Source organism: Desulfosporosinus hippei DSM 8344, assembly GCF_900100785.1.
Taxonomy (GTDB): Bacteria; Bacillota; Desulfitobacteriia; order Desulfitobacteriales; family Desulfitobacteriaceae; genus Desulfosporosinus; species Desulfosporosinus hippei.
This window is the reverse complement of record NZ_FNCP01000016.1, coordinates 57672-113274: the sequence shown is the minus strand read 5'-3', so window position 1 is coordinate 113274 and position 55603 is coordinate 57672. Positions and strand designations below refer to the sequence as shown.

Annotated in this window: 56 protein-coding genes and 1 pseudogene; 9 read left to right on the top strand and 48 right to left on the bottom strand. The window is 41.9% G+C overall.

The features are described 5' to 3' along the window. Window positions 1-687, top strand: a 687-nt coding sequence (locus BLS16_RS14400; protein ID WP_143015539.1) for an IS4 family transposase, incomplete at its 5' end; no start/stop codon positions are given. Here BLS16_RS14400 and BLS16_RS14395 read toward each other — a convergent pair. Both BLS16_RS14395 and BLS16_RS14390 read right to left on the bottom strand, forming a co-directional pair. Beyond that, window positions 645-1379, bottom strand: a complete 735-nt coding sequence (locus BLS16_RS14395) for a hypothetical protein (protein ID WP_207649762.1) — start codon at window positions 1377-1379, stop codon at window positions 645-647. The genes BLS16_RS14400 and BLS16_RS14395 overlap by 43 nt on opposite strands. Before the next feature lie 673 nt (window positions 1380-2052). Next, window positions 2053-2247: a hypothetical protein gene (locus tag BLS16_RS14390; RefSeq protein WP_092334304.1), complete on the bottom strand. Its 195-nt coding sequence runs from the start codon at window positions 2245-2247 to the stop codon at window positions 2053-2055. 1081 nt (window positions 2248-3328) lie between these two features. On the opposite strand from BLS16_RS14390, the pseudogene BLS16_RS14385 reads away from it, so the two are divergent. Then, window positions 3329-3823, top strand: a pseudogene (locus BLS16_RS14385) (transposase); the annotation flags it as partial. Window positions 3824-4048: 225 nt separating this feature from the next. Here the strand turns inward: BLS16_RS14385 and BLS16_RS14380 are convergent. The 8 genes from BLS16_RS14380 to BLS16_RS14350 form a co-directional block, all read right to left on the bottom strand. Then, window positions 4049-4795: a hypothetical protein gene (locus BLS16_RS14380; protein WP_092334302.1), complete on the bottom strand. Its 747-nt coding sequence runs from the start codon at window positions 4793-4795 to the stop codon at window positions 4049-4051. Window positions 4796-5242: 447 nt separating this feature from the next. Beyond that, the gene (locus tag BLS16_RS24935; protein WP_282433754.1) at window positions 5243-5992 is read right to left on the bottom strand and encodes a Tn3 family transposase; all 750 of its coding nucleotides are present in this window, start codon (window positions 5990-5992) and stop codon (window positions 5243-5245) included. A gap of 2 nt (window positions 5993-5994) precedes the next feature. Beyond that, window positions 5995-8238, bottom strand: a complete 2244-nt coding sequence (locus BLS16_RS14375) for a Tn3 family transposase (protein ID WP_282433752.1) — start codon at window positions 8236-8238, stop codon at window positions 5995-5997. 70 nt (window positions 8239-8308) lie between these two features. Further along, the gene (locus tag BLS16_RS14370; RefSeq protein WP_092334300.1) at window positions 8309-8872 is read right to left on the bottom strand and encodes a recombinase family protein; all 564 of its coding nucleotides are present in this window, start codon (window positions 8870-8872) and stop codon (window positions 8309-8311) included. 299 nt (window positions 8873-9171) lie between these two features. Then, window positions 9172-9645 carry a chemotaxis protein CheX gene (locus BLS16_RS14365; RefSeq protein ID WP_092334298.1) on the bottom strand — a complete coding sequence of 158 codons (474 nt, stop codon included), beginning with the start codon at window positions 9643-9645 and terminating at the stop codon, window positions 9172-9174. Continuing rightward, window positions 9645-10061: a bacteriohemerythrin gene (locus BLS16_RS14360; RefSeq protein WP_092334296.1), complete on the bottom strand. Its 417-nt coding sequence runs from the start codon at window positions 10059-10061 to the stop codon at window positions 9645-9647. Before BLS16_RS14360 ends, BLS16_RS14365 begins: the two co-directional genes overlap by 1 nt. Window positions 10062-10140: 79 nt before the next feature. Then, window positions 10141-10377, bottom strand: a complete 237-nt coding sequence (locus tag BLS16_RS14355) for a hypothetical protein (protein ID WP_176786179.1) — start codon at window positions 10375-10377, stop codon at window positions 10141-10143. 135 nt (window positions 10378-10512) lie between these two features. After that, window positions 10513-11409, bottom strand: coding sequence for a DUF3102 domain-containing protein (locus BLS16_RS14350; protein WP_092334294.1), 897 nt, complete (start codon window positions 11407-11409; stop codon window positions 10513-10515). 368 nt (window positions 11410-11777) lie between these two features. Here BLS16_RS14350 and BLS16_RS14345 point away from each other — a divergent pair, with 368 nt between their 5' ends. Continuing rightward, on the top strand, window positions 11778-12077 hold the full coding sequence (locus BLS16_RS14345; protein ID WP_092334292.1) for a hypothetical protein: 300 nt from the start codon (window positions 11778-11780) through the stop codon (window positions 12075-12077). Between the two features lie 128 nt (window positions 12078-12205). On the opposite strand, the gene BLS16_RS14340 is transcribed toward BLS16_RS14345, so the two are convergent. The 5 genes from BLS16_RS14340 to nagZ all read right to left on the bottom strand — a co-directional run bounded on the left by BLS16_RS14340 (window position 12206) and on the right by nagZ (window position 16270). Then, on the bottom strand, window positions 12206-12403 hold the full coding sequence (locus tag BLS16_RS14340) for a hypothetical protein (RefSeq protein WP_207649761.1): 198 nt from the start codon (window positions 12401-12403) through the stop codon (window positions 12206-12208). A 162-nt stretch (window positions 12404-12565) separates the two neighbouring features. Continuing rightward, window positions 12566-12754, bottom strand: coding sequence for a hypothetical protein (locus BLS16_RS14335; RefSeq protein WP_014903245.1), 189 nt, complete (start codon window positions 12752-12754; stop codon window positions 12566-12568). A gap of 265 nt (window positions 12755-13019) precedes the next feature. Further along, window positions 13020-13700, bottom strand: a complete 681-nt coding sequence (locus tag BLS16_RS14330; RefSeq protein ID WP_092334290.1) for an SOS response-associated peptidase — start codon at window positions 13698-13700, stop codon at window positions 13020-13022. Between the two features lie 358 nt (window positions 13701-14058). Then, a complete protein-coding gene (locus BLS16_RS14325) occupies window positions 14059-14601 on the bottom strand; it encodes a Uma2 family endonuclease (RefSeq protein WP_092334288.1) in 543 nt (180 codons plus the stop codon). Window positions 14602-15043: 442 nt separating this feature from the next. Next, on the bottom strand, window positions 15044-16270 hold the full coding sequence (gene nagZ / locus BLS16_RS14320; protein WP_092334286.1) for a beta-N-acetylhexosaminidase: 1227 nt from the start codon (window positions 16268-16270) through the stop codon (window positions 15044-15046). Window positions 16271-16316: 46 nt separating this feature from the next. On the opposite strand from nagZ, the gene BLS16_RS24630 reads away from it, so the two are divergent. After that, complete coding sequence (locus BLS16_RS24630) at window positions 16317-16439, top strand: hypothetical protein (RefSeq protein WP_282433751.1); 123 nt, start codon at window positions 16317-16319, stop codon at window positions 16437-16439. A 17-nt stretch (window positions 16440-16456) separates the two neighbouring features. Here the strand turns inward: BLS16_RS24630 and ppsA are convergent, their stop codons facing one another. Beyond that, window positions 16457-19132 (bottom strand): phosphoenolpyruvate synthase, encoded by a 2676-nt coding sequence (gene ppsA, locus BLS16_RS14315; RefSeq protein WP_092334284.1) that lies wholly within the window; start codon window positions 19130-19132, stop codon window positions 16457-16459. A gap of 235 nt (window positions 19133-19367) precedes the next feature. Between ppsA and BLS16_RS14310 the strand changes: the two genes are divergently transcribed. After that, window positions 19368-20567, top strand: coding sequence for an RNA-guided endonuclease InsQ/TnpB family protein (locus tag BLS16_RS14310; RefSeq protein WP_092334314.1), 1200 nt, complete (start codon window positions 19368-19370; stop codon window positions 20565-20567). A 215-nt stretch (window positions 20568-20782) separates the two neighbouring features. After that, the gene (locus BLS16_RS24050) at window positions 20783-20959 is read left to right on the top strand and encodes a hypothetical protein (protein WP_207649760.1); all 177 of its coding nucleotides are present in this window, start codon (window positions 20783-20785) and stop codon (window positions 20957-20959) included. A 47-nt stretch (window positions 20960-21006) separates the two neighbouring features. Here the strand turns inward: BLS16_RS24050 and BLS16_RS14305 are convergent, their stop codons facing one another. Further along, complete coding sequence (locus BLS16_RS14305; RefSeq protein ID WP_092334282.1) at window positions 21007-21501, bottom strand: GNAT family N-acetyltransferase; 495 nt, start codon at window positions 21499-21501, stop codon at window positions 21007-21009. Between the two features lie 433 nt (window positions 21502-21934). Here BLS16_RS14305 and BLS16_RS14300 point away from each other — a divergent pair, with 433 nt between their 5' ends. Continuing rightward, the gene (locus BLS16_RS14300; protein WP_092334280.1) at window positions 21935-22903 is read left to right on the top strand and encodes a LysR family transcriptional regulator; all 969 of its coding nucleotides are present in this window, start codon (window positions 21935-21937) and stop codon (window positions 22901-22903) included. A 188-nt stretch (window positions 22904-23091) separates the two neighbouring features. On the opposite strand, the gene BLS16_RS14295 is transcribed toward BLS16_RS14300, so the two are convergent. The 5 genes from BLS16_RS14295 to BLS16_RS24330 all read right to left on the bottom strand — a co-directional run bounded on the left by BLS16_RS14295 (window position 23092) and on the right by BLS16_RS24330 (window position 24978). Beyond that, entirely contained in the window at window positions 23092-23721 is a 630-nt protein-coding gene (locus tag BLS16_RS14295) for an HAD family hydrolase (RefSeq protein ID WP_092334278.1), read from the bottom strand. Window positions 23722-23915: 194 nt separating this feature from the next. Next, window positions 23916-24272, bottom strand: coding sequence for a type II toxin-antitoxin system HicB family antitoxin (locus tag BLS16_RS14290; protein WP_092334276.1), 357 nt, complete (start codon window positions 24270-24272; stop codon window positions 23916-23918). Further along, window positions 24256-24519 (bottom strand): toxin HicA, encoded by a 264-nt coding sequence (locus BLS16_RS14285; protein WP_242876299.1) that lies wholly within the window; start codon window positions 24517-24519, stop codon window positions 24256-24258. Before BLS16_RS14285 ends, BLS16_RS14290 begins: the two co-directional genes overlap by 17 nt. Before the next feature lie 101 nt (window positions 24520-24620). After that, window positions 24621-24701, bottom strand: coding sequence for an RHS repeat-associated core domain-containing protein (locus BLS16_RS24335; RefSeq protein ID WP_345788534.1), 81 nt, complete (start codon window positions 24699-24701; stop codon window positions 24621-24623). A 28-nt stretch (window positions 24702-24729) separates the two neighbouring features. Beyond that, window positions 24730-24978, bottom strand: a complete 249-nt coding sequence (locus tag BLS16_RS24330; RefSeq protein WP_242876298.1) for a hypothetical protein — start codon at window positions 24976-24978, stop codon at window positions 24730-24732. A gap of 118 nt (window positions 24979-25096) precedes the next feature. Here BLS16_RS24330 and BLS16_RS23680 point away from each other — a divergent pair, with 118 nt between their 5' ends. After that, window positions 25097-25240, top strand: coding sequence for a hypothetical protein (locus BLS16_RS23680; protein ID WP_176786177.1), 144 nt, complete (start codon window positions 25097-25099; stop codon window positions 25238-25240). A 273-nt stretch (window positions 25241-25513) separates the two neighbouring features. Here the strand turns inward: BLS16_RS23680 and BLS16_RS14275 are convergent, their stop codons facing one another. From BLS16_RS14275 to BLS16_RS14205, 15 genes are all read right to left on the bottom strand, one after another. Beyond that, complete coding sequence (locus BLS16_RS14275; protein ID WP_092334272.1) at window positions 25514-26239, bottom strand: Fic/DOC family protein; 726 nt, start codon at window positions 26237-26239, stop codon at window positions 25514-25516. A gap of 10 nt (window positions 26240-26249) precedes the next feature. Then, a complete protein-coding gene (locus tag BLS16_RS14270) occupies window positions 26250-26429 on the bottom strand; it encodes an antitoxin VbhA family protein (RefSeq protein WP_092334270.1) in 180 nt (59 codons plus the stop codon). Between the two features lie 219 nt (window positions 26430-26648). Next, window positions 26649-27866: an aldo/keto reductase gene (locus BLS16_RS14265; RefSeq protein WP_092334268.1), complete on the bottom strand. Its 1218-nt coding sequence runs from the start codon at window positions 27864-27866 to the stop codon at window positions 26649-26651. A gap of 69 nt (window positions 27867-27935) precedes the next feature. After that, window positions 27936-28544, bottom strand: a complete 609-nt coding sequence (locus BLS16_RS14260) for a CDP-alcohol phosphatidyltransferase family protein (RefSeq protein WP_092334312.1) — start codon at window positions 28542-28544, stop codon at window positions 27936-27938. Window positions 28545-28564: 20 nt separating this feature from the next. Beyond that, on the bottom strand, window positions 28565-28807 hold the full coding sequence (locus tag BLS16_RS14255; RefSeq protein WP_092334266.1) for an acyl carrier protein: 243 nt from the start codon (window positions 28805-28807) through the stop codon (window positions 28565-28567). A gap of 13 nt (window positions 28808-28820) precedes the next feature. Further along, complete coding sequence (locus BLS16_RS14250; RefSeq protein WP_282433753.1) at window positions 28821-30443, bottom strand: AMP-dependent synthetase/ligase; 1623 nt, start codon at window positions 30441-30443, stop codon at window positions 28821-28823. Next, window positions 30439-31155, bottom strand: a complete 717-nt coding sequence (locus BLS16_RS14245) for a lysophospholipid acyltransferase family protein (RefSeq protein WP_242876297.1) — start codon at window positions 31153-31155, stop codon at window positions 30439-30441. Before BLS16_RS14245 ends, BLS16_RS14250 begins: the two co-directional genes overlap by 5 nt. Then, a complete protein-coding gene (locus tag BLS16_RS14240) occupies window positions 31127-31357 on the bottom strand; it encodes a DUF2442 domain-containing protein (RefSeq protein ID WP_092334260.1) in 231 nt (76 codons plus the stop codon). The genes BLS16_RS14245 and BLS16_RS14240 overlap by 29 nt, the downstream gene beginning before the upstream one ends. Before the next feature lie 107 nt (window positions 31358-31464). Beyond that, the gene (locus tag BLS16_RS14235; protein ID WP_092334258.1) at window positions 31465-33948 is read right to left on the bottom strand and encodes a LuxR C-terminal-related transcriptional regulator; all 2484 of its coding nucleotides are present in this window, start codon (window positions 33946-33948) and stop codon (window positions 31465-31467) included. Window positions 33949-34173: 225 nt separating this feature from the next. After that, complete coding sequence (locus BLS16_RS14230; RefSeq protein ID WP_092334256.1) at window positions 34174-36081, bottom strand: [Fe-Fe] hydrogenase large subunit C-terminal domain-containing protein; 1908 nt, start codon at window positions 36079-36081, stop codon at window positions 34174-34176. Between the two features lie 444 nt (window positions 36082-36525). Beyond that, window positions 36526-37617: a GerAB/ArcD/ProY family transporter gene (locus tag BLS16_RS14225; protein ID WP_242876295.1), complete on the bottom strand. Its 1092-nt coding sequence runs from the start codon at window positions 37615-37617 to the stop codon at window positions 36526-36528. A 19-nt stretch (window positions 37618-37636) separates the two neighbouring features. After that, on the bottom strand, window positions 37637-37846 hold the full coding sequence (locus BLS16_RS14220) for a hypothetical protein (RefSeq protein WP_092334252.1): 210 nt from the start codon (window positions 37844-37846) through the stop codon (window positions 37637-37639). Between the two features lie 3 nt (window positions 37847-37849). Continuing rightward, window positions 37850-39007, bottom strand: coding sequence for a Ger(x)C family spore germination protein (locus tag BLS16_RS14215; RefSeq protein WP_092334310.1), 1158 nt, complete (start codon window positions 39005-39007; stop codon window positions 37850-37852). A gap of 13 nt (window positions 39008-39020) precedes the next feature. Next, window positions 39021-40517: a spore germination protein gene (locus tag BLS16_RS14210; RefSeq protein WP_092334250.1), complete on the bottom strand. Its 1497-nt coding sequence runs from the start codon at window positions 40515-40517 to the stop codon at window positions 39021-39023. A gap of 457 nt (window positions 40518-40974) precedes the next feature. Then, a complete protein-coding gene (locus BLS16_RS14205; RefSeq protein WP_092334248.1) occupies window positions 40975-41547 on the bottom strand; it encodes an NADPH-dependent FMN reductase in 573 nt (190 codons plus the stop codon). A 545-nt stretch (window positions 41548-42092) separates the two neighbouring features. Here BLS16_RS14205 and BLS16_RS14200 point away from each other — a divergent pair. Then, on the top strand, window positions 42093-43145 hold the full coding sequence (locus BLS16_RS14200; protein ID WP_092334246.1) for a hypothetical protein: 1053 nt from the start codon (window positions 42093-42095) through the stop codon (window positions 43143-43145). Window positions 43146-43510: 365 nt separating this feature from the next. Here the strand turns inward: BLS16_RS14200 and BLS16_RS14195 are convergent, their stop codons facing one another. The 11 genes from BLS16_RS14195 to BLS16_RS14145 form a co-directional block, all read right to left on the bottom strand. Continuing rightward, complete coding sequence (locus BLS16_RS14195) at window positions 43511-43972, bottom strand: toll/interleukin-1 receptor domain-containing protein (protein WP_092334244.1); 462 nt, start codon at window positions 43970-43972, stop codon at window positions 43511-43513. Window positions 43973-44129: 157 nt separating this feature from the next. Next, entirely contained in the window at window positions 44130-44864 is a 735-nt protein-coding gene (gene nuoB / locus BLS16_RS14190) for an NADH-quinone oxidoreductase subunit NuoB (protein ID WP_092334242.1), read from the bottom strand. Window positions 44865-44876: 12 nt separating this feature from the next. Beyond that, window positions 44877-46379, bottom strand: a complete 1503-nt coding sequence (locus BLS16_RS14185; RefSeq protein ID WP_092334240.1) for a hydrogenase large subunit — start codon at window positions 46377-46379, stop codon at window positions 44877-44879. Between the two features lie 5 nt (window positions 46380-46384). Further along, window positions 46385-47848 (bottom strand): hydrogenase 4 subunit F, encoded by a 1464-nt coding sequence (locus tag BLS16_RS14180; protein ID WP_092334238.1) that lies wholly within the window; start codon window positions 47846-47848, stop codon window positions 46385-46387. 5 nt (window positions 47849-47853) lie between these two features. Next, entirely contained in the window at window positions 47854-48468 is a 615-nt protein-coding gene (locus BLS16_RS14175; protein WP_092334236.1) for a hydrogenase, read from the bottom strand. A 17-nt stretch (window positions 48469-48485) separates the two neighbouring features. Beyond that, window positions 48486-49382: a respiratory chain complex I subunit 1 family protein gene (locus tag BLS16_RS14170; RefSeq protein WP_092334234.1), complete on the bottom strand. Its 897-nt coding sequence runs from the start codon at window positions 49380-49382 to the stop codon at window positions 48486-48488. Window positions 49383-49384: 2 nt separating this feature from the next. Then, window positions 49385-51403, bottom strand: coding sequence for a hydrogenase 4 subunit B (hyfB, locus tag BLS16_RS14165; protein ID WP_092334232.1), 2019 nt, complete (start codon window positions 51401-51403; stop codon window positions 49385-49387). 701 nt (window positions 51404-52104) lie between these two features. Beyond that, window positions 52105-52872 (bottom strand): NAD(+) synthase, encoded by a 768-nt coding sequence (nadE, locus tag BLS16_RS14160; protein WP_092334230.1) that lies wholly within the window; start codon window positions 52870-52872, stop codon window positions 52105-52107. Further along, the gene (gene nadD / locus BLS16_RS14155) at window positions 52865-53476 is read right to left on the bottom strand and encodes a nicotinate (nicotinamide) nucleotide adenylyltransferase (RefSeq protein ID WP_092334228.1); all 612 of its coding nucleotides are present in this window, start codon (window positions 53474-53476) and stop codon (window positions 52865-52867) included. Before nadD ends, nadE begins: the two co-directional genes overlap by 8 nt. 10 nt (window positions 53477-53486) lie before the next feature. After that, window positions 53487-54836: a nicotinate phosphoribosyltransferase gene (locus BLS16_RS14150; RefSeq protein ID WP_092334226.1), complete on the bottom strand. Its 1350-nt coding sequence runs from the start codon at window positions 54834-54836 to the stop codon at window positions 53487-53489. Window positions 54837-54867: 31 nt separating this feature from the next. Next, window positions 54868-55503 (bottom strand): cysteine hydrolase family protein, encoded by a 636-nt coding sequence (locus BLS16_RS14145; protein ID WP_092334225.1) that lies wholly within the window; start codon window positions 55501-55503, stop codon window positions 54868-54870. Between the last annotated feature and the right edge of the window lie 100 nt (window positions 55504-55603).

Below are 55603 nucleotides of genomic sequence, written 5' to 3'. Positions count from 1 at the left end.
TTGATGGATAGTTGGTTTACTCATGCCCCGCTTCTACAAAAACTGATGGATAAGAAGCTTCACATTATTGGGATGGTAAAGGAGCTAAAACAACGTTATTGTTTCGAAGGGAACGCATTAAGTCTAAGTGAGCTCTATGCCAAAATCCCTAAAAATCCAAAAGCAGAAATTCTGGGTTCAATTCGAGTTCAAACTCTTGCAGGTTTATCTCTTAAGATTGTCTTCGTCCAAAATCGGAACAACCGGAGAGATTGGTTGGCGATTCTAACGACAGATCTTTCATTAGATAATGCTGAAATCATAAGAATTTATGGGATGCGGTGGGGTATCGAGACCTTTTTCAAAGTGGCTAAATCACACTTAAAACTGGGAACCGAATTCCAAGGACGGTCCTTCGACATGATGATTAGCCACACAACCATCGTCTTTACTCGTTATCTCATCCTTGAGTGGGAGCGTCGGCAAAATAGCGATGAACGCTCACTGGGAGGATTGTTTTACCTTTTTGCAGATGAGGTAATGGATATAGACTTAAAAACAGCCTTGCGCCAATTGATGGCATTTGTACTCGATCTACTTCCGAACAAACCGAAGAATTACGAATCACTTAGTCAACTACACAACTGGATCAGTGCATTGCCCAGTTATATCAAGGCTTTATTCGCACAATTACGGTGCGAAAGTTGAGTAATATTATTATATAGGGCCTCGGCAACTTCCAAGGATTCTTTATTAATTGATTGCCCTACTCCATGCAATGGAGTGCTCATAAATGAATATTCAATTACAGCATCCCCATTTGAAACAACTTCAAAATCTGACTGTGCTTCGTGTTTGTTATAGTTAACATATTTATTCAGATCCTTCATTTCTTGATTAAGACTTTTGAGAGAAGAGAATATTAGGGGGAATTTGCTAAGTTCAGCCTCGTTATCTCTTAAATACTTAATCAATCCGTTTTGCGGTTTTATTGATAGTTTTAGTTCTGAAAAAATAAAATAGCACAGAACATCACACATAAATCGTAAAGTCATTAACAGGCCATTAAAGTATGTTAGAAATGCAACGTATGTCGTTAAGTGTCCATCTTGGAAAATATCAACGTTTATAATTATATCAAATGGATCTCTATACAAAGTTCGTAGACAAGCGAGATTAAAATCGCATTGATATTTCATAAAATGTAGACTCTGTCCATATTCGTCTTGGGGCCAAGCGCATTGAAAGAATAAATCTGCTAATAAATCGTCTTCTTGATTATTATCACACATAAAAGGTTGCTCCTCTCCATTGCGAATCAGATCTTTGTCTTTATTAGTGAATATCTCAGCAATTACTGAGATATTAAATTTCCCACTTGATGGGTTAGAGTCAACCAAATGACGTAAAACACGCTAAGACAATATTTAACAGTTAGAAGCTATTTTACTTACTCCAAGGAATAATGTTATTCGCCCAGAAAATAATTAATTTAACCAATTTTTATAATTCAGGTCCGATAACTAACACTGTGTAAAGTACACTAAAACCAAATTCCCCATTTTTGCTCAAATTCCGCCTTGACAGTCGATTTACCTGTTTTCAGAGGTTCGCATTATAGACATTCGCTACCTTATCTGAACTTTTACAAATTAGCCTATTGGATATGGATTAAAGGGGGTTCAGCAATTTATTCCTCTCTATCCAGTGGCTATTGGTTGGAGTAAATTTCCCGCATCCCGCAATAATAATAGAAATTATTGTTATAACTAAGAGTAATTTCTTATTAATTGTCTTTCCCCACCCTATCACGTCCATATAATTACAACTTTAATCATTACATAACTTCTGTGCAAAGTAAGGGGAATCTTGTCAAAAATGCATAGATCAATGGATTATTTTTCAGGTTTTCAAACGGCTGTATAGACGGACCAGCCTAAAAGAAATCTCACAGGCGAAATTCGTGATATTAATATGTTTGTTCAGAATAGCTGCCAGTCCTACTTTGAAACTCAAGTTTCAAAGTAGGACTGGCAGTAAGGTCGTCACTTGCTTTATGTATCTGTCAAGAAATTAATTATTCCACCCGTTAATTTCATCAATGGATGCTCTAATTGAGGTTATCATAGCATCAATTTCTCGATTTAATTCTGCTGAGAATTGCATGCCTTTGTCCTCATTGAGTTCAATGTACCCTTTGATCACCGTGACTTGATCACATAAATTCTCACATAATTTCTGACAAAAGGTTATTTTGTACTCTTCCAACTTTACCCCTCCCCTTATCGATTTTTAGACAAAACTCTTTGGATGTAGCCTTATATTCTGCAAGGTTTTTTAGTTTCTTGAAACTAATTGCGAGATACTGACCTAAATCTTCAAGCAATGTCCGAGGAAAGTCATCGGACCTTAGATATCAATAGTCTGTCCGAAATTGGCCCGCGTGGACCAATTTCGGACATGCTTCGAACTATTAGGTTTTGACGATATTCTTATTATTCACAAAGAAGCCATTGAAATGTTCGGCGGTTAAATTTTTCAAGACCAAATTTCCTTTATGTGTCCGATATTCAAACCAGAATCCGGCCTGCTTCCTTAGTCAATATCCCATTCCCGCCTGATTCTGAGAAGATTCTCCGTCCTTTAAGGTGACAACCGGCACAGCATGTCCCAGGACCCGACAACCTGTCGTTTCCTGGGACATGTTTAATTTCCGTTTTTTTAATCCTCTTTAACCTCCGGAAAAAAATCCATCATAAGATAAAGAGACAGGCCGTTATCCGGTCTGCCAATAAAACAGAGGAGTCGGACACCATTATTACCGAACTTCTGAATTCAGGACTATTCCGAATCGCGGTTTTCATCTTGAATAGCCAGGACTTTAAGCCCGGGTCCAGGCTCTCCGTCCATAGGCTGGCAGCAGAATCAGGACAAGGAGGTTATTTAATGAAATCGGATAAATAAACATTGGAACAAAGGCTGGCTGCTATACAAGGCGTAGGGCCAACATAATGACGTAAAACCCACGCTAAGACAGATATCAGATATAAAAAGCTGGTTTTTTACTCTAAACTATTAGGCCAATTAACTTTTAAAGCACAACAGTGTCATGTACTGAAAACTAAAATATTTAAGCCCCCTCGTTCCTTAGCATATCAGTTGGATGAGGGGGCTTAAATTAATGATAGGTATCCTTGTTGTGGAATCCATTGAAGGATACCAGATGACCAAGGAACAAAAAGAGCGCATGGTCATGGTTCGCTCCCATCTTGACTTCGTCCAGTTCTCCCTTACAGAGTTAGACGAAAAACTCGATAAGATGGTAACCCCTTATGAAAGTGCCATTACACTTCTTCGAACCATTCCCGGAGTTGAAAGAGCTTCTGCTATCACCATAATCTCCGAGATTGGTACTGATATGTCTCAGTTTGCCAATTCTAAGCGTTTATGCTGCTGGGCGGGACTAACGCCTGGCAACAATGAATCTGCTGGTAAGAAAAAATCTGTTCGAATAACACGTGCTGGTGTCTACCTCAAACCTGCATTGATACAAGTTGCCCATGCAGCCGTGAAATCGAACGATTCACCTTACTACAGAGTCAAGTATGAGCGCATCAGTAAAAGAAGAGGCAAAAAAAGAACCATAATCGCTATCGCAAGGACGATACTCACCGCTATATACCACATGTTTGTTACAGGTGAAGAGTTCAATACGAGTGATCTGTATAAAGTTGATATGCCGCAAGAAATGGTGGAAAAGCAGAAAGAGAAAGCTATTAAACAAGCAGCAAAACTTCTGATTTCTCTTGGTCTAATAAAAGCTACTGATATTTCTGTAGCTTAAACTAAAGCTTAATTTTTTTGGCCTTCGAAAGCCATATTTAAGTGCGTCCTTTTTTACTTCAATCCAAGGTATTTTTCACGCTAACATCTTCTTCTAAAATATCTTAATATTATTTCTTGTTAATAATTCATCCTGTAAAAATATACGGGAACAATTATGCAAGATTTTCATCATCTAACCTTATATCCATCCCGTTAAGATAGGTGGAAATAAAGTTTAAGGTTTTTATGAATTATTATTAATACAATTAATAATATATTCGTGAGGTTCAGATACAATTAAATGAGTACTATTCCATTCTTCTCCCGAGCCTATTATGCAAACCCTATTAAAAAGACTTGCTAAAAGTATAAAATCATTTTCATTTTCTATTTCCTCCTTACTCCAATTCGGGAAATTTATACCAAAATACCCATTATATCTAACGGATTGTGAAAGTAAATACATAAATAATTTGTTGTATAAAACTTTAGCAATTTTTTCGGAATCAATTATACTTTCAATATTAGTGATTTGAAAGGCTTTTATATTAACTGTTTCGTGGTCGTTATTATTTGAATTCCTTATTAATTTATCTAGACAAGAATCTATTTTTTTTTCATCCTTTAATATCCTAAAAGCTTCTTTGGTTTCATCCCGCAATTCTTTTACATAAAGTTCAATAACTTTATTTTCGTTAATAATAAAATGATAATACTTAAAAATACTGGGTACCATTTGAACTAAAGGGGTATTAAGAATTTCGATATTTGTTGATTCTTTTGGAAAGGATATAATGGCAGGAGTTTCTGAATTATTATAACTATAAAGTAGAGTTATAATAACTTGAAGCGTATTTTCTGATTTTATTATATCAATTGGAGAAATTCTTTCGAAAGAACTCAAATAACTTGTGAAAAAATTTACTCTTTTTAATTGTAACGATTTACTATATGGCTTTGGAACCTTATCTATTTCAATTTGTTTTAACATAAAAAGAATTCCTCCTTAGATAGGTGCTTTACGATTAAGTTTTTCGTTTTCACCGATTCTAGAAAAAATCCTAAGAATCGGTAACACATAAACCAAAGATAAATACCAAAATAGAAAAGCAGTAACCCACCATAAATTAATATTAACAAAATAATGTAGTTTCAAATATTCCAAATATGTTAGTGTAAGGGCTAAAACACCTTCAGTTTTTTTGCTTCGTTAGTTAGTAATAAGCTCTGAAGACATTTTCTTAATTCACATTTATAAGTATAGCAAACGAGTGTGGAAAAAAATGTCGCAATATGGAAGATGATGTTGATGAAAACAATATATGTAATTTATACCAACTTTAAAACTTCTAAATTATTGTTATTTCGCACAGAATCATTCTTGTTAACTGAAATGCCAAATAGCCGATATTTTATGCCATTAGAAAGCCGGTTTTCCTTACTCTAAAGGTAAACCGGCTGAACTATTTTGGTCGTCGCATTTAAGAGGTCGCAAGGATTTTAATGTGGTCGTATGTTTTATATCAAACTTATACTCTCCCAAAAAGTTAATATGTTCCCATCCAAGAGGAGAAATGTGATTTAACAGTTCCTCTTTTAATTCTCCTTTACTCTTCTTTAATTCTGCTGCTTTGGCCAAATAAACTGTATTCCATACACTGATGGCATTGATAATAATATTTAACGCACTAGCCCGTTGAAGTTGGTCCTGAAGTGCTCTTTCGCGCAGCTCGCCGAACTTTCCGAAGAAGATAGCTCTAGCCAATGCGTTCATAGCTTCCCCTTTATTTAATCCACGGTTAATACGCCTCCTCATGGCTTCGCTTGAGATATAATCGAGAATAAATATAGTCTTTTCGATACGTCCAATTTCACGAAGTGCCGTGGCCAAACTATTCTGCCGAGAATAGGAACCTATTTTCCCCATAATTAATGATGCAGACACTGTCCCTTCACGAACCGAATGAGCAAGCCTGAGTACATCGTCATAATTTTCTCTTATCACTTTGATGTTGATCTGGCCACGCAACAATTTCTCCAGTTTAGGATGTTCACTAGCTTTTCCAATACAATACAACTTTGAGTCGGCTAAATCTCTTAACCGGGGAGCAAAACGAAAGCCTAATAGGTGGGTTAGTCCGAAAACCTGGTCTGTATAACCTGCAGTATCCGTGTAGTGTTCTTCAATTACTAAATCAGTTTCGTGATGTAAGAGTCATCAATGACATGTACCGCATCCCTGGCATTCGTATTGATCACTTTGGTATAGAAACTGGAGAATTGGTCGCTAACAAAACGGTAAATCGTTGCCCCTTTTCCGGTACCGTAGTGAGGATTAGCATCAGCATGAAGGGCATCAACACCTATTTGAACACGCATTCCATCCGATGAAGATGTGGTACCGGCTCCCCAATATGATGATAAAGCCAGTTTATGATGAAAATTGACCAGGACTGCTTGTGCCTTGTTCATAGCGTCCTCGTATAGCCGCCATTGAGCAGCATTGGCCATTTGTCGGTAAGAGATACCTGGGGTAGATTCTGCCATTTTGGTGAGACCAATATTAGTACCCATGGCCATAAGGGTAGCCATCAGAATGATCGTTTCTTCCTCACTTGGAGAACGATTCGTAGAAGCGTGTATGAACTGTTCATGGAAACCAGTCCAATAAGCAACTTCCATAAGTAAATCAGTCAGCTTAATATGTGGCAGCAATTCGTAAAGTGAGAGACTAAAATCTCTGGCATCATCTGGAGTGTCCTTCTCTAAACGGTCAATATGAAGCTTTCCATTTTCAAGATTTACACCCTCCAAGTCATTTACGTTGGATGTTACCCATTTCAGACGTTTTAGCAAGGATTCGGTACGCTCTTCCAAGTATTCTTCTACAGATAGGCTTACTGCTAATTTAGTCGTGGCTTGTGTTATCTGGTTCCATTCTTCTTTTGAAAAAAGATATTCCTCAAAGTCTTTATGTTCTCGGCTGCCGACAATCGAGACATCCCCGGAGCGAATAGAGTTGCGAAGTTCTGTTAGTACAGCCATCTCATAATAATGACGGTTTATGTTGCCGTCATCATCGTAGATATGTTTTTGCCAGCGATTAGAAATAAACTCCATTGGAGCGTCTTCAGGAACCTTGCGCTTACCGTTTTCGTTCATTTCCTTTATTGTTTCAATAGCCTTTAGTAATGATTCAGAAGACTTAGTTGAGTGGAATTCTAATGAAGTTAACAGGGTTGGTGTATATTTTCGAAGTACATAGAATTTCTTTTCAAGCAGATCGAGATAATCGTAGTCAATTGGCCTGGCTAGTTGTTTAGCTTCTTCAACGGAAGCAACAAGCCGATCCCAAGGTAAAACCGCCTCAAGTGCTACGTACGGATCAATTCCTTCTGTACGAGCCTTAATGAGGGCAGCTCCTAAATCAGCTAATAGAACAACCTTTTCATTAATAGTTTTGCCATTCTGTTTCTGGATTTCTTCCTGAGCCTTCCTTCCTTTAGAGAGCAGGGACATAATCTGGCGATCATGGATCTCAAAGGCTTGATCGGTTAAATCCTGTATAAGCTCAAGAAGATAGGCCACCAAAACTGCGTATTTTTTAGGGTCATTAAATCTCCGGAAGGAGTGGGGTTCATAGCGTGCGCCTATTTTGGAAAGTTGTCGAAGCCGGTTTGGATGGATTCCATTTGTATCTACCTGAAGTTTTAAATCACGTATGTATTCTAGTTTTTCTATAACCTTTAGGAAGGAATCGGGTGAATAGGTACCCGGAATTTCCTTCAACCATGCCAGATAGGTTTTGCTACTTTCCGGCATTGTGGAGAGAGTGCTTTCCAGTTTCCCCATTTGTTCAATGCTTAAAGAATTAACCAACTGCATGAAAATTTTATCTTCTGCCCGCTGCCTAACATACCTTACCATCCGTTCAACGTTCGTTAACGCAGGTAATATGACTTTTTGTTTTCGCAACTCTTCAATGGCCATTTGAATTAAATAAATGGCATTTCCGTTTTCCATTGCATAAGGTAATACTTTTTGGGATATAACACGATATTCATGAAGACTAAAATTTCGAAATCCAAATTCTCGTCTAATCTCATCAAGATGTTCATGTTTAGTCTGTTCACGATCTGCATATTGCCGAATTTCTCTGGAGTCGATATTTAGTTGTTTAGCAATATAGTCTAATACACTAACAGGAATGTCGTGAACATCTGAAAGGGTCCATCCTGGAAAGCGTAGTACACAAAGTTGCAAGGCAAATCCCAACTTATTGTGGTCTCTACGATGGCGCTTTATAATTTCGATATCGTGTTGGGATAATGTGTAATAGCTACCTAGGTCGAACTCGCTAATTCGTTCCGGTATGGACATAAACTCTAAGCGTTGCTCAGGCGTAAGTAATTCTCTAGCCCGTTTTGAAGGCATGATTTTCATCCTTTTCACATATTTTATAGCCAATAGTCTTATGTAATAATGGAATAAAACTATCACTAGACTATTTAACAGTCCTTTTTCTGATATAACGATATAATGTTGCCTGGCTTATTCCAGTCATCCCAACTATTTCACTGATACTGTATTCTTTAGAATCATATAATTTCAAGGCTTTTTCAATACTTTTATCCTTAACTTGTGGTCTTCCACCTTTTCTTCCCCTAGCTCTAGCACTTTCCAAACCTTCCTTTGTTCTTTGTGCTATAATATCCCGTTCAAATTGGGAGAAGGCTTGAAATACTGTAAGCATTAATTTTCCTTGTGGCGTATTTGTATCAAAATTCTCTTTTAGGCTTATTAATTTGACGCCCTTAGATTCAAAATATTCTACAAGTTCTATTAAATCTTTTGTGCTTCTTCCTAGCCGAGAAAAACTTTCTATTATGATCGTATCCCCAGACCTTACTTTATCCTTCAAACGAAATAATTCAGGTCGATCCATTCTTGTACCCGAAATTTTTTCAGTTAATATTTCAATACAATGATGTTGCTTAAGCATATCTAATTGTCGGCTCAAATCTTGTTGCTGGGTGCTTACTCTTGCATAGCCGTATCTATGATTCATTACGCGTCCCCCTAAACTCAGTAATAATTACATATTATCATAATGGGTAGATTTTGAAACTTTGATTTTGAAAATATTTTTGAGTACCATTTTAGTGACTATTTAGAAACTTTTTGAGCTATTTATTTTATTATCAAAAACTATCATTATTGACAATAAGCCGACTTTCCTTAGCGTCAGAAAAGTCGGCTTATTATTACCAAATATTGTCTTAGCGTGGGTTTTATGTTATTTGGTTGGCCCTACCCCTACAAGCACTCAATTTGGGTGCTTTTTATCAATATCTATAAGGAGTTCGCCTAGCCCGCTGACTGAATTGTCCGGAGGTTCAGTCCCACATCCCCGATAGACGTCTTGACCTTAGCCCCGTAAAGGGAACACCCTTCACTGACAGGGAAAGTCTGGCCTTCGCTAACCTTAGGAGGACGAATATCGCAGATCAATTGGGCTTGGGACAGACTCGACAAAGCACTGCCGCTAATAATATTAGCGATCTCGCCTAAAGCCGATTTAACAAACTCATCGATTTCCTTGAACTCCATACCGCTCATTATTTTCACCATTTCCAGGGTCATATCTTTGGGAAAGCTATACATTATCTCACCATTGAGATCCCCTGTAATTTGTATGACAATATCGATATTTTCTATGTATTCCTTCTTATCATTGTTTTCCGGGGACTGAACAGTATCAGTGATTACGTCCAGATCCAAGAGCAGTTTAAAGGTCTGATTGGCTGCATCCGAAAAGGAGGTTAAAAGTTCGCTATTCATTAATTAGCCCCCTTACTTCTGGCATACTCCGCAATTTTCTGATCATCTGCCAGTACATGATTGATCAGCCAGGCTATAAGCTTCCCTCCGAATTGCTGCATGAGTTCTTCCTTAAAACCCTCTTTTTCGTACTCATCAGAAACCGCCACCACATAGGCAACCATTTTCTGATGAATCTTCTGATGCTCCTGATAATGAGGATAGCCTATTGCCGCCTGATAGGCTTCTTCATCGGCAAAATGGGTCACTACATAACCTTTCATAAATTCTAACGTTTCACTGACTTTTTCAAGCTTTTGCTCCCAGGGCTTATCGGAACGCAGAGTTTCTACAAACGCGGTAACCCGGGAAAACAGCTCTTCATGCTGCTGATCAATCTGGGGAACTCCCACCATATACTTTTCTTTCCAAAGCATATCCTTTCTCCTTTCGTCTTCTGCAATTCTTCTTATTTTCTTTAAGTATAACACGAGACAAAGAATTAACAAGGAATGATTAAAAAGAGAGAGTGATTTTTCTCATTAGAGAAAACACTCCCAAAACACTATAGGGAAAAAAGTTGTTATTTGTGTTGCTCAATAAAATAATTGCCGTTGGAATTATAAAACCAGCAGTTTGAGATGCATCTGCTTGAAAAGCAAGTAGCAGTGATACACCGATTGAAATAACAGCTGAAACCCACCAATTTGTAGTTGTTAAGATTCTCCACAACCCCATAATCTGGATAGGCAATACGATGCATTCTTAAAGAGCTGCGGCCTCAAAAGAACGGAATAGACCGAATCTTTGAGAGAGGGGGTCTATTCCGTTTCTTTCATGGCCTGCACCCGGAACCAATGGGCGAAATTGTTGTTGTAGCCGCAGGATTTATTTCCCCTTGGACTGGTTCGAATTAATCGCTAAATTGGTCTGAATGGTCGGTGGCCATTCTTTCGCCATCTTTCCCATGTTTTCCAGAATCGTGCTCACATTTTCCCTGTATTTTTCCTTCACTTCCCGATCCGTTCTGTCTAAGGCGGTGAGTACTTTCAGGAGCTCATTGTAGGCATTGAGCATGTTATCCCGGTGAATGGAAAACTTTGCTTCAAGGGTTTTGACGGAAGATATTGTTTCCGTGTCTTTGAGCTTCTTTTCCAGTTCGGTAATTTTACTGGTGGAGGGGAGCTCTTCTTTGACTGTCTCCAACTCTTTGGCCTTTAACGTGACTTTTTCCTGCTCGGCGGTGTATTTTGACTTGTAGTCGTTCATCTGTTGCTCCAGGCTTTGGGCCTGAGTGGTTAATTGGGCGAGTTCGCTGCTTTTCAGATCCAAGTCTTTTTGCAGGTCTTTTTTCTCCTGAATGGCCTGGTCTCTGTCCTTGACTGCCTGCTGCAATTCCAAGTTGGTCATGCTCTCCACATCATGCTTGGCGATAAACTCCTCCCTCTCCTCTTCCGGGATCCCCAAGAGGATCAGCGCCTGGGTGTAAGTCAGATTCGTCACCAGTGACGAATCTGACAAGCTGTCACTGGCGGGAGAGGTGAGCAGTTTCGTCCCGTACTCTTCCCAGAGCTGCATTAGCCTATCTGCCGTCCGCTGAGAGTAATTGACCGATTCCTTTAACCACTTGCCCCATTCTCCATAAGGAACCAAGTCCTTAGCCTCCTGCAAGCGCCGGCCGATTTCAACGGCACTGGTAAGAATGATTTTCCCAGCCTGGTGTCTAATCGTGTTAATTTCTGCCGCGATCACAAGCGGCGTACGCTCTTTGAGCAAATCACTCATGATATTGTCTGCCCTTTCCATTACTTTATAACAGAATATGGGGCTAGGCCTACACTTGTGACAAACCTCATTTGCCTGGCAATTGCAGTTAATGACCATAAAATAGGGGTCGGCCCAATAAGCGTTCACTTTTACGTTTATCGGGCTGGCCCTTTAGTTAAATATGATAAGGGGAGATCCTTTTAAAGGCAAAAAATTTGGAGATAGTCTACTTTTACTTGCTTATTCATGGCTAATGCTAGGATATACAATTTGCCCAAAGGCTTTTTGACTGGAAACCTTTAGGCAACGCTACTGAATTCTCATATATATAATTAATTTTTGCTTCTTTGGGTAGAATTAATAAAAACTCAAGGAGGTAATTTTAAATGAAGATTATTAAAAATGAGCTGAAAGAAATTAGGGAAAAACTCATTTGTGAGCATTTGTTAAACCTTAATGAGAATAACGATACATTTGCGATTGAATTGGATAATCTTGATGTAAGGATTTATTCAACGTCTGAAAATGACGACGCAATTATTTACTTGAAGAAGGAGTTTTTTCACAGAAGTACGTGTGAACCTGTAGGGCTTAATAGTTCTCTGATTATTTTTTACGACCTTAATGAAAGGTATCAACTAATATTCAATACGGATGATACATTTACTATCAAGACATTGGATTAATAGTTATATTAATCGTGTCTTTACAGATTTATCCACAGTAAACCTTTTGTATACAATGATTATCAGTCTTAATTCCTTACAGTTTCTTAATTAATCCATAGTCTAAGCTAGAATAATTCTTCCTCAAATTACAGAGCATCAGCCATTGTATCCCATTTTGTACATAAAAAGAAATGTGCATATTCCCCTTGTTCAACTATCTTCAAATATGCCCCCATGTTTCCTTTTATTATCGTTGTATCCCTTATCCCTGTTTCATATTCATATTTTTCAAACGAATCCTTCATATGAATAGATACAATACCATGCCATGTTCTTGATATCATCTAATTTTCAGCGCCTTATTTTTTTGTAATTCTCCAAATATTAAACTAAGGTTGATATAATGAAAATGCTCGGTATTACTACAGGACTTTAGGGTTTTTTCCAAAAGGCTGATACCGTTTTGAATTGAAGCCGTTTTAGCCTCAGCTAGCATTAATTACGAGCTAAAAATCTTCCATCATCATCTTATAAGTGCAACGTGACTCACATTTAGCACTACTGCTTTCACACTTAAATCCAACAATTTCTCCTACCTCATTACTTCCCTTCGGTCTTTGCCGGAAAATCATTAGGGAAACAATCTTTGAAACAGTTGAACAAATTTCCTGTCTCTCTTCTATAATCTGTTCCATACTTAATGCACCTACTTTTAAGTCCTTAATACTGTCTGGATCAACAAACCCGTTATCGGATCGAGATACTCCTCATATTGAGGCGTATTTTTTGTAATAATTGGAAACCCCTAAAGGTCGTTGTAATTTCTTTGGATAAAGGGGTGAGCCTATTGGACGTACCGAGTGAAAATGAAAACGGAATCGTTTTCCATTTCCAAGAAGAAGCATCACGCATTTGCGTGCTGCTTCGCAGCTCGCATACCACAAATATTATTTCATAATCTTAAAAAAGTCTGTTTACTGGAACCATACATTCAGGTTCATCGTTGCGTGGAGAATTCACCAGTGGTGATACCTCGTAAGCAACCATTCCTTCCGCTGGAAACGGTGTTAGCAAACCTTTGACTTCACGGCTAGGGATAGCACCACTATCCAGCCAAAGCGACTCCATGCCCTGTGGCAATATTACAGGCATTCGGTTGTGTATAGGCTCCATCAACTTATTAGGTGTAGTCGTAATAATAACACATGAGTTTATAGTTTGGCCTGTCGGGGACAACCAAGAATCCCACAAACCTGCGAAAGCAAAGGGTCTGCCGTCTTGAAGAGTGATTCTGTAGGGTTTTTTAATGCGACCTTCTTTTTTCCACTCGTAGAAACCGTCTGCCAAGACCAGACATCGTTTTTCCTCAAAGGACCTGCGAAAACTTGGCTTTTCAGCCAAGGTCTCTGCTCGGGCATTGATTAATTTGTTTCCGATGCTTTCATCTTTAGCCCAATACGGTATAAGCCCCCAGCGAAACATTAGTAAGAGGTTACTTCCATTTTTATGGATCACCACAGGAACTTCTTGAGATGGTGCAATGTTATAGCGTGGGCCTAACTCAAACTCAAACTCAAGTTGGATTATACCAAAACGTTCCGTAATGTTCTTTGGTTTGGAAAAGGAATATCGGCCACACATCAAGCTTTCATCCTCTCTATACACGTTGCTTCTTCCGACTAGCCGAACACTTCAGGTAAATCATGAGCTTTTTTAGGCAGCATGTCAATCCCCAGATTCTCCCTCAATACCTCGCCGTGGTGAGTGATGAAGCGGTTGACTTGGAGAGTAATTTTTCTCCATTACTAACAACAGAAAGAATACCAAACACTAACTGCCCGTTCTACTTTGAAACTCAAGTTTCAAAGTAGAACGGGCAGCGGTTAAAAGTTATGATTTCGTATAGATATTCCTCAATATAAGAGACACAAGGGGACAGTTCCTCCGGTCGATGCCTATGCTTTTCGGACAATGTATACACCCTTCCCTTTCATCGCGATTAAGCAAAGAGATTTTCTAATTCTATGTTTAATCCCTTAAATAAATAGGAATGAGCAATTTCACTATATATCATCTGCTCATCAGTGTTAAAATCCCAAACAGTGATAAGTTTTGATTTATGATCTATAATCCAATATTCTTTGACACCAGCTCTTTTATAAAGATCAGCCTTCTTAATATTGTCGGTATAGACTGTAGATGGCGAAACGATCTCAACGATGATTGTCGGGATATCATCAGTAAAAGTTACGTTGAGATCCTCGTACTGACAAAATACCGAAATGTCTGGAATTACATCCCCAATTTTTCTTTTTTGCTCATCATATAGCCTAACATTAACGCCCTGCAACATCTGGCAACCTTTGCCCGCAACGAAACCATCCATAATCTGAGCTGCTTTAAAACATATTTTTTGATGCAAAGGTGTTGGGGCTGGCGTCATATATACAACACTATCGATTAACTCCACTTTATCATCAGTATTTTCCCTAAGTTTAAGAAGATCTTCGTAAGAAATAAGTCTATTATCGGCTAAGGACATCCATCAATCACCCTCATTTACACATATTAACAACTGAATTATACCATAGAAGGAATACTTATTAATACTTTATCCAAGCATATTGGCCTTCCGATTATATATACCCCACCGCTATCACATAGTGACAGGCGACAAAAATATTTTACTAAGCTAAATCAAAAACCTAAATCAATATATCTAATCTATGTATGAGATTTCAGCTTGCTATAGAAAGGGGCGGAAGCAACATGGACAGCAACGAGTTTGCCGCTCGAACAGAACTCCTGAAAGCACGCCTATATCGCACAGCGCTGCTTTACTTAGGCAGTGAAAATAGGGCTGTTGGTGCGGTGGACGATGCGGTGTACCAGGGATTAAGGGCCATTAGGTTGAAATAAGTCCTAAGAAGCAAGTGATTATTAAGATAATATTCATTATCTTTATCTGTCTAGCTCCCCGAGTTTCACTTTTTAAATAACTTTTTAATTGAATTATTGATGTTCTGTACATTTACAGTTGGTACAGTGTTGTCCGCCAGCTCATATTTCTGTTTTAACTGAAGGATTCTATACACGCTTTCATCTATGGTATTTTGGTGAATACTTCCGTTTTTTGCTGCAACAGTCAAGGCGTTAATCACAAGGGTTTCCTTGTCGAAATCATGGCAGACCAATAGGATATCTGCACCTGCATTCACCGAACGAACCGCAGCTTGCCCAATATCGTAATTTTTAGTAATTGCTCCCATGGTCATGTCATCCGTAATAACCACACCGTTAAAGTCTAGTTGCTTTCTTAGCAGGTCGGTGATTATATACTTAGACATACTGGCCGGATATGAGTCATCCAGTTTCGGAAGTAATATATGGGCGACCATCACCATACCTACATTTTGTTTAATGGCGGCTTTAAAGGGAATCAATTCGAACTGTTCAATTCGTTCTAATCCATTATTCACAACCGGTAATCCGACATGGGAATCGACCGAAGTGTCTCCGTGCCCCGGAAAATGTTTTACTGCAGAGATCACTTTTTTGGATTGAATTCCCTTCATGGTTGCTACGCCCAGATCACTAACCAATTGAGGGGTATTCCCAAAAGAGCGGTCACCAATAACCGGATTCTTAGAATTGCTGTTAATATCTAAGACTGGCGCAAAGTCTAGGTTCATCCCAAAGGATTTCAATTCTCCTCCCAGTAGTTCACCTACCTGCTCAGAAAAGCTTCGATTATTTATCTTGCCGATATCTTTATTGGTGGGAGTCCCGAGAATTTGATTGGGCATTCTGTTGATTTTGCCGCCCTCTTGGTCAATTCCCAGAAACAGCGGTATCGTAGACACTTTCTTATTGTCTGCCTTTAAGGAATTGGTTAGGGTTAACAATTGACTGGTGTTCTCCACGTTCTGCCCCAGTATAATAAAACCGCCTACATGATATTTACTGGTAAGTTCAAGAGTGTGATTATCTTTGGTGTATCCATCCACCCCGGCAATTACCAATTGACCGATTTTTTCTTCCAAGGTCATTTTACTAAGTTGTTCTTTAATGGGGTCTTTTTCAGTTGGTTTTTCCTTAGCTGGGTCTGCTTGTTGAGCCGGTGTCTGTACTTGATTGTTAATTTGCTGTAAAGGCTGGCACCCCACAAGCATTAGGACTGCCAATAAACAAATAACCCTTTTTACAAACATTAAATCATCTACCTTTCGGGGAGGACTGAAACTGAAAGCTACTATTATGCAGGAGCCAATGATGGAGGATACCGCAAACATTGAAGCAGAGTTGTTCCACTATAGTCAGATTGGTAAATCGGAGGATATCGTGATAGCTATGAATTCCTATATCTTGATGTCTAAATGACATTAGCGCCTTCCTCGTTATAGGATTTCTACATACCCCTCTGTTCCATGCACGCGAATTCGTTGCCCATCTTTGATCAGTTTGGTAGCATTTTCTACTCCTACAACTGCCGGTAGGCCATATTCACGTGCTATAACTGCTCCATGGGTCATCAGTCCGCCAATTTCGGTGACTAGGCCTTTTAATGATACAAATAATGGTGTCCAACTGGGGTCAGTAAAGGTTGTGACTAATATATCTCCATCTTCTAAATTTGCGTCTTCCATGCATAAGATGACCCGGGCTCTTCCCTCTATAACTCCTGAAGAAACAGGCAGACCAGGCATAGCACCAGCTGGAAGATTTTCCTGTTTGTACTCGCCGGAGAGTATTTCACCTTCAGAGGTGATAACACGTGGAGGAGTTAGTTTTTCAAATAATTTGTATTCTTCTTTTCGCTTGTAGATGATATGAGAATCCAGTTTATTTGTGGCTATGACTTCGCGAAGTTCTTCAAAAGTGAGGTAATATATATCTTCTTTTTCCTGAATGACATTTGTCTGTACGAGTCGATCGGCTTCTTTCAGTAATGCCTGCTTATAAACAAAGTAGCGGCTAACCATGCCGTATTTTGGATATTCACGATAGCCTATGAAATTTCGGATTAGGTCAATCATTCGCTTTGTTTCTTTGACTTTTTCTTCACCATCCGGCAACTTATTCAATCTCTCTAATAGCTCTTGTTCTTTTTCCAAAGCAACACGTCGCCCTTGCTCGAATTTTCGATTACCAGCATTAGGTTCAAAATTTTTTATGTTGCTGAGAATCATAGGGATTAGCGTAATTGGTTTTTCGCCCCAACGAGTTCTGGTAATATCAATTTCTCCGCTGCATCGCATTCCGTATTTGTCAAGATAAGACAGGATTGCCTCTTGGGTAACGCGCCCCCCATCAAGCTGAACTAATTTTTCCAAAAAATTATCGTCTTTTACGTTCAGTAAATAATCAATTACTTCGGGATAAGGGCGAATCACATCTGCCACATCCATTAACGCCAGACCCATTTCCGAAGTAATATTGTTGGGTACAGATTGAGAAAGTATGTCTGCTGCGTTCTTTTCACCCAACCACTCGTTCATTTTTTCATTGATCCAAAGTGAAGCATTTATGGCGGCTGTAAATACAGCAGTACTTTGTGGGTCAAATAAGATTCTCTTTAACTCCTGGATATCTTCTAGTATAAAGTCAATTAAATTCGTTCCTGATTTCCCTAGAATGTTTTGTTTCAACTCTTCTATGGAGGTTTGACTTTTGCTAATCAAATCAGCAACAATTAACGGATTGTTTTCGATTTGGGCTTGAGGTTCTGCAGGCGGCTTAACTTTATCGCTATTACCAGAACTCTGCTCTGTCTTATCATTTGGCAAACATTTTATGAAATCTCGCTCTATGATGGTCATAATTGCGTCTTTTGTGAGGGGTTCGAGCTGTTTCATGTTATTTAATAAGACTTTTCTGCCATCTGGCGAAGCCAGCATTGGTGCCACATCAACAAAGAACCTGCCACCAGCTTTAAACCAGCGGCCAAAAGATATTAACTCCTTTAAAGACATTCCGAGTGGCTTCAAGGGGTCGGTCATCATTTGTTGATGGCCCACAGATAAATAAACGTGTTTTTCATCATCATTTGCTTCAGGGATGGGGTATAAAGTTGTAATTGGCCGACTTTGGACAATAAAAAAGGAAAGGGGACACACCTCCTTTGGAAGACTTGTCTCTGTGGCCGGAGGAATGTCCCCAATTGATGTATCATCAGCTAAACACCATTCGATGTCTTGGGGACAACCGAAATGTTCTTCAACCTTTCTACCAATGCGCTCAAGTTGCAAAATCTGTTCATCCGTCAGCGCTTGTTTATTCTGCTGTTCAGGCGGGGTCTCTTGTTCTTTCGTTCCGCCATCTCTTAAGGCATAAATAACCAGTTTCTTAGTGGATACTTTCTTATCGATAATTTTGCCGCTTTGCAACTTATAGATATCAGCATTCACCAGTCCGGAGACCAAAGCCTCACCAAGTCCGAAGCCGGCATCAATGGATGACACCTTTCGATTGCCTGTGACAGGATCGGCAGTAAACAGAATTCCAGCCACCTGCGGGAAGACCATCTTCTGAACAACCACAGCCAGGTGTACTTTACGGTGGTCAAAGCCGTTTTGAATGCGGTAGGTTACGGCCCTCTCGGTAAACAGCGAGGCCCAGCACTTGCTGATATGCTTTAGGATAGCTTCCTTTCCTATAATGTTCAAATACGTATCCTGCTGGCCTGCAAAGGAAGCCGTCGGTAAATCCTCTGCAGTTGCACTGGATCGTACTGCATAGGCATTTTCTTCTCCAAGCTTGGAGAGAAAGACGGTTATTTCTTCATGAATGTCTTGAGGAATAGATAAACCTTCGATTCGTAAGCGAATCTCACTGCTAAGTTCAGCGATTTTACTTCGGTCATCCACCTTTAGAAGGGATAACTGATCAAGTAATTCGTTAATCGAAGAGGTTTCCGAGAGTGTTCTTTTAAAAGCTTCAGTAGAAATACAAAAACCATCTGGTACGAGTATTCCGGGAGTCCTGCAAAGTTCCCCTAGATTCGCGCCTTTACCACCCACAACCATGAGTTTTGTTTTGTCAATATCCTGAAAACTAAGCACATAGAAACTCATACGTTCCCTCCTTTGCCAATTCCGTCTTTGATTATCGTATCCAACGTGCTATTGCATTATAGCAGTAGCAAATGGTAACAAATAGTCTGCATTTACAATTTTTTATCATCGCGCGGCGAGAAGACTCCCATCCTCTATAGGTGGTGAGATGAATCGCCGCCACAAAATATTACCAGAACACCTGTTCCAAAGACGTTCCCCATGTGGTAAAATAAGGGTATAGACATTGGAGGGGGTGTTCACAATAATCCGAGTCTTAAAGACAACGTTCCATACTACTAAAGACAACATAGAACGTCTCTTTGCCTGTAATCGCACATCTGCTAATGTTTGGAATGACTGTTTAGGATTGGCCAAAGAGCATTTTCAAAAAAACGGTAAATGGATTGACCGAGGGACGTTGCATTTAGCAACCAAAGGTCAATACCCAGTCCACAGTCAGTCCATACAGGCGGTCTACGAAAAATACATTGATGCTCGAGAAAATGCCCATAAAGCAAGGGCATTGGGATTCACCCAAATTCGCTACCCTTACAAAGAGAAAAAGCATTTCAATACTAAATGGAAAAAAGATGGGTTTCGGGTTGGCGAAAACGGAAAAATCGAGTTAAGTTTGGGGCTTTTCAGGGGTAAACGTCAAAAACCTATAGTGGTTAGAGTCAAGAATTTGCCCTCCGGCAAAATTAAGGAGATTGAACTTGTCTATGACCGGGGTCTGCGGTTAGCTATAGCCTATGATGACGGCATAACGCCCAAAGAAAATGATCATCTGGGTATTGCGGCAATAGACCTGGGTGAGATCCACACCATAGCTTCGGTTTGTGATAATGGTCAAGGAGTGATCATTACCGGTCGGAAGATCCGAAGTCTCAAACGATTACGTAATAAGAAAATGAAGGAACTGCAAAAGAAGATAGCCAAATGTCAAAAAGGTTCTCGTCAATGGAAAAAGTACCGGCAAGCTTTGTACTACGTCTTGGGTAAGAGTGATGCCCAGTTGACAGATGCCCTTCACAAAACCACCCGTAAATTCGCAAATTGGTGCCTGGAAAATAAAGTAAAAAGAGTCGTTGTAGGCAACATGGAGGGTGTACAGCGAAATACTTCTCCTAAAAAGAAAAAGAACAAGCGCAAACGTTCTCGCAAACATAATCAAAAAATGTCCCAATGGCAATTTGGTCGAACCACAACCTACCTACAATACAAATTGGCAGCCGAGGGAATAAGTCTACAAAAAGTCGATGAATCCTATACAACACAAACGTGTCCCGTTTGTGGGAGGAGAAAGAAACCATCCTCTAGGAATTACAGCTGTACTTGCGGATATCGGGAACACCGGGATATCCACGGAGCGAAGAACATCTTGAGCAACTACAAATATGGAAAGTTCCGGGAACTATCATTGGATCAACAAAAGTATCTACGGATCGCCTAAAGCGGGAAGTAGTAGAAGCCATGAACCTGGCCCGTATGCAAGAATTGCATATAGTTGCTGGCCTTACCGAAATAATGTACTCGCGCCTCGGGTGAGGTATCTCTAAGCGAGATGCCATTGAGACATACATTTTGGGCTTGCCGGAAGCCCCTACCTCTAATGTAATGTAGGTGGGGGAGGTTCACATGTTATAATTAAAGTGTAAGAAGATAGACATGACAAAAGGGAGGGCAGAAAACCAGCCCTTTTGTCATGTCTATCTTTGTCCGCACTATTTTAAAGGTCTGCTCAAATTCGAAAATATTAATAAGCAAGAGAGACGTTTTGTGGTCTTAACTCCTACCGGCAATTATCGGCTTAAATTAAAATCCTTGCCCTGTGGGTGCAATTAAAATCTTACTGGGTGGTATCAGAATAATGTTTAACAAAAAGTCCTTTTTCACAATTGCTTCTCAAATAAATAAAATAATCCTTTTCTCCACTTCACTTCTCCAACCTTTTGATATCCAAGAGTCTGATACATTTTTAAGGCATATGGATTTAGAGAAAACGTGTCTAATCTTATAGATTGAATTCCCTCTGTCTTTAATATCTCTTCTATCTTTATCATAGTGGCTTTCCCAATTTTTTTATTTTGGTAGATTGGGTTAACACACAGTCGATGAACAACAGCAAACTTGTCATTGTCAGATCCCCAGTTGCCATACTTATACTCTTCTTCACATTCATTATTAATCACTAAGGCTGAAGCTATTTCGCCACCTTTAATTCCAACATACATTTGTCCATTTAATATGTCTTGTTCGAGATCTGTAGAAGTCGGGTAAAGGTCATCCCATTGGTTAATATTGTTGTCGTTCATTACCTTAATAGCATTCATAAATATTTCTAGGATTATATTTAAATCCTCATACGCTGCTTTTCTGATTAGCAAACCGACACTCCCTCTCATTTATAGAAAACTGGCAATCTTTCCTACGTTTAATCCTACTACGGTCAGGTTATTATTCGCCTAACAATATGTATTTACCTTTATTTTGCTCCTTGAGTCCGATAACTGTTGGTCATTCCCTTGATATCCATATCGATGATGAATTGTGCCCGTTCTTCCTTTAGTAGAGTATTGTCGAAAAAACGACAAATGATTTGTCAAATCAACGACAGTAATGCTCAAGGTAATGTGCTATTTTGTATTATAGAGTTAAAGCCTTATAATTGGGTGGTTTATGTGGATGCAGTGGTTAGTAATGCTGATATTTATCTGGTCATAGATAGGAAATTCATATCAACATTTAGATACATTTAGGATTAATACTGGATGAAATTATCAGTGTTTGGATTAGCTTACGGCGAAGGGAGATCGTATTATGGATGAACGCTTGCTTGTATTTCAAGAAGTAGCTAAAACTAACAATATTTCGTTATCTGCTAAGAAACTTCATATAAGTCAACCATCCGTTACTGTACAAATCAAGAGCCTTGAAAAAGAATATGGTGCAGAATTTTTTAACAGATCAAATAAAGGCGTAAGTTTAACAAAAGAGGGAAAAGTCTTCTACGGTTACGTTCAAAGTGTTCTGGATACCTTAACCTCTGCCAAAGAGGCGATAGATGCTCTAACTAAGAATCAGAAAAAAATAATCAGTCTCGGCGCAACCTTGACCATCGGCGAATATATACTTCCGCATCTTATAACATTTTTGCACAGAATTCATCCGGAAGTTGAGTTTAAGGTTAAAATCGCCAATACTGAATCCATATCCCAAGATATCTTAGAGAAAAATATGCATATTGGTTTGATTGAGGGGCCTGTGGGCAAGAACAAAAATCTAAATGTTAAAAGTTTCTGGGAAGATCAGTTGGTAGTTGTTATTCCTAATTTCCATCCCTGGGCAGCGAGAAAAACTATTAGACTCGATGAACTCATGAACGAGCGCATCTTGACCCGAGAAGAGGGTTCCGGAACTCGTAAGGTGATGGAGATTATGCTAAAGCAGAGCGGACTTGATCCTGCGCAGTTAAATATAGCAATGGAGTTAGGGAGTACTCAAGCGATCAAACATGCCGTAGCTGCCGGACTAGGTATAACCATCATTTCTGCCTTAACCGTCAGCAAAGAAAGTGATCAAAACGTTTTTAAGACATTACAAATAGAAGACAGTCCCCTTTATCGCCCCCTTAATATTCTCACAGGTGCCTGCATTAAGAAAACTAAAGAGGAGAATATCTTAATCAACCTGTTAACTAATCGAGATTTGATTCGGAGAATTTTAAGTAATGATGATTCTGACTTAGCGAAACCGGTCATTAAACCACATTTAATTGCGTCTAAATAGAAAATGTAAATAAAACTCATTAGCTTTGAATCCTAAACAAAAACAATAGACCAGGCTCTATATGCCCGGCCTATTGTTTTTGTTTAGGACTGAATCTTACCCTTCGATGGCGCTTATTTTATCTAACCTCAGTCCTCAACCTCGAGTCAAGACATCTATGATGTTACTGCGGCAATAGTGTTCGGTCTTCAGGTCAATATTATCGTTAACAATTCTTCAAAGCAATCAATCACATAATCATACTCTTCAACCTTACCAAAGCCATATCTGGCATATACAAACGGGATTTCCGCAACTTTGGCTGACTGGGCATCTCCCATGGTATCTCCTACATAAATAGGTTTTTTGAGTTCATTTCTTGCTATGAGGATTTTATTGGTTTCCCCTTTCGACAGCCCTGTGACACCCCAACATTCAAAATCACTGAAGTATTTATTTAAGCTGTGGGCCTTAAAGAAGGCTTGGATATAGCCATCCTGACAATTACTAACTATGAACAATTTGTATTTTTGAGCTAACTTTTTAAGAGTTTCTTCTAATTTAGGGTATAACATTCCGCCATGTTCCTCTAAATGAGCTTGTTCTGTCTCACAGAATTCTTTCATTAATTTCTTTTGACCAGCTTCATCTAATTCCGGGAACAACTTTTTGCCTATTTCATCCATTGGCAGCCCCATGCAGCCTTGCATATCTTCAGGGGTTACTCCTTTTGTAATGTTAGGATAGTTGGCTAAGACCGTTTGCCAGGCCTCACAAATTCCTGCCATGGAATTCCAAAGTGTGCCGTCTAAATCAAAAATAATACTATCAATCTCCATTTTCTTACCGTCCTTTTAATTGTTACCGATCCAATCGGTATAATTTTTACTGTGTAATTTGGTTTTTTACATAACTCAATTATACGCCAACTGCGGGTTCTTTCGAATCATCCGCAGTTTTATTTTTCATAAAAATAAACGGGGGCCGAGCTCTACGAACTCTGTTCGCTTTGCAACGGCCCCGCTCCAATTCACTAACCTTTAAATCCGGCACTCCTCGAAAGATGATAAAGGATTAATTGATTAAGACTTATATTTTCTTTTTTGGCGAGTTCTGATAAATGTCTATGGAGACTCTTTGGGACCCGTACATTAAATCTTCCTGAGTAGTCATCTCTAGTAGGCTCAGGAATTTCGACGCCATCCTCAATACAAGACTCCAACCAGCATTTTTTGGCGTCCTCGATCATGGCCAGTGCTTCATTGGCGGTATCAGCTTGAGTAATGCAGCCGGGCAGTTCTGGAATCGCTACAGCATAACCGCCTTCAGAAGATGGATGAAGCGTTATGCTATACGGTAAACCCATATAATAATCAAGCGTCTTGTTCATCGTCTATCACTCCTTTTAAAACATTAAGTGCTAACTCAACGTAGGCTTCACCAATATGAGGCTTTTTGAACGGTACAGTTAATCTGGATTCCCCAAGTTTGTATGTATAGTGGCTTGATCCACCCGAAGGCTGCCTCTTTGAAAATCCGTAATGTAGCAGTATCTTATCTAGTTCCTCGAATCGTACTTGTCGGGGGTTATTCTTTATTCTCTCAAGTAACTTTTTAAGCTTACTCAACCGTTTCACCTCCTATATGCATAGTACCATATATAGTGACGATCATCAAATAAATTTATGTTTACAGGATTGTTCAATGCATACACAAATACATTATGACTTAGCAAGTCTCAGACTTTTCCGCCTAAAGCGTCCGCATTAATAAACCTTCCCCACTCAGGACTATAATACCGACTCTGCAGATAATACAGTCCAGTCTCAATATCAGCCCTGTACCCTCTATACAGATAAGGATTCTCGCTCTACTGTTGAAGCAAGACTTTCCGTAGTAGCTATCAACTTGCGCCAGGAATCATAACTGTATCCGACAACCTGCGTTCCCGTACCATCAAACAGCCCAATAATATCCCCCTGAGCATTGCGGATATAATGATACTCCGTTCCGTTAAGATTCATGCTCACAAGACTTCCCGCAGCATCATAGCTATAATATAGCTTATCCGTGCTGTTATCCTCTAGTAGAAACACTTTATTCCGTAAAAAAGAGGCTGAAGCACTATAAAGTGGTCCCCGTGTCAAGGACATTTTGAAATAGGGGCATTATAAAATCAAAATGTTTCATATACACTCCTGATAAGGAGGAGATATGACAAAAGCACTGGTTGTTGCATCCCTGTGGATACAATTTTCAGTGCTTTTATTCAAAGGGCATATCTATATAGCTTATGGAAAAGTTAATGAAATCATTGGACATCTTCAAGGAATATATGTGCAGTTCGCAAGTGCCTAACTATGTAAGGCGCTTACGGATTTTTGGGGTAATCAAAATTACGAGTTACGTCATGTTAATGTTGCCCATTGCATCCGGTGCTTTATGGAGTACTGTCTTAGTATGAGATAAATAAGGCGGCTCCGTTATTGTTGGATGCGTATTTTGTAATAACCATATAACGATAGAAGAAGTCAGATTTCCTGTACGCTAAGGAATTCTGACTTCTTCAGATGGTCGGATCGAATCAACGACCGGTGGTTGCCCGTAAGGTAGTATTAATTACTTTTTATTTTATTCGTCGTCTGCACGGTATTCATGTGTGACAGGTTTGTAGTCCGTCTTATATTTTTGATACTTTTCACCTTGAGGAACCGATTCCTCCTGATCCAAATCGTCAGTGTATTCGATTGGCTCTGTGCAGATGGCGTCCAGCATAATTCTCTCAAGGTGTTCAAATTCCGAATATTGACCAAGGCTGGCCATCACAAATGCATTACGGACATATCCGGCACTGGCAGCCAAAAGCTCCTTATCAAAAAAATAATCGTAATACTCAACAAAGAAAGTTATCAGCATTACGATAGTTCGCGTGTTTCCTTCACGGAAAGGATGTACCTGCCACAATAGAGGAAACATCCTGACAATCTGTGCGGTGAAATATTCGCGGCTTAGATTGCGCCATTTTGTCTTATTTATTGCTTTCCATGCTAAATCCAAGTCCTTCTTGATATTATCGGCATCAGAATACCAGACGCTTATTCCTGCTAATAGAGGTTCACTCTTTTGGATGTTTATAGTCCGGAATTCCCCTGCCCAATCATACACATCTTCAAACAGAACCTTATGAATTGTCTTTATGCCTTGTGTAGAAAAATCATTAAAGCCCTGCTCATACAGCAACATCATGTTGGCTTGCGAAAGTTCCGCCTCGGCAACATCCAGGTCTTTTTCGATGTGGATATTTAATAAATTGCGCAGGACAAAGCTTCCTTCATAAAGATACGGATCATTATTCATAAACAATCCCTTAACTCTGCTTATGCTTTGCAATAAGCATCGCTTTCATTTCTGCACCCGAAATTTCTCCCCGCACCCACTGGGCTGAGAGTTTTTTTGCTTGGATCGAGACTGGGACGCCTTCTATTTTATTCACGGCATTGGCAAGTTTTACTGCCGCTAAACGCCGAGCATGCAATTCTGGAGACATACATTCAACTCCTTTAATAATATTATATCACAAATGCAAGCTTTTTCTCCAGCTCAAGACTCATCACAGGCATAACATTTACAATTTTTGCCGTTTTCTTCAAACCATAGCTTTGGCAAATTCTTTTGGTATGGCTACACAGCCCCTTTTTGAATCTCCTGAACAGTCTCCTTAATCCTGTATCATCTCTATCCCCCCATAAACTCTAAGTGCACAAGCTTATTCTTTTCTCCTCTTTACTAAATTTAATCCCTTAATCCCCCAATGAATAAGCCCAGTCAACTGCTTCATAGCCGGGTATTCCAGCGTCCTGACAACATCCTGCAAATGACTCCGGATCTTTAGCTGCTGGGGACATACTTTCTCACACTTTCCACAGCCGCTGCAGAGTGAGGCATGGCTGGGTACACCGCCGACCAAACCGCTTGTCATGAGAAAATAATGAATTTTTGTCCGTTTGGTCTGAAAAAGATGCTTATCATTATAAATCCCCAGGCAGTTTGGAATATCGACGCCTGACGGGCAAGGCAGGCAATATCTGCAGCCTGTGCAGCCAATCTTGAGCAGTTGTTGATAAGCCTCCTTAACTCTTTCCACGACAGCCAGTTCTTCCTGTGCTAAGGAATTCGGATAAGCCTCCCCTGCTGTTCGGATATTTTCCCTTATCTGTGCTTCTTCGTTCATCCCTGACAACAACATGGTTACTTCAGGGTGGTTCCACACCCAGCGCAAAGCCCATTCGGCAGGTGTCCTTGCTATTTCGGCCTTACTCCAGATTTTATCAACCTCCGCAGGTATCCTGCCCACTAATCTCCCTCCCCGGAGGGGTTCCATGACAACGACACCCAGCCCTTTGACAGCTGCGTACTGAAGGCCTTCAGTTCCCGCCTGGTAATATTCATCAAGATAATTGTACTGGATTTGGCACATGTCCCAGTCATAGTCATCGACAATCAGCTTAAAATTCTCTCTGTCCCCGTGAAAGGAAAAACCAGTATGAATGATCTTGCCGTCCCTCCGGGCTCTTTGCAGAAAATCCAGAATCCCGAGTTGGTTCATTTTCTCCCAGGAAGCAAAATCCGTCAGCATGTGCAGGAGGTAATAGTCGATCCGATCCGTCTTAAGCCTCTTCAACTGGGTTCCCAGAACCTCTTCCATTCCTCGCCGGGACTGGATCAGATAGGTTGGCAGCTTGGTGGCGATTTTCACTTTGTTTCTAATCCCCTTGGAAAACACCTCAGCCAAAAAGCTTTCACTTTTCCCGCCATGATAGACATAAGCCGTATCAAAATAATTGACACCACTATCGATCGCCTGAAGCAGCTGCCTTTCAGTGCGCTGGGCATCGATTCTCCCGTTGATTTCCTGAAAACGCATACAGCCAAAACCTAGAATTGAAACCTTGTCACCTGTTTTACCCATTTCTCTATAAAGCATATCTCTTTTCCTGTCCTCTCATCTCAATTCAGTATGAGTTGCAACGATCCGTATGATACAAATAGATTGCTAAAATAACCATAATAGAACGATTGCTGTCGGGATTAACAGGTATAAGGACTTAACCAGCAGTCCATTTTTGTTGCACTGCAAAGGGGCAATCATCAAAACAGCTAAAGCGCCAAAAAAGAGGAGCAAAACATCATGCAAATGCTGGAGATTAAATAGTTCCAGCAATGAAAGAGTTATCAAAAACCAGCTCGCTGCCAGGGTCGTGGGAATACCTGAAAAATACTTTTTGCCCTCAATTTCCTCCATCCCCTCCAGATTGAAATGGGCCAGTCTGCTTACACCCGAGAGGATATAGGCGATCAGAATCAGAACCGACAAGACAGAGTTCAACCCCAGGAAATAGGCGATAAGCGCAGGCACGATGCAAAAGTTGAAGAAGTCTGCCAAACTGTCCAGCTCTTTGCCAAAGTCTGATTCCATCCCAAATTTCCGGGCAGCAATCCCATCAAGCCGGTCGAGCAAAATAGTGAAGGCATAAAGGGTTAAAGCAAGCTTAAGCTCTTGCTGGAAAATTAACGTCAAAGTGATAAAGCCGATAACCAAAGAGCATCCGGTGATGGTATTGGGGATATTCAGGTACTTTAGATAAACGAATTTTCTCTTCAAGGCCAACCCCTCCCCCTTCCTTAACTTAGAACTTTGTTTGTGAGTCTTTGGTCTAGGTATTCTAAGATATCGCCAATTGTTTTAAATTGGCTGATGTGGGCATCGGGAATCTCGATTCCAAAGGATTCTTCAAGATCACAGACCATTTCTACTATCTCTAAGGAGTTCAAGGATAAATCATGGATTAAATGACTGTCCTGATGAATTTTCTCAAGGTTAGCATCTTGGTATTTGGTGATGATTGCCACGACTTGATTAAACATAGCTTAACTCCCCTCATTTCCTGATAATCTTCTTGGTGGTGGTCTTCTCAAATTCAGTTTGCCTGATTCTAAATTCGCTGATATTTTTGTATGCCGGCAGGGACTTGTTAAGCAGTTTAATTTCCTCAGCTAGTTCTTGCTTAATATTCTCCAGGGGCTGACCTTCCCGGTATTCTTCAGCTAAATAGACCTCGGCAACGATATAAAGCTCTTGATCTGCTTGATTCCTTTCGGCATAAACTAAGGCTTCGTTAACAGAGGGAATATTCATTAAGAGCATTTCCAGTTCTTCAGGATAGATGTTTTTCCCATTGCTGAAGATGATGATGTTCTTAGTCCTGCCGGTGATAAATAAAAATCCGTCTGCATCCAGTTTGCCTATATCTCCTGTCCTAAACCACCCATCCAGAAAAGCTCTGTCAGTTTCTTGCTCGTTTTTGAAATAGCCCTTCATAACACAATCTCCGCTGACCAGGATCTCCCCTTCCCCATCTTCATTGAGGTTGTGGAGCTTTACTCGGCAACAGGATAAGACCGTGCCAACACTGCCGTCTCGGTAATACTCGTTGCGGTTGACTGCTACAATAGGTGAGCATTCTGTTATGCCGTAGCCGTTGAGGACATTAATGCCAAAACTTCTAAAACCCTTGACATATTTCGGGTCCAGGGGTGCCCCACCACAGACTATCAGCTTCAATTCTCCGCCAAAGGCAGCAAGAACATTTCTGAAGAGGATTTTTCTAAGGTCAATTCCTACGGCTAATAAAGTATCACTTAATCTGCAAACTTTTCTGAGGAGCTTTTCCTTCTGGGTTGATTTAGCAATCTGCCAGATTTTTTTGTACAGAGTTTCCACATAGAGTGGTACCAAAAAGAGATGCTCCGGTTTATAATCCTGCAAATCACCGGCTAGTTTCTTCTGACTGCTGTTGATGCAGATACAAGTCCCGGCATGGAGCATACTCAACACTCCTGCTGTGAAACCAAAGGTATGATGGATAGGCAAAATTAGTAAAGATGTAGTATAAACTTGAACATTATTCAGAGCACCGATGGTATTGGAGATAAGATTCTTATGGGTTAACATGACCCCTTTACTTAAGCCTGTCGTTCCTGAAGTGTAGTTTATGGCTGCCAGCTGGTCTCTATCGAGCTTGAGGCTTGCAAAATCAGGATTGCCTTCCAACATATATTTTTTTCCCTGATCAATTAGCTGCCAGAAACTTAGGGAATTAGTAGTTTGAGGATCCTTCTCTGTCTCAATTAAGATTAAGTCCCTATCTAGGGCTTTGATTGCTGCTTGAGCAATTTCTTGATACTGAGGTGAATAAACCAAGGCTCCAGCTTCAGTTTCGCTTAAAATACCAGCGATTTCCTTGGGGCCTAGTTCCTTGTCCAGAGGCACAATAACATTCCCGCTATTGACAGTCGCTAGATAGGTCACAATCCACTCATAAATATTTTCCCCTATCACGGCAACTTTGAGATTTTTCACTCCTAAGTTAAGCAGAGAAATCCCTAGAAATTGCACATCGTCATAAAGATCCTGATAGGTTCTTTTAATTTCCAGGCCTTTTTCTTTATACCTAAAGGCAATTCTTTTGGCATAGTCCTCCCCTAAATGCTGCCTGCTAATAGTTATATTCCTGATGGGTCAAATGACCGATCTGAGTCATGATTAAGCGGGTTAGGCTTTCGATTTCCTGTTCAGTGAGCTTTTTGCCATGGTATTGATCAAGATAAATTGGCTCTCCAATCTCAATTACCAGCTTATTGATCCTGGGGAACTTTTTGCCCTTGGGCAAAATATTGTAAAATCCGTTTAATCCCACCGGAATAACCGGGACCCTGTTCATTATGGCCAGCTGGGTTATGCCCGGCTGTCCTTTCAATAACCTGCCATCCGCTGAACGTGTTCCTTCCGGAAATATCCCCAAAACATGCCCTTCTTTCAAGCTCTTTCTCACCTGACAAAGAAAGGTTTTGTTCACGTTTCCCTGATCAACACAAATAACCCGGGCATATTCCATAAAGTGTTTAAATAAGGGATGTTCGAAAAGCCTCTTTTTGCCTATAAAAATTATTGGTTGCTTCTTAATTTTGTTAAAGAAGGGATACAGGATCAGCCAGTCCAGATAGCTGACATGGTTAAAAGCCATAATATATGGTTTAGCCGGTAAATGATCGTAGTTCCTTAATTCTAATTGGCATAACCGAAGAAAAGGCCACATAAAACACCAGAGCACATATTCGATGAATAGCCATTTTGTTTTCCTGATTATCTCACTCATCTTATCTCCCATCATTTCAGTGTCAGAGTTATCTTTGAGCCAGTTGAAAAACCTCACTGACCGATATTTCTACCTCATCTCCCCAGGAGACAAATCTGCCGTCAGTGGTCACCTTCCGAAAAAACTCCTTATCTGCCAGCATCCTGAAGCGTACCGTATCAAGCCTGCTTTTCATGTTTAGGCTGATACTGCTGCCATTATTCAGGATGATCTCCAGCAGGTAGTCCTCTTGGGGGATGACCTCTTTAATTTGAACCACTTCTTCACCTCCTCCAAAAATGTTAAAACCACTATACAAATCATTGTATAGTGGTTTTTTTCCCAGTTACACCACCCAGCGGGTGATCTTAGGTGGGGTTAGGAGAATTAAAGGGAAGTGACATGCTGCTTCAAGAGTACTCGGTTATTGATGGACAGCTTAGTGTAAACGTTCTTTAAAGTTGTTTTTACCGTATTAACTGTGATGAATAAACGCTCTCCAATTTCCTTGTTGGTCAGCCCCTGGACGACAAGCTGCACAATCTCCATTTCCCGCTCTGTCAGGGCAGGCCTGTTCTCTTGAAAGTGTTCTCTCCTAATTTGCAATAGCGCTGCCTGGTAACTCTTGGCAATCTCTAATATCTTTCGGATACTGTCTCGAAAACGACTTTTCCCAGCGAGTTCCTCCAACAAAGGCTGGATAAAATCACTGTTTTCCACAAAAGGCAAATAAACTTCGTCCCCTGCAGCAAGTTCCAACCCTTTCTCGAGGGCCTCCAGGGCAGCGGTGCGCCGGAATATCTTTTCATTTGCGGCTGCAATATAGATGTAGGCGTAAATCTCTCCCAGTAAGTTCGGAAAACCCCCTGCCTCAGTGATAAATTCCTCCGCTGTGCCTAAAACTTTCAGATATTCACCCTTAACCAGCAGAACCCTGCCATACACGATATTTAAGAATACTTTGGCCGGAAAATACAGCCCGCTGGAATCCAAGTCCCCCTCTTTAATCCATAAGGGGATGCGTTCCTCCCTCTTCAGGCAGGCCTGAAGAAAAGAGTCACAAACCTCCGCAGTGTGCATCAGGTTATACCAGCGTTTTCCGTGGAGTTCTTCGTGCATTTTCCGGAGAATATTAAGCATCTGGGAATAATCCCCCCTGACCATGGCCAATCTCGCTTGAAGAAACAGGGCACAACAGAGAATATCTCCTTGCCCCCAGCGCTTAGCCGCGTATAAAGCCTTTTGTACTTCAATCTCTGCGCTGACAAAATCTCCCCGGTTGAAATACCACTCTGCCTCCAGCACATATTCACCGCCTGAGCCATGGCCGTTGGTAATTCGGCTATATACCGGCATTGCTTCCTTCAGGTTCTGCACCTCTTGCCTCAGGGTTCCCGGTTCTCTGTAAAACATATACAGGACTGAGGGTGAGCCAAAAGTCCAACTGCCTTTGGTGTCCAGAAACTTAGCCGGTTGTTTTAATAGTTCCGCCGCTCTTTTGATGTGTTCGTACATTTTCCGGATGTTGTTGTATTCCGTGAAAGATAAGAGCAGTTCAAACTCGCCCATCAACTCGGCCAGGCTCTCCGGCCCAAGATCTTCATTGCAATGGACTGCTTCAGCAAACTCTCCGCATACCTGTTGGAAACGCTCCATTTCGTTAAAGGAAAAAAGGCAAAGAGCGTAAATCAGCACAGCCGTGGGATGCCTGAGAAGCACCGTTTTCGGGCAGTTTTCGAAGAAGCGGATAAAAGCCGCGCGCTGTTCGTTGTGAATACTGTGTCCCCGATCCGCTTCTACCGCTAAAAGCAGGCTTTCGAATTCTTCGGCCCGATAGAAGTTTGCCATGGCTTCAACATAGTCTTCATTTTTCAGGGAAAACTCGGCAATCTTGCGGTATAGCTCTCTCTTATAGCCCTCTTCTCTGCCTTCCAGCAAGTGGCGCAGATATCTGGTGAATATTTTATGCATGTGATAGGTTTTCAAACCTTCATCATATTTAACAAAGGCGTTTTTGGCTATAATCTCTGTCAAAAGCGCTTCTGAATTTTTATTGTTGCTTAAATAGATGGCCTGTTCAAGGCTGAAGCTGTCTAAGAGGCAGAGGGACTGGAGAAGCTCCTTAATTTCTTTTGGAAAATGCTGATATATTGTACTTTCCAGCAGCTTATTAATATCCTGGGAGGTTTCCAGGATTCCATTCTCCATATATTGAAGCATAATAAGGTAGAGGGCGCTGATCCAGCCCTCTGTAAGTGCATACAGCCTTGCTGCTTCATTATCTTTCAGGGTAATACCACAAAGGCGGTAATACCCTTTGATATCTTGCGCAGAAAACTCAAAGGCTTCTTTGCCGATAGGCAGCAGATAGCCTTTCAAGCTTAATTCCTCTGTTCGCTGTAACTCAGTATGACGGGCAGTAAGCAATAGATGCAAATCTGTGCTTTCGTTCATAACCAGAAATTCCAGGAAGCTGTTTAGTTCAGGAGATTCCACAAGATGATAATCGTCAATCACCAGCACCGTAGTGCTTTTTAGCTCCATATCCTCCAAGAGGTTCAGTGCTTCCTGCCTGGCTGTGCTGTTACTGGGAAAACCCAAGGCTGCAAGGCTTAGTGATCGGTCATAATCCACCTCACCCAGATGTCGGCAAAGCCTCTGCCAGAAAATACTTAAGGAACTGTCCTGAACTCTCAGCCAGATTAAATTTACCTTCTCCCTGCTCAACAGCTCCCTTACAGCCGTTGTTTTTCCATAGCCCATGGGCGCTTCGACAATTGTCAGAGGGTAGTTGGTTACTTCCTTGAGGGCATCCGTTATCCGCTCAGGAAAATAGAGATTTCTCGTTAGGTTCTTTTTTGGTTTCGGCATCTTCAATTCTCCAACTTTCAGTTTCTAATAAAGCAAACCTGCAGCGATTATAATCGTTGAAAATATCCAGCCTGTTCTTCTACTGATATTCTCTATAGTTTGTTTATTTCCTCCAAAGATGGAAAATAGCAAGAGCCTGCATGTGAAGATGTGGACGTCTTCGCCGGCAGGCTGAAAACTTACTTTTAATGTTTTATGTGGACTTAGACGTTAAATATCCTTTTCTTATAACGAAGAGTCTAAACCAACGAGGATTTCCTCCTCTTGCGCAGCCATTTCCTGAACTGTTGCTAGCATTTCAGCAACAGAATCGGAGATGTGTTGCATGTTTTCCTCTAAGGTAGAAGACCCTTGTTCAATTCCTGACAATACGTCGAGCATGGCCCGTTCCTCGGATATAGTATTGCTAACCACGGTCTTTGATTGCTCTGCCAGTTTTTTCACTTCTTGAGCTACAACCGAAAATCCACGGCCGCCTTCCCCTGCCCGAGCCGCTTCAATGGAGGCATTTAGAGACAGAAGGTTTGTCTGGCTAGATATCTCGACAAGTTCACCAGAAGCCGAGGCAAAATTGTTTAATTTCTGGGTCATCGCATTAACGCTATCCTTAAGCAATATAGCCGTGTCTAAGGTTTGGGAGATGTAATTAGAAATGTTGTTTAAGCTTAAAACACTTTCCTCATTGCCCTTCGCCATTTGTAAAACCGTGGATTTAATGGAGTCAACATATTTCTGACGTTTAATAATGCCCTTTTCCTTCTCGATATCGGCAGCTTTAAGTTGGTCTACTAAGGTATTCATCTCGTCTATACTATCTGATTTAGCAAATATAATTTCTGCCCTGCTATAGTCAATACAGCTTTGAACGATATTTGAGCCATGATAGATAGAGACTGCCATATCTCGACAGGTTGCATGCCCGCAGGCTGTGCAGTTCAATTCTTTTGCCTCTGGTGTTGTTTTGTGCATTTTAATATAGATGCTGTTCAGTTCCGATTCAGAAGGATTGCTAAGGGGCTTTAGTGTTCGATTCCTATCGTAAGTGCGAACGAAGTCACTTAGTCTAAGGTTTTTAGTGAAATATTCGTCAAGCCAATTTAGACGAGACATCTTGCTAAAATGCTTATTCCTAACCCTTTCGTCTCGTTTAACAACCTTTAAGGTGTTTAATGTATCATCGATATCATCAAGAACTGACTTATCTAAACTTGTTCCTGTTCCAATATTGCAACCGTGAGTACAGTTTAAAATGTCGACAAGTAAGGGGGCAGATTTGCCCTGTTTCAGTCTAGAAGAATATGTTTTCAGATAGTCACAAGCTTCCTGAGGACCTTCTATTTGCCGAACCCATGCGTCAGGGTTCCTAGCCTCGACATTTTCCCGAAGACCGCCGGGGCGACTGAACAGCAGTCCTAGCGAACAGTCTAAGTCATTGAATTCAACTTCTTCGTAATTATTGAGATTGACATTGTGGGCTTCGAGGTACTTTGCCAGGTTAGTATAGGTTACGTTATAGCTTATTGTATTGTCAGTACTTTCGAATTCCGTTTTCTTTGCGATACATGGAGAAAGCATTGCCAACGCAGAAGTGTCTTTCACGTACTGCTTAATATATACAGCCGTACACATCATAGGGCTGTGAATGGGGGAAAGTTGCTCAAGTAATTCCGGTACGTATTTTTCAATATAATTGACGACTACGGGGCAAGGCTGAGCAATAAGTGTTTTGAGATTTTTTTCGTTTATTGTCTTTAGATACGCCCAGGTACAGATATCTGCTCCCAGCGATACGTCATAGAAGGCTTGAGCTCCAAGAGATTTAAGATAGCCAAAAAGCCGTTTGTAATTTGGGAAATTTACACGTATTGCGGGTGCTGTTAGTATTGATACTCTGCTGCCACCTTTTAATTCTGCAAAAAAAGAGGTAATATCGTCTTGATAGTACCGAGCACTATGACTACACACTTTTAAGCATTCTCCACATTCAATACAATCCTCTTCGTTAATTTTTACTTTTACATTCCCATTTGTGTCTAAATATGCCATGTTCCCATGGACTGGGCAATGTCTGATACAATTATTGCACCCCTGGCACTTATCGATATCCGTATGAATGTGACACGCTGCTGACAATTCTTGCTCCACCTTTCACAATCTAACTTTTATGTAAGCCAAATTACCTTAAACTGCTTTGCCAAAAAAGTTATTCATTCTTGCTTTAATTATTGTTCTTAATTGAATAATTGCCATAGGATAATGAGGCTAGATATTAATTATTATTCTTATTTTAGTTATTTTGATAGTTTTAAAGTGTTTCCAGTATATATACTAAAGGGTTAAAGCATATTCTATTATATGTTATATTATTTAAAGATTCTAGCGAATATTTTATTTGGTTTTATAAAAATGGAACGATCGTTTTAGCAAGATCGATACATCTCAGATTCTAATTGGAACCCCAGTATGGATTGGTCCTTGCAAAGATGTGAAATAGTGATTGGGAAAATATTTAACCTAGCCTTGGGATTAAGGGTCTTACCTGGGGAAGCCAGTGCACGACAGCAACTTATCAACACATCAATATCTCTTTCCAGTTTGCAATTGACCCGCTCTTATTCTTATTTCAGCAATAACCAGGATGATGACAGGTAAAATCACCTGAAAGGGCAGGGCATAATAAGCATAGATCTCAAAAGCAAAATAAATCATGTCCATGATATTTTCATACATAATATAAGCCAATAAAACCATTAAGAGGCCTGTTTGAACAACTATTGACCTGTAATTTTTTAACCCGAATAATTTGCTGATTCCAAGACAGGTAACATACAAGCAGACACTCACTTTTATAAAGTCGGTAATTACAAATGTCGTAGCAACTGAAACTTCAATTCTCTGGATAAATTCACCAATATTTATCCGGCTTACTTCAACATAGAGGGGGAAATTAACCACGCTGACAATATCACCGCCTAAAACAAGGATATTTCTTAGAGTAAGCAGGACACCGATGGCGGCAAAGATAAAAAGCCCCGAATAATATACCCGGTAAATTGACGTTTCGGTCTTCAAGGCAGAAAAAACACCCAGAAAAAGCACCGTTTCAGCAAGCGGAAAGGAAAAGATATCAAAGCCGCTGTTTAAAATAGGCCCAATCCCATCATACATTACCGGTTTGAGGTGGGCAAAATTCAAATAAGGAATGACCAGCAAGGTGGTTATAAACATGATAATAACAACGATGGGGAAGAAAATTTTGCTGCAGCGTCCCAGAAGCTCCACTCCCGCCATGACCGCCCAGATGGATATAAAACCCATGAAAAGCATGGGCAAAAGCATGGGTGTCTCCGGCATGGCCACTGTGTTAAAGAATTCTCCAAGATCTCTTATGACCATGGCACCTAAATGCAAGGGATACCAAATATACGCCAGGGCTACTATTTTTCCTAAAACATTCCCAAAAACCAAATTAAGTATATCGAATATATCCCTTCCTTTAAAAAGCGAGAGCAGCCTGGCGTAGATAAAAATTATGGGAAGGGCCATCAACGTTCCTATAAGAGCGGCAATCCAGGCGTTACTCTTGGCAGCGGGAGCCAATCCCATAAACAGATTGCTTCCTATCATGAACAAGGTTAAGAGGTAAACCCCCTGTTTAGAAGTAATCATTTCCTTATTCATACCTTACCTACTTCCCTAAGATTGAAATTATCAAATTTTTGATGGGATATACCGGACTGGGTACCGCTACATCCAAGCTTATTAAAAAGGCGATGGCAAAGGTCAATAGAGTAAGGGCCATATTGACGCCAAAATCCCGCCAAAGCTTTTTTCTGTATAAAGGAATCAAGTCTAAATAGATAATCAATGCGTAGGAAAAAATGACTAAAACAACCATACCTTAATCTCCAATTCTCAGAGGTTGAGAGAATGCGGCACTATTTTTGATGGTAAGTTCCGGATGAACAGAAACCTTTATATCTTTAAATTTGTCGCCCCATAATGTCTCGATTTCTTTCCAAGTACCGGGCATATCCGCTTTAACTTTAGCTCCAAACCCGAAGATGTCGCTGTTGTACTTCGTTTGAACTTCTTGGATTACATTTTCAATGCTCTTTTTCATACTTTCTTCGGCACTTTTCTCCAGCCTAAGCCTTCCCGGTTCATCGATATAGTTTTCCGTGCCTTCGATCTCATCGATGGCAACCGTAGTTTTAATCTCAATGGAGATTTCTACATTCCCATCTTTCTCAACAGGTTTTAGTTTCGTCCTATTATCTAATATTTTTAAAGATACTTTTGAACCGGCGTTGTCCCCTTCCCCATTCTGGACAAGTGATCCGCCATCAACTTTGTTTTGAATAAAGAGCAAGTCCCTCGTGTCATCCACATTTAAAAAGCCGACCAACTTATCCCTTTTAAAGACAGCGGTTCCCGTCACAGAGGGCAAGGTTCGGCTATTGACTTTCTTGAGGGACACTAACGGAAGGACTGCTGAAATACCGCTGCCACCTAAATCGTTGATCAAATTCCATAACTCTTTCTCTGGAGCATTGGCGATAGTTTTTTGATTTTTCATCACCTTGTCCAGTTCAAAGGAGATGATTTGGTCCGTTTTGCTCCCGGTTTCCAGTATTTCTTTGGCAGTGATTTCCTGGGATACCAGCACTTCAATATCCTCCCTGAGCTCGGCGTTCCTGGCTAACCAATCAATAACTTTTACTGCCCCCTCTTTCGCCACAGCCTGGCTTAAAACAGCCACCCTGGCATGAGCAAAATACAACTTTTTCCCGGATATGGAATCCATATTTTTTTTAGCGTCCAACAGCGTATCTCCAGCCACTGTAATGGTATTTGAATTCATGATTGATTCTCCACCGTTCTTAATATCCACGGTTTCGACGGTTAACAGATATTGATCGCCGGTTTCGCTTTTGTCAATGGCTATCCCCGCCACAAACCTCAGCGTATCGATCTCCCGATAGTTCCAGCAACCGGCTAAAAACAGGGTATTCGCTAAAATCAAGATCACTGATAGAATTTTACTTGTTGATTTCATGAAGCTGCTACCTCTATTTTCTATGATCTGAGTCATGGTTCTCCACCACCGGGAGCCTGGGGTGAAAATGCACTTGGTGCCACGGTGTTCTGGTAACCGTATCCTTGATGTTGTTCTCATCAAAAGCAGTAGTCCCTAACAGATAGGGGACGCCATAGGAACGCATTTGCATAAAATAAATAACCAGTCCGATTAAACCGAAGATAATTCCGTAAAAGCCCATAAGAAAAGCAAGGAATAACAATAAGAGCCTAAGAATTATGGGAAAGCTTTTAAACTTTACGGTCAGGAGCGCCGTAATACCGGTCAATCCACTGACGATCACCATAGGAGCGCTGATAAACCTGGCTTCAATTGCTGCTCCCCCCAGGATTAATGCCCCCACAATAACTACCGTCTGCCCGATTGGCGCAGGCATTCTCGTCCCGGTTTCCCTCAGGATTTCGAACAAAAAACCCATGATCACCGCTTCCACGATTGTCGGAAAGGGCGTGCCTTGCCTGGCAGCTGTAATACTTAATAAAAGGGGTGTCGGTATCATCTCCTGGTGAAATGTTGTCAGTGATACATAAATTGCCGGGAGGAATATTGCTGCAAAGGTACCGATCATCCTTAAGGTCCTGCTGACGGTTGTAAATAAGGAGTCGTTATAGTAATCTTCATCGGCGTGAAAATATTCAACAAACAAAAACGGCAGCGTGAGCACAAACGGACTTCCGTCAACGACAATTGCAATCCTTCCTTCCAGCAGCTTCCCGGCTACATTATCCGGTCTTTCTGTGGAAGCTACCGTTTCCAAAGGTGACAAGGGAGAATCCTTGATGAGTTCCTGGATATAGCCGGAATCCATAATCCCATCGATTTCAATTTTATCCAGCCGGTGAATCAATTCCTGAAGAACTTTTTCGGGGGCTACCCCTTCAAGATAGCAAAGGCAGATTTTGGTCTTGGTGCTTGATCCCAATTCTTTAAATTGAAACTTCAAGTCCGGATTTTTGATTTTCCGCCTGATTAAGGACAGGTTTATGATTAAAGACTCGACAAAACCTTCTCTTGGTCCACGCACGGCCCTCTCGGCTAAGGGTTCATCAATGGGCCTGGTCTGCCATCCTTTGGTACTTACAATGAGAGCTTGCTTATAGCCCTCCACCAGCAAGACCGTATCACCATTGATTGCGGATCCGACCAGATCATGAATATTGGCTGCTTCTTTGACATCGCCGGAGGCAATCACTTTATACTGCAATTCTTCCAGTAGGTTGCCATCAGAAATTTCTTCCTTTAAATTCCCGCCTAAAATAGGCTGAATAATATTCTCGTTGATCACTTCGGTATTTACCATGCCATCAATGTAGATAACACAGCAGGCCGCTGCTTTTAAATACTTATTCTGAAACTTCCTAACAATCAAAGTATCATCATTTGTGAAAATGTCTTTAAATAATTTGATGTTTGCATCGACGGAATTGGTTAATTTCTTCTCCTCTTTCTTGCGAAAGAAACTAAACATACACTCAACTCTTCCTATTTGTATTAGACACTTTATTATGTGATACTATGAATTCCGTTATGCGTGAACTATATCTCCAGGAAAATCCAGCAAGATCTATCTCCCTAGCCTTTGATTCAAATCCATACAGCACTCCCCTACCAGCTTTAACCTTATACTACCCATTTTCATGGCCATAACATGCCAGACCCACTTTGGAATGAGAATTCTAAAGTGGGTCTGGCATGGTGACAACTCTGATTAATTTGTTTGGCAAACTCTGAAAGATCCCTCCACTAATGGCTGCCAAGCATCTGGAATTTTTAGTTGCATGTAAACTAACAGCGAGTCCCAAATTGAAAGGCGCCTTTCAATTTGGGACTCGCTGTAATAACTATTTTAAGTAAATACAATTATCTTCGTTACTATCCGCCTTTGATGCCGCGAATAATATTGGCGAAAGCAGTGTTATCCTAGTTTAACCGCTTTCTTGGTAATCCATCATTTCCCGTGTTTTATTCACCAGGGCCTGTAAAAGCTTTGTGATTGCGTTTCTGCTGTACTCGTCAATTAACTTTCCGCTGGGATCAAACTTCGTGTGCGCACTCATAATGAACACTTCCGGTTTATTCAGCGGCAAAAGATTGAGTACAACGCAGACCTGACGCAAATGGTACTGAACCCGGGCTCCGCCGAATATACCGGGCGAAGCACTCATAATTGCCAGGGGTTTTCCGCTTAACGGCAGCACCGTACCTCGAGACGCCCAATCCAAAGCATTTTTCAACACCGGCGGTATGGAGTAGTTGTATTCCGGCGTGGAAATCAGGATGGCGTCTGCTTCAGCCAGTTTTTGTTTGAATTGGACGACGGCCTCGGGGATCCCTTCAGATTCCAAATCTTCATTAAAAAACGGAATAAGGGATAAATCTACTATTTCCAAATTTGCGCCGGCAGGCAGCAATTCTTTAGCCGCATTAAGAGCTGCTTTATTATATGAGTTGCGGCGCAGGCTTCCTGTAAAACCTATGATCTTAATAACTTTTTCCATTCAAACTCCCACCTTTGCTAATTGCTTGCATCTATGCTTCTCGTATTATCACCCTTGGTTATTGGCCGATAAAGGTGCCGGACAGTATAGATTCTTGCCCCCCATTTCAGTATCGAGCATGAGAATTTCTCTTCCCTTTACCTCCTTCTACCGAAGGAATACCTATAATTTTAAAGTTGATTTAATTATAAATTAAATGTTATTAAAAATAAAGCTTAATGCCAAAAAAGTTTTGTCTGTTTATATAAAGTAACTGATAGTAGTATCAGGTCTAATACTGAGACGATAATTCCGAACTCATCCCCGCCAAGCCTGGAAACTGTGTCCGATTCGCGCATTATACTGCTGGCAATTTGTCACGCAGTGCATGGCGATTTGGTATAGCTCCTTTAATATTGATATCTCTTGCTTGGATCCGGCGATGAGCTATGCTAAACTAAATGTAAATAACTTCTATGCGAGGATTGATTTAACAGTAAATAATTCGGCATAGAATGGCATAACGATGTACGACAATCCACACTAAAATAATAAAGGAGGCTTCCATGAATTTTCAAGTATTACAAAACCAATTATCCCAGATCAAAGAAATGGCCGTCATCAGCAGGAATGCTGAGATTGACGGTGTAATCTGTCATATCATGGGTATGGCGCGCCGTGACGATGGTAAATTGCAGATGTTGATTTTGCAATATGACGAGGCGTATCGGGAAAAGCTGGAGAATGCAGAAATTGCAGTATTGACCGCTTCCCCTGGGGAACCGATTACTAACCGTATCGAACAGCGGGGCGACAGGAATCTGAAACCCACCCTGCGTTTTGATAGCGTTGAAAAAGTAAGCTTTGGTGACTTGGAACTGATGACCAATGAAAGCGGCAGCGGCAAATGCGGGACAAAGCAGTGGGATAAGGTAGCGTTGTTTACCCAATTTCTCTTAAGGGGCTGGTGTCCGGTGGGGATTGATACCCAGGATATTGGAGCTATGTTTCTGACGAATCTGACTTTCTTGGGTACCTATGACGCCATTCCGGCGTTTGATACAGAAGTACCTATCCGTTTTTCCATGCGCCGGGACAGCACACGCCATCTGGTGGAAAAACCTATGACTTTGACTGTCGGCAGCGAGTACCCAGATAAGCTGTACTTTACGGATAAGGTAAGCGGAGAGCAGCATTGGGTGCAGATTAACAGCGTTAACCTCTGCGACATGTGGGTGGAGATGTCGAAGACATTTGATAATCCCCGGCTGAAGGAACAAGTATCCCCGGAGGAACTGGCCCGGAGTAAAGTGGAATTTGAGGAGCGCTTTTCTGGAATCTGCCCTAAAGGTATGTGCTATCCGGTTATTGAGTATGAGTGTGAAGAGGATATCTCCCTTCAGTTTTATAGCAAGGGGTGGCTGGATGCGGAACCAATTCATAAGAACAGTGCTCTGAGCTTTCTGATGAAATCTGACGAACCCATAGGAAAACTGGGACTGAAACTGAAAGCTGCTATGATACAGGAGCCAATGATGGCGAATACCGTAAACATTGAAGCAGAGTTGTTCCACTATAGTCAGACGGGTAAAGCGAAGGATATCGTGATAATTAATTAATTAATTAATTAAACTTATCCTCTCCAACTGCCAGAGGATAACAAAGAGATGCCGCTGCCGGCACAGGCGCCCAGAGGGCCATTTGCCCTAGGTGAAAGCAATGTAATCTTATAATATCGTTGTAGAATAGAGTTAGCCTTGAAGTTTGTAAAGTTACTACTATTGTTTTTATTTGACACAACAGAAGGTTGTACTTTTGCCTTTATTGTCACCGAACACTTATCGATAAAACCGCCGTCAACAGTCCTCACCTTGCCATTTAGGAACACTTTAATTGTTCGCTTGTATTATCTTAATAACTAAAAAAGCCAATCATCAAGTGATTAGCTTTAGTAGCGAATACTTTTATATTAAATTTGAGTGATTCATCTTAACACTACTTCAAGAAATTTGTTTTTAACTTCTTCCCATTTATTTTCTGGTATAGACGTATTATACATTTTTGTTATTCTATCTTTGAGATTGGTCAATTCGATAGCAGAAGTTAAATTATAACCTTTCTTACTGTTTAAGCCTTTCATTACGTAATTTAAATTTGGTAAGATATAAATTGAATATTCATTTTGTGCTCTCCAAGCTGCCCTCATTTCATTGATACAATGGATATTTTTAAAATAATTATTGGACAACATATAAAATACATTCAATCTTTGTTTAATATGCTTATTTAGATATTCGAATATATCTTTATCTCCAGGTACACCATGCCTTTCTGAAGATGTATACAGTATGGCAGCTTCAGGAACACCTAATTGTTCTAAAACATCTACAAATGCATCACACATCTCCTTATCTTCTGATGAGTGACTGATAAAAATCTTCTTCATTTTGAACTTTACCTCTTTTCTCCAAAATCTTGGCTAAAAAAATGTTCTAAACTTAGAAACCACACCATCAGATAGATGAGAACGAGAGCTAAAATGAAATCACAAATTGTTGCAACTCATACCTGATTTCACTGCAGTTAACTGGGAAATAGAACTCCTACATCCGGTCCAGAGCCAGCATTAACCCATGAATAATAGCCTGCGGCCGCGGAGGGCAGCCAGGCACGTAGATATCAACGGGAACAAAGGCATCAACAGCCCCTCTAATGGCATAGCTCTCACCGAAAATCTGATCGCCGCTACAGGCACAGGCCCCCAGGGCCATGACCAATTTGGGGGTGGGTGTAGCCTCATAGGTCATCATCAGAGCCTGGGTAGAATTACGGGTGACAGGCCCGGTGACCATTAACAAATCAGCATGCCGGGGAGATGCTACAAAGTCAATCCCATATTGTTGGATATCGTAAACGGGGTTGCAAAGGTGGTTCATTTCAAAATCACAACCGTTGCAAGAACCGATGTCCAGATGCCTGATATGCAGAGACCTGCCCAGGACCCGGCGGATTTTATTTTTCAGTTCTGAACCGGTATTGTCAGCCAGTGAACCACCTAAGGTTGCCAGTTTATAATTAGAAGTTTGTTTTAAACAGCCGTCTTGGCAAGACTCTACGCAGAGTCCACAAAAGACACAGGCCTTCTGATTAATCACCGGTGAACCTTCGTACAATTTGATTGCCTTGGTAGGACAAACATCGACGCAAAGCTTGCAACCCTTACAGGCTGCATGTTGCTCTACGACCACTTCACCCCTCGAACGTTCCGGAGGTACTGACTTTTCCCAGGGTTCTGTTACATTACCGGTGGCGAGAACTTTTTTCCAAACCTTTAACAATGCCGCACCCTCCTATCTGTCAACACAGGCGTATGATAACTCATAGCTCTTATTTATGAGCGGGAAGTCGGGGATGATGTTGCCGGGTGCTGCTACGGTTAGGGCCGGCCAGTTAGGATAAGCGGCAGACCGAGCATACAGGCGGTAAACCGTATTGTTTTCCCCTACCATCAGCCAGTGAAGGTTATTGCCCTGGGGTGATTCACACCAGCCAAACCCACTGCTGTATGGTTTAATGGCGGGGATAGCTGCCTTCAGGGAACCCTGGGGCATTTTCTCTAAAATCTGGCGAATTAGCTTCACTGTCTGAGCCACTTCATCGACACGGACCCACAGACGGGCTGCCACATCACCTTCGGTATAGACGGGAACGTCAAATTGCAGGGCTGAGTAACAGCCATAGGGGAAATCCCGCCGGATATCCACGTCAACCCCGGAGGCCCTGGCACCAATCCCTACTACTCCTAAATCCAGAGCTGCCTGCCGGGGTACAATGCCGGTCGTCTCGACACGGTTCAGGAAGGCATCATTTCCTCTAAAGAGTTCGATCATCTCATCGAAGTCAGGCATCAGTTTGTCCAGCATTGACCTGATCTCAGAGCTTAACTGCTCATTGATGTCCAGGCGCACACCACCGGGGACTACCATGCCGCGCAGGAAACGGTGACCGGTAAGTGCTTCGTTGACCCTCATGATATCTTCCTTCAGACGGGCACCTGCCATAATTCCGACAGCAAATCCCATCCCGGCACATAGGTTGCCGATATCCCCCACATGGTTGTAAAGGCGCTCCATTTCACCCACCAGGGCTCTTAAATACTGGGCTCTTAACGGAATAGTTACACCGGCTATATTTTCAATAGCCTGGCAATAGGACAAAGAGTGGGCAATTGTGCAGATACCCGAGATGCGTTCGACCTGGTAAAAAGCTCGTTCAATCGGCACACCTTCAATGGCTTTTTCAATGCCCCGGTGCAGGAAGAATAACTTGGCATCCAAGCGGATAATGTCCTCACCTGCCTGGCTAAAGCGGAAGTGACCGGGTTCAATAATACCGGCGTGGATGGGACCTACCGGAACCGTAAACACTCCCTCCCCTTCCACTCCGGCCATGGGGAACTCTTTCTTAGCAGTGGGTACAGGCGTTTGGCTGTTAAAGTCTTTGCGCAACGGGAAGATCCCCTGGGGCCAGTTTTCATGCAGGGCCAGCGGTCTTAAATCCGGGTGACCCACGGGCTTTAGACCAAACATGTCGTAAATCTCACGCTCATACCAGGCAGCGCCTGAGATTTTAGGTGTAATTGAAGGAAACTCCAATTTCCCTTTATCTTTCAAAACAGCTTTGATGACCTGCATACTTTTACCTACTGAAAACAGGCAGTAGATAGCATAATTTCCGTTTAATTGCCGTTCGTCATTGGCGAACATGGACATCAAACCATTTTGTCCGTCAGCATAGAGCTGGTAGGCAGTCTCCCTTAATTCGGCAGCGGGAATCGTTTTGTAATCCTTCATGCTTCCTAACCTCCTATCACAATTTCTGCTGCCTTAGTTAAGATTTCGCTTAGAATGGTTGGCAGGTAAACTCCACCGATTATCATTAGGCAGAGGGAAAGACCAATGGCGGTTAGAGCGACTGGCGAAACATTGGCCCGCTTCATTTTTTCAGGAACGTTGCTAAAGGTCATCTTTAAGGCGTAGTTCATCAAACCGGCAAAGACACCGACCAGCAACAGAAGAGTTAACCCGCCCAGGAGCCACATTTTGTTCTCGAACATGGCCATGATCAGCAGGAACTTACTAATAAAGATGTTCAGCGGCGGTGTCCCTGTGATGGCTAATATGCCAATCATGAACATAGTCGCTACGCTGGGCATCACCCGGGCAATACCTTGGATCTCTTTAAGGTGTCTGGTTTTATATTCCTGGCTGATGATACCGACCAGATAGAACAGAGCAGACTTGGCTATGGCATGGTTAATGATGTGTAAGAGGGCTGCATACACTGCCAGGGGGGTACCGACACCGAAACCGATGGCGATAATGCCCATGTGTTCTACGGAAGAATAAGCCAGCAATCGTTTGACATCATGCTGTACCAAGACAAAGGGTATGGCCAGCAAAACAGACAGGATACCCAGTCCCAGCAGCACCGTATGAATAAACTCTGTCCCAATGGTTCCTTGGATAATAATGATGTTGCGAATCAGAGCGTAGAAGGCACAGCTCAGCAGCGCACCGGATAAGAGTCCGCTGACCGGCGAAGGGGCCTGACTGTGGGCGTCCGGCAGCCAGGTATGCATGGGAGCCAGACCGGCCTTGGTGCCGTAACCAATCAGGATGAAGACAAAGGCTAATTTAACAATGGTAGGATTAAGGGTGTTACTGATTTGCTTCAAGTAGAGCCAATTCAAAGCCTGGGTCTCGCCAACCGCATTAACCTGGGCGTAATAGAGTATCATCGTACCCAGCAGGGCTAAACAAATACCCACCGTGCAAATCATGACGTATTTCCAGGCTGCTTCCAGGGCAGAACGGTTGAAGTAGAAGGCCACCAGCAGCGCGGAAGCCAGAGTCGTACCTTCCACAGCCACCCACATAAGACCCAGGTTTCCCACGACCAGAACGCTGACCATGGCAAAGGTAAACAAGTTAAGCAGGGCGTAGTAGCGGGGAATCATCTTTTCCGTGGCATGCCCTTCTTTTACTTCCCTCTCCATATAAGGCAGGGAAAATAAGGTGGCGGTAAAGGTAAGCAGAGCTACCACTAAAAGCAGTACAGCACTCAGGTAGTCCACATACAGAAACTCACTGCTAAATACTTTAATTTCGGTAATTTTGCGGATTATCGCCAGTATAATGCCGCTGGTTAAGGCGCTCCCAACCAGGTTGGTATAGCGGATAGTCATCAGATTCTTTTGCGTCAGGGTCATTAACCCTATGACAATCGGCAGCACTAAGGCCGCTAAGATCAACTCGAACATCGATATCACCCCTTTAACTCGTTTAAGATGCTGGTGTCTGTGGTCTCAAAGGAGTACTTAAGTCTATGAGTGAGAATTACCAAGACAACCACAGCAACCAGGATATCAAAGAAGATACCCATCTCGATGATCAGCGGCAAACCTTTGGTGATGGATAAACCTAAAAGGTACAGTCCGTTCTCCATGGTTATTAGACCGACAACCTGCATAATGGCCTGAGAGCGGGCGATGATCATCAAGAGACCGATCATCGTTAAAGCGATGGCAGCTCCCAAGGTTTCTCCCGCCATATGAGGTAGTACTTTATTGACAAACCCGTAGGAAACAATGATCGCCACAATCGCCAGGAGGAACGAGACGTTGAAGTTAGCGATTTCCCGTTCATGTTTTAATTGCAAGGTAACCCTCCAAAGGGAATAGACGATTAAACCAACTTTAATGACCGCCGTCAGCACAGCGGCGATATACATATGAAATTCCCCGGTCTTAAGACCGAATATCAAACAAGCCAGAGCCACAATCACCGATTGAAGCCCTAAGATACCGACAGCAGTCCGCAGAGAGGATACCCTGGTTAAAATGACCGCACCGGCTAAGAGCAGGATTGTTAATAGTGTCATGAATATTTCCCTCCTTGCTACATGGCGATAATCGCCAGTAGTGATAAGCAGCCGGTTGCGATCAACAATCCTGGCAATCTGAAAAGACGCATCTTGTTGGTACTGGTTTCAATACCGGCCAGGACAACCGCAATCACCAGGACCTTCAGGATCATCCAAACAACGGGGGGCAAGCTACCAACCGGGTTCCAGGGCAGAAAGAAGTTGACCATCAGCAGGATGGTAACCAGCTGCTTAATTGCGGAACCCCAAAAAATCAAACCAACTGAGCGTCCGCAATACTCTAAGACCATCCCTTCGTGAACCATGGTTAATTCCAGGTGTGTATCCGGGTTGTCCAGCGGGATACGTCCGGTTTCAGCGACAGTAAGAATCAGAAAAGCGATGGCTGCCAGGATGGCCGATAAGGAAATTCCAGAAGCTGCTGCGGCACCGGCCATTTGAGACATTACCGTGCTATTAGCACGCATAGCCACAGTGAACAAGGTCAGCATCATCACAGGCTCCACCAGAACATTGATAAACATTTCCCGGGAACCACCCATTCCGCCAAAGGTACTGCCGGCATCCAGGGAGGCCAGGGCCAGAAAGAACCTGCCCAGTGCCAGCATGTAGATCAAGACAAAGATGCTGTCATAGTGCAGACCACGGTCAAACAGGAGAGTCGGGGCCAAGGCTGCCGCTCCCAGGGCTGTGGCAAAGTAAATATAAGGTGCCGCCAAGAATATCCAGGAAACTGTCGGAGAAATTACATTATCTTTTTTGAAGTATTTCCTTAGGTCAAAGTAAACCTGAAAGTAACCGGGTCCCCTTCTGCTTTGCATTTTGCCCTTGGTGTTTTTAATCACACCGGCCACCAAAGGAGCCAGCACTGCCAGCACGACAACCTGAATGATCATGAACAATACCGACATGCTTACCACCTCACTCCCAGAATTAGGATAACCACCGTTACCAGCAGGACATAACCGATGTAATGCTGCAAATTACCGGATTGCAGGGGTTTGACACGGTTGACCAAGAACAAGATTCCTTTTTTGACCGGTCGATAAAGCCACACGTCGATCAAATAGCTAATCCCCACGGTCATTTTCATCTTAACCCCGTGGTAGGGATTAAGGGATTTATCGGCAGTAACCGTGTCTTTCGTGCGGAGAAAAGCCTTATAGGCCCGGCGAACGGGTTGGGCAAAGCCGGTGGCAGTGTATTCCATCCGGGCGTTAGGAATAATACCGCAGGTCCAGGTTTCACCTTCCACATTTTTCGGTTTGCCATTGAAGTTATAGACCAGCACAGCGGCAATCAGACCAAGAACCAGCATACCTACGACCACCGGCATGGCGATGACGCCATTGGCCTGGGGAATGTTAAAGGCTGCAGCATACCACTGGTGGTTGAACAGAGTGCTGACCTCAAGTCCGGCAAATTGGGATAAAACTCCCTGTAAAAGCTTGAGCATCCCTTGGGGCCAAACACCCAGGGCAAAACACATCAGGGACAGAAGGCCCATCCCGGTCAGCATTGTGGCGGGAACTTCTTTGGCCTGTTCCGCGTGTTTACTGCGGGGCTTGGCCAGGAAGGTTACTCCAAAGGCCTTAACAAAACAGTTAGCTGCCAGGGCCCCCGTTAAGCCCAGCAAAGCAATCAGAAGAACAGACCCTAAACGAGGAAGGATACCGGTTACTGCCTGAGGCAGATAGAAAAGTGACTGGTAGGTCAGCCATTCGCTGACGAAACCGTTCAGTGTCGGCAAAGCTGAGATTGCAGCGGCGCCGGTCAGGAAGAAAACTGCGGTATAAGGCATTTTCTTGATCAGTCCGCCCAGGTCCTCAATGTTTTTAGTATGGGTTGAGTATAGTACCGAACCGGCACCCAGGAAGAGCAGGGATTTAAAGACGGCGTGGTTAAAAAGGTGAAAAAGTCCTGCTGCAAAAGCCAGTCCCGCCAGAACAGGCTGATTGTTACTCATGAAGACCATACCCGCGCCAATACCCAGCAAGATGATACCGATGTTTTCCACCGAGCTATAGGCCAGCAAGCGCTTTAGGTCGTTTTGCATCAGGGCATATAAAACACCGAGGACTGAAGAGATAATGGCCAAGAAAAGAACCACCTCACCCCACCAGGCAGGTCCGACACCCAAGAACTCCAGGAAAAACCGGCACATACCATAAATTGCAGTTTTGATCATAATACCGGACATCAGAGCAGAGACATGGCTGGGTGCCGCCGGGTGTGCTTCAGGCAGCCAAATGTGCAGGGGGATCACACCTGCCTTGGTACCGAAACCAAGTAAAGCACAGAAAAAAACAATATTACGCATAGTACTTGTTAAGGAAGCACCTTTGAACATTTGGAAGTCCAAACTGTGCACTGTCATAGTAAGGATTAAAAAGGCCGTGGTAATAAAGACTGTTCCCAGGGTAGTCATCAAAATGTACTTATAGGCGGCCCGGGTGTTAGCTGTCTTTTCATATTCATGGTTGACCAGGAAGAAAGAAACTACGGTCATTAGCTCCCAGGCGATCAGGAAATAGGCCACCTGACTGACGGTCAAGACCAGAGCCATTGATAAGATAAAACAGTTATACAGGGCGGCCATTAATCCTAAACGCTGCTTGTAATACTCCCGGCTGTAGCCGAGAGCGTAAATACTGGCCGCTGTCCCTACAACTCCTAAGGCCAGCAGGAAAAAAGCAGACAAATTATCAATTCGGATGATTAACGATCCCACCGGCAATCCCATAGCATAAGTAAAAGTCACGCCGCCGGTCATAAATACTTCGACTGAACAGGCCACAATGGCTAAACAACCTAACACTGCTAAACCGTGAGCTAAAATGTTCGTTATTTTTGGGCTGCCGCTGGTAAGAATGGGCAGTATAATGCCTGCGCTAAACAGCAGCAGCATTACCAGATAGATATTTTCTGTCACGAAATTCACCACCTACTTATTGGTTTGTTAAATGAAAAGTATTCTTTGGAGTCACCGCTTCAGCGAAAATGTCCACCGGACACTTTCCCAAACCTCCGGGTAATACCTGGAGTGAACCAGTGGCTGCGCTTCCCACCCAAACTTTGTAGGTCTTACCGCCTCTCCATGCAATTCGTTCACTCCTGTGGGAGAAGCTGCCTTTCGGGTCTGCGAATTTTTGGGGATGTTTTCAGGGTAGATTTATAATGCCCGGGAGAATATATCCTTTAAGATCGACTTGGTAATTATTTCACTAGTTTGCCAGCTCCTTCCCCTGACAAATATTTAGCTGCTTCATGGTTGAGCGGTTTGACATTATACAACATTATTAAGCAAGAACCATGCCTAAATAATAGCTTCATATTGTTTCAGGCAACTATAGATCAAACCCGCATATTTTCTGGAATCGATGGGTTTTTGCAGCCAGATAAAAACTTATCATCTTCTGGGCAGACTATAAATGACGTATACGTTATTGGTATAGGTATGAAAATATTGCATGGTTCCGGATAAAAAATACCCTCACCACCATTCCAAGTGGTTCAGTTCTGGATTGAAAAATTAGAAATCGACACAAAAATAGCCGGATTTTAGCATTGCTCAAATCCCGGCTATTAAAAACTCAAGCCTAAATAGAACTTGAGTTATGGATTTTTAACCTACTATCCCTGCATAAATTCCTTGGAATCAAAAACTGGTGACACAATCGTCCCATAGCTATATGGCAACTGCCGTTTATGAGCGTTTTTGTGGTACGCTTTTCTAATTTTCTCGATGTTATCAGGCTTCGCGATACCTAATCGAATAAAGGTATCGATTTCTTTGTAGGTAATCCCCATTTCCCCTTCATCAGTTTGTCCTTCCCAGAGTCCGGCTGAAGGTGCTTTCTCAATAATCTCTTTTGGGATACCGAGTTCCTTGCCAAGTTCCACGACTTCAGTTGCTGTTAAGTCAGAAATCGGACAAAAGTCAAAGGAACCATCACCCCACTTGGTGAAATATCCCATCACAGCTTCCGAGAGATTATCGGTACCGGCCACCAAGTACCCCTTTTTTTGAGCAACGGCATAAAGTGTGGTCATACGAAGGCGCGGTTTAATATTTGCCGAAGCCATCAGAGAAAGAGGTCCTCCCAGTCCTTCTTTGAGGCTCTGAGACAGCGCTGAATAACTATCCTTGAGATTGACTTCGACTGTCTTAATGCCGAGTTGTTCAGCGACACGGAGCGCATCTTGTTTATCCGTTTCAACACTATCACAAGGCATGACCACACCCAGAACATTGTCTGTTGCCAATTTCGAAAGAGCAGCTACGGTGTTGCTGTCCTTTCCGGAAGACATTCCAATCACAATACCCTTGGCTCCGGCGTCTTTCAAGATACCTTTAATCCATTCCACTCGGTTTTTAATCTCTTCATTCCATTCACGCATTAAAACCCCATCCCTTCAAATTATTTTCCAAATAAAAGTACGTTGGTTCCGGTACAAGATAACGGACACTCTTACCGACTTTAAGCAAGTCACGGACATGAGTCGAATTTCCATCATTTCGTATATAGCCTTCAGGAATCAAAAAGCTTTCCAAATTTGCCAGGAGTGACGGGTTTTTCCGAATCATCTTTTTGGGGTTATTTCCATTCCGAGGAATAACAATAAAATAGTAATCATCCATAAGTTCTTGAAAATCGTTCCAGGTATCAATCAGCCATAAATTGTCGGAACCTATGACAAATGCGATGGGATGGTCCGGATACTGTTTTCGCAGCCTACGCAGTGAGTCAATCGTATTGAGCAGGGTTGTCGATTGGACCTCTATTTCAGAGACTTCAAACTTGGTGTTTGATTCACACGCCAGCTTTAACATCTCTACACGGTGTCCGGCCGACATGAGTCCACTCTTTTCATACAAATCGCTCACCGGTAAAAAGATAACCTTCTCAATGTCATAGAGATTGGTAATCTGTTCTGCTATCGCTAAATGAGCATTTGTTACAGGACTAAATGACCCACCAAATACTGCAATTAAGCGTTCCATCTCCTCACCCCTATTGAATTCTCTCAAGATTTGGGTTATCGCATGGGCCTCGGCCGACTTTATGCACTTCCACCCACGTGTCATCTAACTTTACTCGGACAATATCAGATGTGTAATCGTTATTCGTTTCATCCGAGTTTTCGAGAAGTGATGAGCCAACCCCGTAAATATCAACCGGCACACCTAATTCTTCAAACATCGTGATTTTTTTGGTGTTAAAGCCTCCTGTAACCACAATCCGAATCACATGGCACCATTCTTTAGCTACCTGAATAGCTTCAAAAGGAATATCCCATTGTTTAAAAGCATCATTTATCGCGTTGCGCAGTGCCCATATTAAACGTGGATTTACGCCACAGTCTAATTTCTTATCGCCCAGTGGAGGAATTGACACATCACGCATATTCCCCGAGGTATCTGGGCGAACGCCAAAGAGCTGATACTTTTGGGCTTCTTCTTTTTGACCCTCTTTTAAAAGACTCCAATACTTGTTGAACATCCTTTTCATCACCTCAAGAGTGTCGCCAAGGCAATCATTGTGATAATCTACGAGGGCAATCCTGGGAACTTCAACAGGCATAATCCGCGAAAATTGCATCATGGTTTCGGCCGTATCGCCGAGGAAAGCAGCGATGGATGCATGGGCTATTGTCCCCCCGGCTTTCCCTCCCCACCAATCACCTTGGTCGTCCGTAGAAACAAAGGTATTGGATGTATTACAGTATTTATCGTTATACGCTTGTACCGCCAATGAATAAGCATACCCGTGCAGGGCCTGCATTTTGTAGTGCACGAAACGAGCTGGAAAGAAGAGAATATCTTTCCCTTTAGCCGCTTTAAGAACATTAAAAACGTTTGTAGCTACCCGTGATGCCTCCGAAAGAGCCCCTAGGATTGGAGTTTCCAGTAAGGCGAAATAGCGATAAATTCCTCTCACTTTAAGCACGGGCTGTACGCTCATGGGGTTTCCATCGTATTTAACGAAGGTACCATCCTCAACAACTTCGATCTCAAGAGTATGATACATGTTAACAAAGTCACCCATATCATCATAATAACCGGTGCATTCTTTAAGAATAGTAAAAGCCTCGTCGACCCCAGCCACCAGACTATAGGGTTTTCGTCGAGTAAAAAATTGCATCTCAACGACAATATCACCGTTTTTTACTTGGGCCAATTTCTCCTCCGGAATATCTTGAAGGTCACTTTTGCCTTCAAACCCATAGTCTTCTTCAGATATAGTTTCGAGGATTTTGACAATATTTAAGAAATAGGCGTCAGAGTACCACCCTTTTCTCATCCGTTGAGTGTCAATTTTAAAGATTTCAGCCGGCAGTCGTTGACCATTAAAAACACTCATTTCCTCATCACTCCCCTTTCTTTCTATTCAACTAACGTCGAGAAATATACATTAGTCCGAGCATCTGATAAACGTCGCCATCATGAACACCTGGGATATCAAAGGTTTCCACGCCTTGGGTTAAAACGATCACCGAAGAGTCCCTGTTTCGACCGTCAAAATCTGCTTGAGCGGTTAGAGCAAATGAGGCGATACAAATATCCGTGCAATCACCAACAACGATGAATGTATTAATATCCGGATGGACATTCAGCCATTCTCGAAACTCCTCTTCAAGATAACCATTGATTGAGTTTTTATTAAAGACCCGACAAAGGCCTCGGAACTCATCCACAACTTCTGATTCCTTAGAGTTATACCCGCAGTGTATGGGATAGCGTTTGAATTCAGGACTTTCATTGGTGTGATTATCTGCAAAGGCTACGATGGAGATTCCATGATCGATGCAAATTTGCATGACTCTCCCGATTTCAGCGATAAGCCCTTCGATTCGGGGACTGTAAAGTGCACCTTCCTTGGCAAACCCGTTAACCATGTCAATGACCACAAGAACCGTTTTAGTTAGGTCTAGATCGCTGGCCGATAATGCCCCCAAGTTGTTAAGAACATCCACTTGTTTGCTGAGAACTTGATTCGCAAGTCCTAAAAAATCACCTTTGTCAAACACTTCAATTCCCCCTCAATAGTTTCTCGATGATAAGTCCTTTCAGCATGATAACCTCTCCTCCAATTCATAAATCCTGCAACAGCGATGATTAAAAACAAAC

Excerpts from the sequence above, each read along its gene's own strand:
- BLS16_RS14345 (WP_092334292.1), top strand. The coding sequence starts at position 11,778 with ATGAAGATTATTAAAAATGAGCTGAAAGAAATTAGGGAAAAACTCATT.
- BLS16_RS14195 (WP_092334244.1), bottom strand. The coding sequence starts at position 43,972 with ATGAAGAAGATTTTTATCAGTCACTCATCAGAAGATAAGGAGATGTGT.
- BLS16_RS14300 (WP_092334280.1), top strand. The coding sequence starts at position 21,935 with ATGGATGAACGCTTGCTTGTATTTCAAGAAGTAGCTAAAACTAACAAT.
- nadD (WP_092334228.1), bottom strand. The coding sequence starts at position 53,476 with ATGGAACGCTTAATTGCAGTATTTGGTGGGTCATTTAGTCCTGTAACA.
- ppsA (WP_092334284.1), bottom strand. The coding sequence starts at position 19,132 with ATGAGTTTCTATGTGCTTAGTTTTCAGGATATTGACAAAACAAAACTC.
- BLS16_RS14150 (WP_092334226.1), bottom strand. The coding sequence starts at position 54,836 with ATGAGTGTTTTTAATGGTCAACGACTGCCGGCTGAAATCTTTAAAATT.
- BLS16_RS24630 (WP_282433751.1), top strand. The coding sequence starts at position 16,317 with ATGCAGGAGCCAATGATGGAGGATACCGCAAACATTGAAGCAGAGTTG.
- BLS16_RS14210 (WP_092334250.1), bottom strand. The coding sequence starts at position 40,517 with ATGTTTAGTTTCTTTCGCAAGAAAGAGGAGAAGAAATTAACCAATTCC.
- BLS16_RS14185 (WP_092334240.1), bottom strand. The coding sequence starts at position 46,379 with ATGAAGGATTACAAAACGATTCCCGCTGCCGAATTAAGGGAGACTGCC.
- BLS16_RS14375 (WP_282433752.1), bottom strand. The coding sequence starts at position 8,238 with ATGCCTTCAAAACGGGCTAGAGAATTACTTACGCCTGAGCAACGCTTA.
- BLS16_RS14200 (WP_092334246.1), top strand. The coding sequence starts at position 42,093 with ATGAATTTTCAAGTATTACAAAACCAATTATCCCAGATCAAAGAAATG.
- BLS16_RS14370 (WP_092334300.1), bottom strand. The coding sequence starts at position 8,872 with ATGAATCATAGATACGGCTATGCAAGAGTAAGCACCCAGCAACAAGAT.
- BLS16_RS14180 (WP_092334238.1), bottom strand. The coding sequence starts at position 47,848 with ATGTTCGAGTTGATCTTAGCGGCCTTAGTGCTGCCGATTGTCATAGGG.
- BLS16_RS14220 (WP_092334252.1), bottom strand. The coding sequence starts at position 37,846 with ATGGTTGTTTTAGTCATTTTTTCCTACGCATTGATTATCTATTTAGAC.
- nadE (WP_092334230.1), bottom strand. The coding sequence starts at position 52,872 with ATGCGTGAATGGAATGAAGAGATTAAAAACCGAGTGGAATGGATTAAA.
- nagZ (WP_092334286.1), bottom strand. The coding sequence starts at position 16,270 with ATGTTTGTAAAAAGGGTTATTTGTTTATTGGCAGTCCTAATGCTTGTG.
- BLS16_RS14170 (WP_092334234.1), bottom strand. The coding sequence starts at position 49,382 with ATGTCGGTATTGTTCATGATCATTCAGGTTGTCGTGCTGGCAGTGCTG.
- BLS16_RS14335 (WP_014903245.1), bottom strand. The coding sequence starts at position 12,754 with ATGGAACAGATTATAGAAGAGAGACAGGAAATTTGTTCAACTGTTTCA.
- BLS16_RS14330 (WP_092334290.1), bottom strand. The coding sequence starts at position 13,700 with ATGTGTGGCCGATATTCCTTTTCCAAACCAAAGAACATTACGGAACGT.
- BLS16_RS14350 (WP_092334294.1), bottom strand. The coding sequence starts at position 11,409 with ATGAGTGATTTGCTCAAAGAGCGTACGCCGCTTGTGATCGCGGCAGAA.
- BLS16_RS14290 (WP_092334276.1), bottom strand. The coding sequence starts at position 24,272 with ATGAACAAGACGCTTGATTATTATATGGGTTTACCGTATAGCATAACG.
- BLS16_RS14295 (WP_092334278.1), bottom strand. The coding sequence starts at position 23,721 with ATGGAGATTGATAGTATTATTTTTGATTTAGACGGCACACTTTGGAAT.
- BLS16_RS14265 (WP_092334268.1), bottom strand. The coding sequence starts at position 27,866 with ATGCTTTATAGAGAAATGGGTAAAACAGGTGACAAGGTTTCAATTCTA.
- BLS16_RS14205 (WP_092334248.1), bottom strand. The coding sequence starts at position 41,547 with ATGGAAAAAGTTATTAAGATCATAGGTTTTACAGGAAGCCTGCGCCGC.
- BLS16_RS14365 (WP_092334298.1), bottom strand. The coding sequence starts at position 9,645 with ATGAATAGCGAACTTTTAACCTCCTTTTCGGATGCAGCCAATCAGACC.
- BLS16_RS14235 (WP_092334258.1), bottom strand. The coding sequence starts at position 33,948 with ATGCCGAAACCAAAAAAGAACCTAACGAGAAATCTCTATTTTCCTGAG.
- BLS16_RS14175 (WP_092334236.1), bottom strand. The coding sequence starts at position 48,468 with ATGACACTATTAACAATCCTGCTCTTAGCCGGTGCGGTCATTTTAACC.
- BLS16_RS14360 (WP_092334296.1), bottom strand. The coding sequence starts at position 10,061 with ATGCTTTGGAAAGAAAAGTATATGGTGGGAGTTCCCCAGATTGATCAG.
- BLS16_RS14255 (WP_092334266.1), bottom strand. The coding sequence starts at position 28,807 with ATGTTTAATCAAGTCGTGGCAATCATCACCAAATACCAAGATGCTAAC.
- BLS16_RS14270 (WP_092334270.1), bottom strand. The coding sequence starts at position 26,429 with ATGTCTCCAGAATTGCATGCTCGGCGTTTAGCGGCAGTAAAACTTGCC.
- BLS16_RS23680 (WP_176786177.1), top strand. The coding sequence starts at position 25,097 with ATGACAAAAGCACTGGTTGTTGCATCCCTGTGGATACAATTTTCAGTG.
- BLS16_RS14325 (WP_092334288.1), bottom strand. The coding sequence starts at position 14,601 with ATGTCCTTAGCCGATAATAGACTTATTTCTTACGAAGATCTTCTTAAA.
- BLS16_RS14215 (WP_092334310.1), bottom strand. The coding sequence starts at position 39,007 with ATGAAATCAACAAGTAAAATTCTATCAGTGATCTTGATTTTAGCGAAT.
- BLS16_RS24050 (WP_207649760.1), top strand. The coding sequence starts at position 20,783 with ATGACAAAAGGGAGGGCAGAAAACCAGCCCTTTTGTCATGTCTATCTT.
- BLS16_RS14380 (WP_092334302.1), bottom strand. The coding sequence starts at position 4,795 with ATGTTAAAACAAATTGAAATAGATAAGGTTCCAAAGCCATATAGTAAA.
- BLS16_RS14225 (WP_242876295.1), bottom strand. The coding sequence starts at position 37,617 with ATGATTACTTCTAAACAGGGGGTTTACCTCTTAACCTTGTTCATGATA.
- BLS16_RS14275 (WP_092334272.1), bottom strand. The coding sequence starts at position 26,239 with ATGAATAATGATCCGTATCTTTATGAAGGAAGCTTTGTCCTGCGCAAT.
- BLS16_RS14340 (WP_207649761.1), bottom strand. The coding sequence starts at position 12,403 with ATGATATCAAGAACATGGCATGGTATTGTATCTATTCATATGAAGGAT.